Consider the following 57,671-nt stretch of genomic DNA (forward strand, 5'->3'; position numbering starts at 1 on the left):
TCAAGCAAGAAAGAAAATGGCAAAGAGAAAAATGGTATGGTATAGAGCTTAAGGATAAGGTTTTAGGAGTCATTGGCTTTGGAAATATAGGCTCAAGAGTAGCCATTCGCGCAAAAGCCTTTGGTATGAAAATTCTAGCTTATGATCCTTATGTGCCACATTCAAAAATCACAGATTTAGATATGAAAGTAGCCAAAAGTTTAGATGAAATTCTAAGCCAAAGCGATTTCATCACCATTCACACCCCAAAAACAGCTGAAACTAAGGGTATGATAGGGCTTAATGAGCTTGCTAAGATGAAAGATGGTATAAGACTTATAAATTGTGCAAGGGGCGGACTTTACACTGAAGAAGCACTTTGTGAGGGACTTAAAAGCGGTAAGATCGCTTGGCTTGGTATAGATGTTTTTGATAAAGAACCAGCTACAAACAACCCACTTTTAGACTTTGAAAACATCTCAGTTACAGCTCATCTTGGAGCTAATACCCTTGAAAGTCAAAGAAATATCGCCATTCAAGCTTGTGAACAAGCCCTAAATGCAGCACGCAATATAGCCTTTGCGAATGCTTTAAATTTACCTATTAAAACAGAGGATTTACCACCTTTCATCGCTCCTTATGTTGAGCTTGTTTCAAAAATGGCATTTTTATGCTCTCAAATGCAAAAAACTGCTATCACAAGTATCAAGCTTGAAGCAGAAGGAGCAGTGGCTGAGTATGCGAAGTCTTTGCTTACTTTTGCTAGCGTTGGGGCTTTAAAAAATATCTTAGGTGATAGTATAAATTATGTTAATGCTGAGTTTGTGTGTAAAGAAAAGGGCATAGAACTTGGCTTTGAAGTTGTGCCAAATTCAGGCTATAATAACAAAATAAGCGTAAAGATAAGCACGGCAAATTCAAGCTTTAGTGTGAGTGGAACTGTATTTGAGGAAAATAATCAAAGAATAGTTTCTTTAAATGGCTTTAAGACTGATTTTAAACCAAAAGGAAAAATGGTAGTCTTTAAAAACAAAGATATTCCAGGTGTTATTGCTGCAATTAGTGGAATTTTAGCCCAAAATCATATTAATATCGCTGATTTTAGACTAGGACGCGATGGTTCAGGTTATGCTTTGGCTGTGATTTTACTTGATGAAAAGATAGATAAAAAAGTCCTTGAGGAGCTTAACAATCTTGAAGCTTGTGTGTATGCATATTATGCAGAGTTATGAGAATACTTTTAATCGAAGATGATACAGACTTAAACGAGCTTTTAACTTTAAGACTTCAAAAAGAGGGCTTTGAGCTTGAAAGCTTGTTTGATTTTGAGGGCGTGCGTGAGCGTTTAGATGAAAGGGATTTTGATCTTTTGCTTGTGGATAGAAATTTACCAAGCGGAGATAGTATAGAAAAGCTTTCTAGCCTTCGCAAACAAGGCTATAACGAGCCTGTGATTTTTCTTACTGCAAAAAGCTTGCAAGAAGATATTATAGAGGGCTTTAAAAAAGGCTGTGATGATTATATCATTAAGCCTTTTGATTTTAATGAGCTTGTTTTTCGTATCAAAGCCTTGCTTAAACGCAGTAAAAAAGAAAGTGAAACTCTAGCGTATAAGGACTTTTTACTTGATCTTAATAACCACCAATGCTTTTTTAAAGGCAAGGAAGCGATCTTATCGAATTTAGAATTTGAGCTTTTAAAATGCTTTTTTGAAAACAAAAACACGCTCTTAAGCAGGCAGTTTTTAAGTGAAAATGTCTGGCAAGATGATAGCGTCAATGATAAAACCATAAACATAGCTCTTACAAGGCTTAGAGCAAAATTCCCAAGTCTTAAAGAACATATCATTAGTGTTAGGGGCATTGGCTATAAATTATGCTAAAAACAAAACACATTTTTATGCTCCTTTTTGTGGGTATTTTAAGTATATTTACTCTAAGTGTAGCCGTGCTGATTTATTCTAATATACAAACCTTGCTTTTTAAGCAGTATGAACAAAAGCTCAAAACCCTTGATGATACCTTGCGTTTTTCTGTATTTGACAGCCTAAATGAAAATAATATAAAAGAATTTAGCACTCAAACTCGCATTGATCTTATCATCAAAAAAGATGGGAGTATTTTTGCTTCATTTAAAGACTATGACTTTTTTGTAAAACATGCTAATGAAAGCATTCAAGAGCTTGAATTTAAAGGCAAAAAGCTTTTATATAAGCTTTATAAGATCAATCAAGATGATTTTTTTATACTTTTGGTGTATCCAAGAATTTTAGAGCTTAAGAATTATTGGCTGGGTATTTTTGGGATTTTTAGCTTTTGTGCCTTAGCTTGTTTTGTGCTTATCGGCTTTTTTGCTAAAAAATTACAACAAAGTTTTAAGAAAATTTTAATTTTTCTAAGCAAAATAGACAGCAAAGATGAAATTTTACTTGAAAATTCTATCTTTAAAGAGCTTAATTTACTCAATGCAAAGCTTTACAAAACCAAAGCCACCCTACTTAAAAAACAAAGACAAAACAAAAAACAAAGCGATAAGATCAATCTTAAAAATACCCAGCTTACAAGCATTATCTCAGCCATATCTCATGAACTTAAAAATCCACTCTCTGTTATAAAACTAAGCATACAAACCCTAAAAGACAAGGACTTTCAAGATGAAAATAGCCAAAATAAGCTTTTAGCTAAGATAGAAAGTCAAGGTGAAAAGCTCGATAAGCTCACTACTCAGCTCAATCTTGTTTTTAATTTGAATTTAAGCCAAGATAATAAAAATACCTTTGATTTATATGAGCTTGCAAAAAAAGTAGCCCTAAATGATGATAGGATAAAGCTAGAAGGTAAAAGCTCTATGGTTTTTGCCAATGAGTTTTTAATCGAACAGGTTTTAATCAATCTTAGCTCAAATGCTCTTAAATACAGCAAAGATGAAGTGATTTTAAAAGTAGAGGATAAAAAAGTAAGCGTAAAAGATAAGGGCATAGGCATAGCCAAAGATCAAATCAAGCTCATCACAAAGAAATTTTATAAAGTGGATATAAAAAGTGAAAATTCCTTTGGAATAGGGCTTTTTTTAGTGAAAAAAATACTCAGCCTACATAAAAGCTATCTTCAAATTTCAAGCGAGCTTAACAAAGGCAGTGAGTTTTCTTTTGAATTGGAGTAAAAATGGCTTTACTTGAGTGTATAGAAGCAAATAAAAAATTTGGTGAAAAAATCATTTTAAAAGATGTGAATTTTAGTGCCAATAAGGGCGAGAAAATCGCTATCATTGGCAAAAATGGCTGTGGTAAGTCAAGCCTTTTAAAAGCTCTTTATGGCAAGCTCAAACTTGATAGCGGACGCGTGATTAAGCAAAATGATATAAGCGTGGCTATGCTTGCTCAAGAGCTTGATTTTAACTCAAATTTAAGCGTTAAAGAGGCTTTGAAAGAACATTTGGCTGAAGAGTTTAAGGCTTTAAAAGCTTATGAAAGCTTAAATGAAAAGCTTGCTAGTGAGCCTGAAAATAAAGAACTTTTAAAGCAGATTAATAGCCTTTTTGATTTTATCACGAGTAAAGATGCTTGGAATTTAGAAAGTAAAATGAATAGAACCTTAAAAGAGCTTGATCTGCTACGTTTTGAGCATAGAAGCTTGCTTTCTTTGAGTGGGGGCGAGCTAAGACGAATTGCACTTTGTGCCATCTTGCTTAAAAGCCCTGACATCATGCTTTTAGATGAGCCAAGCAATCATTTAGATGTGTATATGTGTGCTTTTTTGGAAAATTATCTTAAAAACTCAAAATCTTGTGTAATTTTCATCTCTCATGATCGCTATTTTATCGATGAAGTAGCTACTCGTTGTGTGGAGCTTGAAGAAGGAGAGCTGAGAAAATTTGAGGGAAATTATACTTATTATCTGGCTAAAAAAGCTGAACTTTTAGCTAGCCTTAGTAAAAGCTATGAGACTTTAGTCAAACAGCTTAAAAGCGAGGAAGAATGGCTAAGACGCGGGGTAAAAGCAAGGCTTAAACGCAACGAAGGGCGTAAAGAGCGAATTTTAAAGATGAGAGAAGAGGCAAAGAAAAATCCAAGCCAGATTAACAAACTCAAGCTTGAATTACAAAGAGCACAAAATAACTTCACTCAAACTCAAAGCACTAATCGTCAAAAAATGCTTTTTGAGCTTGAAAATATCAGTAAAAGTATGGGCGAAAAGCTTTTGTTTAAGGACTTTTCAACGCGTATTTTACAACTTGAACGCATAGGCATAGTAGGTAAAAATGGCTGTGGAAAATCTAGTCTTTTAAAGATTTTACTAGGCAAACTTAGCCCAGATAGCGGTAAGATAAAAAGAGGGGAGCTTAAAATTGGTTATTTTGATCAAGCAAGAGCCTTGCTTGAAAGTGAAAAAACTTTACAAGAAATTTTTTGCCCAAATGGAGGCGATAGGGTGGAAGTTAGGGGTAAGAATATGCATATTTATGGCTATTTAAAGCAATTTTTATTTCCTAAGGAGTTTTTAACTCAAAATGTAGCTGTGCTAAGTGGGGGCGAAAAAAACAGAGTAGCCTTAGCCTTGCTTTTCACCAAAGAATACGATATGCTCGTGCTTGATGAACCAACAAATGATTTAGACATCGCCACTATTAACATACTTGAGGAGTATTTGCTAAGCTTTAATGGTGCGATTTTACTGGTAAGTCATGATAGATATTTTATGGATAAAATCGCTTCAAAACTCTTTGTCTTTAAGCCAAATGGCAGTATTGAGATAGAACATAAAAGCTATACTCAACTTTTAGAAGATGAAAAAGAGCTTAAAGAATTTGAAGAACTTAGCCAAAAATTAAGCTCTAAAGAGCCTGATGAAGCCGAGTATAAAAGCAAAAATGTAAAAACAAACAAAAGCACAAAACTCAGCTACAAAGAACAAGAAATTCTAAAAAGCTACCCAGATAAAATAACTCAGCTTGAAACAAAGATCAAAGAGCTAGAACATGCCCTTTCAAAACAAGAGCTTTATGAGGAGCAAGGTATAACGAATTTGTATGAGGAGCTTAGCACTGCTCAAAGCGAGCTTTCTAGCCTTGAAGAAGTGTATTTTGAGGTGCTAGAAAAGAGTGAAAACTAGGATTTTGCATTCAAACTCTTTATTTTCATACATTTAGCTTTTGCTTAATGATATTCTTTTCATTCTTTTTTCAAGTACCGAGAAAAAATTTCAAAAATTTCAAATAAATTCTTCTTGCTTGTATTGTTGCTATCTTGGTATTTTTTATCTTTAAATTCAAGCAAACCTAGGGCATTAATCAAAACAATCCTTTCATCTTCTATAACCGCATTTTCAGTATAAGAGCCAGCTAGCACATAAGGACGATTTGTAAGATGAAAAAGATTTTCACCTATAGAATAATCCAAGCTATTATTTTTTACTCTAAAAACCTCTTGCATTAAGGTTGTGCTGATATCATATACACTTGTTTTTGTATGTATTATGGCGCTTTTGTTTTGCTCGCCCCATTTTATAATGAGTGGAATTTTGACTTGATAATCCTTAAAATCGCTATTATGCCCCCAGCGATTGTCTTTATCTTCATTAAATTCCTCGCCATGATCTGCACTTATAATGATGATTGTATTTTCATAGAGCTGATTTTCTTTTAAAATTTCTATAATTCTTTTAAAATTTGAATCCGTATAAAGCACAGCGTTTTGATAAAGGTTAAAATACTCGCTCGCATCACTTTGAGCATTTAAAGAAAGATGATTGATACTTGAATAAGGTTTAAACCGAGCAAATTCATCTGGAAAAGTATAAGCGTGTATATTGTCTAAAAACACAAAGCTAAAAAATCTTTTGTTTTTATCATGATTTTGAATAAATTTATGAAAATCTTCTATCGTATTTTCCTCTCTTTCAAGAAAAGTTTCCCCTTTTGAGCCCATTCGAAGATTTTCAACGCCTGCAAAGATGGTTTGATGAAATTCAGGCTTGTATAAATTTGCTGTTGTAAAGACGCCTAGACTATAATTTTGATCTTTGACCGCTTGGATAAGAGCAGCACTCTTTCCGCTTGTTAAAGCCACCTGCCAATACGAAGGTGGCAAGCCATAAAACAAGCCAAATATGCCTCCGCGAGTAGAATTTGAACTTGAATAGTGGTTAGTATAAATGCTTGCATTTTTGGCAAATTCTGTAGTAAAAGGCATATTTGTAGCATTAAGCATATCTGCCCTTAAAGAATCACTAAGCAAAAGCAAGACATTGTATTTTGAGCTTACATCTTCATACTCAAGCGGCTTTTTAGGATAGTCAAAATATCCGCTTTCTAAAACTTTAAACTTCTCATTTTGTCCGTCTTGAGCCACAATACCAAATTTTCTTAAAAAAGAATTCATAGTTAAAGGCTTGTAAAGTGGTAGGCGATTGGTAAGATTGATGATTGCTAAGTCTTGCTTAGCCATACTTAAAGCATGTATAAAATTTACACTTAAATACAACACTATCATCAAAGGCAAAACAAGCACAAAAAATCTTTTATGGCTTTTATTTTGTGTAAGATAAAGGGCAAAAAAGCTAGCAAAAATAACATAAAATATAATCACAAGCACCTTTACAACGATAGCAAGTATAGTTTGCGTGCTTAAAGAAATCACTTCACCGCCTGCATTAAAAAACAAATCAAGCATAGCAAAGCTTAGGTGAAAGCGGTAAAGATAAAATACATGCGCGTCTGTTAAAAGTATGATATGAGCAAAGATATTGATCAAGCAAGCGATGAGAAACGCCAAAACCATCTTGTTTTTAAGCGCTAAAAACAAGGGATATACAAACGCCAGATTTACAAGGAAAAAATAAAGATAAAAATGAGCCACCCCAGCACATAAAAAATACACACTAGAGCCATTAAAGCTTAAATTTGGAGCATATAAAAAAAGAGGATAAAAAGCTAGGGGGATATTAAATAAAACTACGATCAAGATAAACTTAAATTTATGTTGCAGGGGCAAAAACATATCAAAAACCTTTTTAAAATACAAATATAAAAAGGTGTATTGTAGCCCCCCCCCCCCTTAATATAAACTTAAAAACTACAAAATAAAATTTTTGATAAAAATGATAAAAATACAGTGGATTTTGAATTTATAAAGATTAAAAGACATCACAAAGCGTGATTAAAAAAATTGAAAAATATAAAAGATTTTAGGCTAAAAATGAAAGACTAAAAAGAAGTAGAGTTTAAATTTATAAACCTTTATCGGCTTTAATGAGTCTTGTAAATTGCCTTGCGAGTAGGGCAGCCTTGTCCTTATCTTTAGCAATTTGCCTTATATTTTGTGTAAAATCATACAGCCTATCATCAAGCATATAATCGCTTATTTGCTCTTTTTTCATACTTGTTTTTGGCGGTATTTTTTTCTTGAAAAACATTGATTTTCCTTTTTTATTTCTTTAAAATCAAGCTGTATTATAATACCAAAAGCTTAAATTTGAGATTAAAAAATAGGATTTTTGCGGTAAGATTTGTAAATTTATTTTAAACGCAAGAAATTCAGCAAAATCACCTCCGCGCCTTGAGATAAAATCGCTTCTGGGTGAAACTGCACCCCATAAATATCATACTTTTTATGCTTTAAAGCCATAAGAACATTGTTTGTATCATAAGCTAAAGCCTCATAATCTTTGGGAAGTTTTTTCACATATAAAGAATGATATAAGCATACCTTAAAATTCTGCTTTAAACCTTGAAATAGGGCATTTTCTTTGAATTTTATCTGCGTTGTTTTACCGTGTTTTGGCTCTTTTAGTTTAGCGATCTTGCCCCCACTCACATAAGCAAGGCATTGATGTCCTAGACAAATGCCAAGTATTTTTTTGCTTTTTTGAAAATGCTTGATAACTTTTGTGCTTAAATTTGTATGTTTTGGGGCATTTGGACCTGGAGAAATGATGATATGAGAAAAATTTAAACCCTCAAGCTCTTTGGGGCTTTTATACTCATCATCTTTGATAACAAGCACTTCAAAGCCAAATTTTTCAAGCAAATAGATGATATTATAAGAAAATGAATCATAATTATCTATAAACAAAACCTTACTCATCAAAAGCCTTTAAATTTAGCTTTACAGCTCCTCTAAGTGAATTGATAGCCCAAAGCTCATCAGCCTTAAAAAGCTCGTGTTTAAAAAGCGTTTTTTCTTTGATATGCTGAGTTTGAAGCAAGACTTGTCTATATATGCCATTAAGCAAACCAAATTTTAAGCTTGGTGTATAAAGTTTGCCATTTAAACTAAGCACCAAATTTGTCCTTGAGCCTTCCAAAAGCCTTTCTTTCTCATCACAAAACGCCTCATCATAGCACAAATTCTCCTCACATTTACTCGCTGAATTTGAAAAACGATCCCTTAAAGAGCTTTTATGAAAACTTAGATCATCTTTTATAAACGTGTCTTTTGACAAGTATAAAAGCTTGCTTTGTGAAGGCTTAATCTTAAAAAACTCAAATTCAAAATCGCCATTCTTAAAAAGCTTGAGTCTCAAACCAGCCTCTTTTAATTCGCTTTTCACAAAACTTTCATCAAAAAAATCATTTTCCTTAGAAAATAAAAGCTCATTAAAGCTTTCAAAACTTAGCTTAGTAAAATCCTGATAAGCCCTTTGCTTTTCTAAAATGCCTTTAAATTCTCCTAAAAGCTTTTTGTGTTTGAAATTTAAGGCTAGGGCAGAGTAAAATAAACGTTTTAAATGCTCTTTAAAAAACAAAATTTTTCCATATTTAAAAAGCATAGTTTCAAAAAGATAAAAATCCTGCTTCAAAGGCTTTAAAAAGGAACTTTTTAGCTTTAATTCTTTAAATTCAGCCCCAGCTTTTGAATCAAACACCACACCACTTCCCACGCCAAAACTAAAATCAGACTTTAAACTCTTTCGCTCAAGTGTGCGAATAGCGACATTAAACACACTCTCATCTTTATGCACCAAGCCTATAGCCCCACAATACACACCCCGCTTTCTTTGCTCAAGTTTGTTTATCAGCTTCATCGTCTCAAGCTTTGGAGCTCCTGTTATAGATCCGCATGGAAAAAGGGCTTCAAGCACCTCAAGCAAAGTTGTTTCAGCTTTTAAAGTCGCACTGATCTGCGAGATCATTTGGTGCAAGCTTTTGTAAGTTTTGATCGCAAAAAGCTTATCAACTTTTACTTCATCAGCGATTTTTGATAAGTCATTGCGTAATAAATCCACAATCATCACATTTTCACTTAAATTTTTATGATCATTTTGCAAAAAGTGCTTGTTTTGTTTATCTAAAATCTCATTTTCACCCCTTTTTATCGTGCCTTTCATAGGCTCAGTAAGAATTTTTTGATCTTTTATCTTGAAAAAAAGCTCTGGAGAAAAGCATAAAATTTCGCCAAATTCACTTTGTAAAAAGGCTTTGTATTCGGCATTTTGTTCTTTTGCAAGAAGCTGAAAAAGCTCAAAGCTTGGAATTCTCGTGCGAAGTTTGAGCTTTTGGGTGAGATTGATTTGATAACTTTGTCCTTTTTTGATACTTTTCAAAACCTTGTTAAAAGCTTTAAAATAGCTTTTTTTATCAAGTTTTTGAGTAAGGGTAGGGTAGTAGCGCATAAATGGATTTAAATTTAGCTTAAAAATCGATCGTTTTTTAAAGCAAAGTGCGTATATATAAGGCTTTTTGCTTGTAAAATTTATATCAAAAAGATAAGTATAAAACTCGTATTTTACACAAATTATGATGAAATACTCTTGCTTATATTGTTTTATTTTTTCAAAAAAAGTCTTGGTTTCTTGATAATTTCTCGCAGAAAAAGAAAAGGCAAAATCTTGATAGATATGATCCCCAAACACAGCAAAATTTTGCTTTAAGTTAGCCTTACTCATCTTGACTTATTTCTTTTTCGCTAACTTCTTTAGCCACTTCAGCAGCAAGCTTGAGCTTGTCACTATCAAAATGTGTGTAAATTCTTGAAGTATCAAGACTAGCATGTCCTAAGGCTTCTTGGACTAAAACTAAGTCTTTTTGTTTTTTATAAAGCAAGGTAGCAAAGGTATGACGCAGCATATGAGCGCCGTTTTTTTGCTTGCGAATGCCAGCTTTAAAAAGGATTTGCTCGACTATACGGCTGACATAAGCTTGAGTTAAAGCTGTGCCTTTTTTGTTGCTAAAAAGTAGGGCGTCTTGGCTAAGATAATTGATCTCTAAGTCTTGCAAAAGCTTTTCAATTAATTCTTTTTTAATCATCACAACGCGGTATTTGTTGCCCTTAGCTCGAATTCGAATGATATACAAGTCATTTTCCTCGCTGATATCCTTGCGTTTGAGATTGATGGCTTCACTTACTCTTATGCCTGTAAAGATGATGATTTTAATGATGAGCTTGTTTCGCGTGGTGTTGGCTTTAAAGTCTGCATTTTCAACCGCATCAAGAAATTTTTTAATCTCTTCTTCGCTCATGTATTCGGGTAATTTGCCCTTAAAGCTGCTTATACCAGCCCAGTTTTTAAGGCTTATATCATAAATATGAGCCTTGCCTTCTTCTTCATTTTGCTTATCTAAAAAATCAAAAAAATTCATCATCGCAATGCGGTAGTTTTTCTTGCTCGCATCAGATAAAGCTCCTGTAATGCTTGCAAGCACTTCAATCACGAGCTCCTCATCAATTTGCTTCATCGAGTAAAGCTTATAAAAACAAAGTTGTTCATAAAGCTTTTTAAGAGGGTTAAAATAAGTATTTACGCCTGTTAATCCGGCATTTCTAGCTTTTTTTACCAAGGCGTCAAGTTCTTCTATATGATGCACGTTTTTTGTAAGTTCAAAATTTACCATAGCCAAGGCTTGAGCGTTTTTAAGTTCTTTATTTGAAAGCGAACTCAGCTTAAATTTAACATATCTTGCAAGCCAAAAGAGCAGGGAATGCTCAAAATCCTCTTCGCAGTCAAGTGGGTATTTCATCGTTTGGTTTTCCTTAAAATAAAAGGGTATTGTAAGATATTTTTAATGAAAAAGAGCTTTAAACAAAATTAAAAAATAAAAATAATATTTTAAAACTCTTTTTTTATCATTATTTATATTAGATGATAAATATAAATTATAAATTCTTATTGAGTTATATTCATACTTACAATTTTATTTTTTGCTATGCTAAAAAAGTAGGTATATATAAACACAAATCTATGCTTAAAATTCTATGGATAAAAAAATAAACTTCAAAAGGTAAAATGGTTTAATATCCTATATAATAGTAATTTAAAAGTAAAAATAGAGTATGGTATGCAAAAATATAAAAAAGTTTGAAAATTATAGTTTTCAATACAAAATTAAAATACAAAGCTGATTTTACATTATATCATATAATTATACATATTAATTAAGTTTAGTTTAAATTAATAATTTATAAATTTATTTATATATAATTATATATTATTTTTTAAATTTAAATAATATTATTTTTATATTTTATTAGCTTTGAAAACCATATCTTTATTGATATGTTTTGATATTGTATATTGTCAAGTATTTTATTAAAGATTTTTAATTTTATTAAATGCGTATTTATATTTTTTAGTTAGAATTACACTTTTAAAATCGTTAAATCTTAGAAAATTTAATGAAATACACTTTGAAGGAAACACAATGAAAAAGATTTTTACAAGTGTTGCAGTAGCTTCGGCTTTGCTTGCAAGTGCTGCTGTTGCAGAAGACTCTGGTGCATTTGTTGGTGCAAATGTTGCTTATGGTGCAGCTAAACCAAATTCAGGTGGCTCATATACTGGTTTTAGATATGGTATCATCGCTGGTTATAAAGAATTTTTTGATGCAAATTTTGGTGTAAGATACTATGGAACCTTTGATTTGGGAACCAAATACACCAAAGGTGGCAATAATCCACAAATTGAAACAATGAACCTTTATGTAAATGCTGATGCGCTTTACAATTTCGCTCAAGAAGGCGATCTTGAGTATGGTGTTTTTGGCGGTGTGGGCTTGGGTTATGTTAGCCACGAAGTAAAAAACAAAAGAAGAGGAAATGACGAACCAGATGGTTTTGATGTTGCTTTAAATCTTGGTTTAAGAACTACTTATAATTACGTACATGGCTTTGAGCTTTTCACTCGTTTTGGACTTTTAAATCAAGAAGCTACAGCTAATGGCGTAACCTCTAAGGTAAAACAACCTTATCAAGTAGGACTTCGCTATACTTTTTCGTTTTAATTAAACATTATTCACTAAAATACAAAGGCTAGTTATTTTTTCTAGCCTTTTGTTAATTTTTAAGACATAAAAACTAACTTTTAAAAACAAAATTTAATCACTCCCCTCCCCTATCATATTTCGTCTATCAAGTTCATTTTTGCAAAAACACAAATTTACAAATGTCTTTCTTTTAAATTCTTTGAGTTTTCAAAGAATACAAGCCTTGCTTGGTGTAGTTTTAGCTCCTTAAAGCTTGGCAATTCTAAACACAACACAGAGCAAGTCGCAAAGGAAGGCAAATGAATTTCGCTTAAAAGCTCAATGCTTTCTTTCAGGGCTGGGTTGTGTCCTACGAGCATTATTTCTTGGTAGTTTTCATCGATTGTTTTGATGAGATTAATTATATCTTTAGCTTCAGCCTCGTATAAACACTCCTCAAAAACAAGCTCACAGCCCAAAGTCTGCGCAAATTCCCTAGCTGTCTGGCTTGTCCTTGTAGCTGGGCTTGAGATAATGCAATTTAAGTTGAATTCAAAGCTCTTAAGTCTTTCAAGCATGAGTTGTATATCTTTCTTGCCCTTCTTGCTTAGCTTTCTGTAAAAATCGCCCTCTTTTGCACTCTCCTCAGCTTTGGCATGACGTAAAAAATAAATCCTTTTCATATAATCACTTCCTTAGCTATTTCTTTAAAATTCGCATTTTAGCGATGATAAATCCGCATAAAAAGCCAAATATATGCGCATACCAAGCGATATTTACACCCACAAGTAAAGGTGCGAAACTAATGAGCAAAATAGCTACTACAAGTCCTTTTGCGCTTGATTTATCAATACACGCATAATACCCTATCAAAACGCAAATCGCCCCACTCGCACCAACAATATTCACAAAATGCGTTTCAAATATATCAATATACAAAAAGCTCAAAAACGAGCAAGCAAGCCCTCCAAGTATGTATAAAAGAGCAAACCTAAGGCTTCCAAGATAACGTTCTAAAACAAAGCCAAATTGATAAAGTGTAATCATATTTAACGCTAAATGCGTAAGATTAGCATGCAAAAACATAGAGCTTAAAAGCTGCCAATAAAAACCATCTTTAAAGGCTAAATTTAAGCCAAAAATAACTTTTAGCTCATTATCTGGCAAAAGAAAATAAATAATGATATTTAAAGCGATAAGCAAAACACAAAACAATTTTAAGCCTTTTTAGTAAATTATAACATTTCTATGTTAAGATAATCCAAAATTCACGCTGGCTTCACTAAAATTGAGCTAAAATACAGAAAAAATAAGGATATTATAGTGTTTAAAAAGTTTGTTTTGGCTTTTTTCTTTCTTTGTTTGCTTGCAAAGGCTGATCTTATCATATCTCCAGACTCTTTGCCTGAAAACACTAAACAATTTTTAAGCACGAATTTTAAAGCACAAGTTGGTATGGCACAAAGAGATGGCAATTCTTTTGAAGTGTATCTTACTGATGGCACTGAGCTTGAGTTTGATATAATGGGAAATTGGAAAGAAATTGATAGCAAATTCACGCCGATTAATTTTTCTATACTGCCAGCAAATATCGCTGCAATTATACAAAATCAATTTCCAAACACATTTTTACTTGAGGCTGAAAGAAAGATAAATTATTACAAAATCAAACTTTCTAATAGACTTGAGCTTAAAATAGACGCAAATGGAACTATCTTAAGTCAAGAATTTGATGATTAAGCGCAGAGTAAATGAGCTCGTTTTGCTTTGATGAAAAAACTCTCATTTTAAAACTTAAGAGGTAAAAAAACTAGCTCAATTCCTTTATACTCGCCTTTAAAGCCTTAAAGAAATAACGCAAATCCTCTTCTTCATGCGTATAATGAAGGCTTACCCTAAGCCAGCCCGGTTTAGTGCTTAATTTCACATCATCTTCTAAGCCAAGCAAATCATGCCCATAAGGTCCAGCACAAGCACACCCTGCCCTTGTTTCTATCTTGTATTTTTTACTTAGATGATAAGCTAGATCAAAAGGAGAAATGCCTTTGATATTAAAAGAAAAGATTGCTAAGCGATTTTTAAGCTCTTTTGCGTAAATGATGGCTTCTTTGATACTTTCAAGTTCCTTAAAAAACATTTTTACAAGTTTTTGTTCTTTTGAAACGATCTTTTTAAGTCCTATATTTGCTTTTACTCTAAAAGCAAGACTTGCTTTAATAAGCCCCAAAATAGGCGGTGTGCCACCCTCTTCTAAGCTTTCAATATCGCAAAGATAAGAAGCTGAACTCCTTGAGACATAACCCACAGTTCCACCAGCTGCAAAGCTAGGCTTAGGGGCACATAGGCTTTTTTTAATCACCAAAAGCCCGCACCCTCCAACTCCACCTAAAAATTTATGCGAGCTGATAAATAAAGCATCATAAAAACTAGCAGCTATATGATGATAAGGTGCAAAAGCTGAAGCATCATAAGCAATAATAGCTTTATATTTGCGTCCAAGCTTGCTTATAGCCTTATAATTACTTAAAATTCCTGTTACATTAGAAGCCAAAGAAATGCTAATGATGATCTTTCTTTCTTTGTTTTTTTCTAAAACAGAACTAAAAAAGTCAAGATCAAACTCGCCCTTTTTATTCAAAGGCACACGCACGCATTCACACAAGCCTTCTCTAAAACTTAGCTCATTTGAATGATGCTCATAAGGTCCTATGATGACAAGGGGCAGAGTTTTTTTATCTAAATTTAAAAGATATTTTTCTTTTACAAGAGGTGGAACATAAATACCTAAAAGCTCTTGAAATTTCTTTATAGCAGCGCTTGAGCCATATCCGCAAGCAATTAAAGCAAAATCATCATTCAAACCAAGACAGGCTTTAATCTCTTTTCTTGCATTTTGATATAAATTTTGAGTTTTAAAAGAGTGTAAAGCACTATCAGAATGCGTGTTTGCGTAGGTTAAAAGCGTATTTTTAAGATGAGCTTCCACACTTTTTAAGGCCAAAGCTGAAGCTGCAAAATCAAAATAATGCACACCTTTTTTTAAAATAATATCTTTTCTTAAATTCTGTATTTCCAAAGCAAACCTCAACAACAATTTGCTACAATTATACCATTTATTCTGATTCCTTTAATTTAATATCGTCTTATTTTTTGAATTTTCAACACATTAAGACGGATATTACTATGAAATTTTAGCACAATTTATAGAATTATTTTTTAAGGTGGAATTCTTAATTTGATTTAATTCGTATTTTACTTATCCGAATATTTCTATTAGCGGAGATTAAACGATATGGAATGACACTAAACAATTAAGTTTCAATCAAACTTTTGTTTATACTCTGCACCCAAAGCTTGACATACTTATTTCAGGCAATGGAAGCGAAGTTAAAAATTATTCTTTTTGGTTTATACTTAAAATATCGCTTGCAAGGAGTGTTTTCAATGGTTGTATAGTAGAATTTTCTTTGATAAATTCGCTTTCTATTTTGAGTTTATATAAATCATTGAAATTACTAAGTTCTGATTTTATATTATTCCAAATGATATTTTTAAAAGTTAATTTTAGCGTATCAGATTTACTTTCATTTTCTTCTTTTGGAAGATTTTTGATATTTTCTTTGGCTTGATTTAAATTTAATTCTACATTCGAAACTCGATAAAGAAGATGTTCTTGATATAATAAGCTATTATTGTTTGGATTATCAAAAGAACCACAAAGAGAGATGCCAATATATCCTTTAAAATCGGCAAAATTCTTTTCAATATCAATTCCTTGATTTTGGATTTTTTCTAGCAAATCCTTTTTTTGACTAGTATTTAGTCTCTCTTGACTTACAAATAAAATCTTAGTATCGACCCTATCGCCCACTATAAGTTCATCATTTCCACAATACGCCTTATAATCCGTAAGTTCTTGTGGCATAAATTTTGCTCCAATACTTAAAGTTTTTCCGTCAATAGTGTGTAAATTAGCTTCTATATATAATGAAGATCCGCTTAAATCTACTTTTATATCACTTAAATTCGCCCTTGTGCCATAAGCTTTGGTGTTTTCTAATGGTTCTTTCAAAAATTCTATAATTTGTTGTTGGTGTTGAATATCTAAGCTACTAAAATCTATATCATTGCCATTTAAATCTTTAATTTTAGATAAATATTCATTTAATTTTGAGCTTATATAGGAGTTATTATTTTCTGCAAAAATTTGGCTTAAATCTTCTTTGGAAATTTCTTTGTTTTCTTCTTTTTTGAGCATAGTGTCAAATTGCTTATTCAAAGTTTGTTTCCATTCTTGTGAAGTGCTATAAACATCTTCTCTTTCATATGAAAGAGAAGATTTAAATGATTCTTTGTTGAGCGTAAAGGTGCTAAGCATTTGTTACCACCTAGCATTTGATTTAAAAGTAGATAGCTCACTTTTGGTGTAATAATTATAAGTTGCTGGATCTATTATGCCTATTGGTAATTGCCTTCTTGTATCGTAAAGAACAAAATTATAAGCACCTGTTTTGATATTTTTTGCACCTAAAACAACAATTCCATTACCACTATATCCCATTTTTTTTCTTACGGAATCAGTCTGATAGTTTGACATTAAAGCACCTGTATGTGAGTTAGTAGTGATATACATTCCATCACTTGCTAACCAATATTGAGATACTCCATCATCAAGCTTTGATATTCTATGGTAAAATGCTCCACCCACAACTTGCTTTTCTTCTTCAAGGCTTAAAACCTTAACACCAGCAGAAGTATCACTTACCATACCATTACTTACTTTTGCAAGTATGTCATTTGCATTTGCAAAACTAGCAAACCCTAGAACAATCATTACACTTAAAAATAGCTTTTTCATTTGATTTCCTTTGTTTGATATTTTTATTTGTTAATTATATCAAATTTTTTCTAAGAAAATAAATTTTTATCTTTAATTTCTTAAAATTTTATTTCTTCTAGCTATAATACAACAAAAGGAGATTATTATGCAAAAAGTCTTAAAGATTGTTATTTGTTTGTGTTTGCCCCTTTTGTCGCAAGCCGAATTTATTGTTAAATCTTATCAAGAACTTAAAAATACAAGAGTAGTAAGACAAACATATGAGGAAAGTTGCGGAGCTTCCTCACTTGCGACCATTGTTAATCTTATTGACAAACAAAAATTAAGTGAATTAGACTTGCTTAAAATAATGAATCAAAAAAAGCTTTATACTGATATGGTTAGTTTTGCAGATCTAAGAGAGGCTATTAAAAAACTAGGATTTGAAGGGAATTCTTATCTTATTGATAGAAAAGTTTTAGAAAAATTACCTCAAATTCCTTTACTTGTAAAGATTGAAGATGATCCAAGATTTCCTCATTTTGTTGTAATTATTAATCATAAGGGAAATTATATCCAAGTATTTGATCCAAGTTATGGTGAATATATAAGTTCTAAAAGCGAATTTTATAGCGTTTGGGATAAAAATAAAAAAGGTGGCTATGCTTTAGTTATAGTGCCTAAAAAAGACTTAGAAAATTTCAAACTCAATTTACCTAAAAAAGAATCTTTTGAGAGAAGAGCTTTTGGGGGATTTTAAAAAGTTCTTTGTGAGTGAATAATATTTATAAAAATATGTATTCATTAAACATGCTTAGCTAAAATTAGTTTATCCCTATCGCTAGGGACAACCCACACTAGGAGCACGCTATGAAGTTACATAGCAAAAAAATGTCCTATGCTGGTATTATAGCATAAATTTATCATTTTAAGGGTAGCAATATAGAATTTAGCCAATTTTCAAAGTCTTTTAAGGACTTAAATATGAAAGAACTTTTTGACTTATATAGCGTGTTTGAGGGCTTTAATAGCTTTGAAAACAAGGGTGATTTGTATGAAAATATCAATTTTAATTATCTGCAAAATTATACCTCTATCGCTTCAAATTTTAAATTGAGCGCAAAAAGTGAGCTTGCCCTAAAAATACTTGCTAAAAATAGCCGTAAAAAATACTCTATCAACAAAAAACTCGGGCATTTTAAAGCTACAGCTGCACTTAAAGAGCTTTTAGAACTTGGCTTTGTAAGCTTTGAAAAAAGCAGGGAAGAGCGTTTTTTTAGCCCAAAAGGACAAAAACTTAAAAAATACTTAAGAGGGTATGTTATCCAAGATAAGATTTTATTTTGTAGTCATTTTATGAGATTTTTTTATTATTTTTTAAAGCCCAATGAGGAACTTATCTTAAATGCTGAGTTTGATCTTGTGCTAGAACTTATAAAAAAGGATTTTGAACATTATCAAAGCCTGTGTTTTGAACTTTTAAGTAAAGAATTTTTACAAAAAAAGCTTGATTTAGCTGAAATTTCAAGCTTTTGGCATAGGGATTTGGAGCTTGATTTGTATTATGAGGATGTAAATTTATGCTTTGTGGGCGAGGTGAAATACAAAAATAAAAAAGTGTGTAAAAATGTACTTAATCTACTTAAATTTAAAGCTTCAAACCTTGATATAAAGCCAAATTTTTATGTGCTTTTTTCAAAATCTGGCTTTTCAAGCGAGCTGTTAAAACTCAAAGAAAGCGATTTGCTTTTATTTGATTTGAATGATTTTAAAGAACTTTTAAAGGAACAATGATGAATGAAAATATCCTAAAAAGCCTTGATTCTGCTGAAAAAGAAAATTTACAAGAAGGGCTTAAGTCTTTAATCGAGCAAACCTATGTTATAGAAAATGAATACAAAGCCTTGCAAGCTAGCTATGAGAGCCTAAGAAAGATGATGAGTGAGATCATAGAGGTGCTACCAACTGCGCTTTGGGTGCTTGAGGGCAAAACCATCATCTTGCAAAATGAGCAAGCTTTAAAAAATGAGGCTTTGCTAGCTCATATTGATACCTCAAAGGCTCATTATGAGCTTGAGTATGAGGGACGTTTTTTTATCATCAAAAATATCAGTCATGAAGGAAGGCTCATTATCCAAGCTACTGATATAAGCGATGAAAAGCGAAATGAAAGGCTAGCAAGTATGGGAAGTGTGGCAGCGCATTTAGCTCATGAGATTAGAAATCCTATAGGCTCGATCTCTTTACTTGCAAGCACGCTTTTTTCAAGAACAGAGCTTAAAAACAAACACATAGTGCTTGAAATTCAAAAAGCCACTTCAAGGGTAGAAAGGATAGTCAATTCTACCCTACTTTTTACTAAGGGCGTGCGTATAAACTCAGGGGATTTCAATCTTTTAGAGCTCAAAGATGAATGCGAGCAAATTATTCATTCTTATAATTTTAATGCTGAAATTGACTTTAGCTTTGAGTTTTTAGACTTAACAATCAACGCTGATAAAGCCCTAATCAACCTTGTGCTTCAAAATCTCATCTACAACGCCATAGATGCCATAGAAGAAAGCGAAAATCAAAATGGAAAAATAAGCATAAAAAGCCTACTTAAAGAAAATGAGCTCATCATCAAAGTCTTTGACAATGGAGCAAGCATAAAAGATGAAAAAGCTGTATTTGAAGCCTTTAAAACAACAAAACTTAAGGGAAATGGCTTAGGACTAAGCCTTTGTAAGCAAATCATCAACGCACATGGCGGACAAATAGGCTTTGAAAAAGAGCCAAAATGCTTTTATTTTAGCTTGCCTGTAAAATAAATTTAAGCTTTTCTAAGAAATTTAAAGCTCAAAAAAGAGCTCATAGAGCATAAAACAGCCTAAAAATGCTACACAAAGGGCTGAAAATTTACTGAGTTTATTTATATGCTTACCTAAAAACAAGCCAAAAGCCACTCCACCTAAGGCATAGGTGCAAAGTGCTAGAAACTCTATAAAAATAATGATAGAGCTTAACACAAGTAAATTTGATTTTTGCAAAAAAGGCGGTAAAAGAGCAAGCATAAAAATCCACGCTTTTGGGTTAGAAATAGTTGCTAAAAAGCCTTGAAACACAAGCGTGCTTTTATCTTTAAATTTAAACTCACCTTTTTTAAGCTCGAGTTTTTGATGAAAAAGCGTGTAGGCTGTGTAAAGCAAAAACAAACTTCCAAAAAGTTTAAACACCATAAAAGCAAGCTTAAATTGCAAAACAAAACTCGCCCCAAGCCCACAAAGCACCACTACAAGCAAAACCCCAAAAAGCTCTCCAGCCATCATCCACAAAGTCTTTTTAAAACCAATGCTAAGTCCCAAAGAAAGAGCCAAGCTCATACAAAGTCCGGGCAGAAAAGAAACCGAAGCAAAAGAAAGCACAAAAAGGGTATAATCCATCACACAAGCCTTGAAGCAATCATATAAAAAATAGTCCCTAAAATCATACTTAAAAGGGCATTTTTAAAGCAAATTTCAAGCCCTAAAACTAAAATACAAGAAAAAAATAGCACAAAGTCAAGCTTAAAAGAAAAAAGACAATAGAACACTAAAATAACCATAATCACAAGTGGCATATTTTTTTGGATAAAACTTAGCGTGCTTGAGTTTTGCTTGCGTTTAAAGAGCAAAAAGGGCAAAACTCGCCCAAGATAAGTCGCTAAAAATCCACAAAAAACAGCTTCTAAATAAAAACTATCAAACATATCTTTTTCCCAAAACAAGCAAAATCAAAGCAAGAGTAAGGCAGATAAAGAGCATATAAGCTTTTGCGATAAACAAAAAGCCACAAATTCCTATTACAGCGGCTAAAATAAGAACTTTTTTGTTTGGATTAAGCTTAAACGCATCATAACTTAGCACGATAAAAAGAGCGATTAAACAAAACTCAATGCCCTTATAATCAAATTTCATCATCTTTTGCACGAATACGCCTAAAATTCCGCCAAGCACCCAAGAGGCTTGATTGATAAAACAAAGCAAAGCATAATACAAGCTTTTTTTGTTTTTATCTTGCACGCTTTCAAAGCTCTTTTCATTGGTGCTTAAAAGGGCAAAACTCTCATCAGAAAGGGCAAATATCACATAATGCCTTAAGAAATTTAAGCCTTTGAGTCGCTCAAGCAAACTTAAGGTATAAAAAAAATGCCGAAACCCAAGCAAAAAAAGCGTAACAAAAATACCAAGCAAACCTTGCTTAGCCGTAATAAAAGCGATGAGTAAAAACTCAGCCGAACCAGAATACACAAAAAAAGAGATACAAATCACTTCAAGTAAGGAAAAATCATTGCTAGAGGCAAGTATCCCAAAACTCATTCCAAGCGGTATATAACTAAAGATTACTGGCAAGCACAGCTTTAAGCAAATTTTTACATTCAAGGCTATCCTTTAAAAAAGCAGATTATAACAAATTTTTATATATTTTAAGATACATTTTTACACTCATATATTAAAAAAAGACTTATTTTAAGTGATTAATATCTTAAATTAAGACTTTAATGCTATAATAAGGCTAGCTTAAAAATAAGCAAATATAAAATCCAAAAGGAGAAACAATGAATTCAGTAACTTTTAAAGGAAATCCGATGCACCTTAAAGGCAGTGGAGTAAGCGTTGGTGATAATGCACCTGTTGTTAAGCTTAAAAGCAAGGACTTAGGCGTGGTTGAAGTGGGAAAATCTGCTAAAATCCAAGTTGTTTTAAGCGTGCCAAGCCTTGATACACCAGTGTGTGCAACTGAGGCAAGAGAATTTAATAAAAGAGTTGCTCAAAACCCAAATGCCGAAGTGATCGTAGTGAGCCAAGATTTACCTTTTGCTATGGGAAGATTTTGTAGCACAGAAGGCATAGATAATATAATCGTCGCTAGTGATTTTGTATCTAAAGAATTTGGTGAAAAATACGGCGTTTTGCTTAGCGATGGAGCTTTAGAAGGCTTGCTTGCTCGTGCGATTTTCGTGATTAAAGACGGCAAAATTGTGTATAAACAAATCGTTCCTGAGGTTACAGAACTCCCAAATATAGAAGATCTTGAAAAATTCTTTAACGAAAATAGCGGTTGTGGCTGTTCTTGCTCACACTAAGCTTTTTCGCCTTGAAAGTCTCAAAAAGCTTTTAAGGCGAGATTATTTTACACTTTTGAATAATTCTTGTTATTTGTATTGCGGTAAGCTTTAGCTTCATTTACCATACAAAACACACTTTTTATCAGCTTAAACTAAGTATTTAGCTTTTGATTTTCTTTTATCAAGCCTTAGCTATATTTTGTCCGAATTTCACACTTTTTTGGCTTAAGTTTTGCTGGAATTCAAGTTTTGAAGCTAAGATAAGTATAGTTGAGCCAAGCTCAAAATGCCCTAGCTCCTCGCCTTTTTTTAGCTTTAAATTCTCATAAGTGTGCGTAAAATTATGAGCGTGTGGGGCATTTGTTTGTATGCTTTTGTCAAATTCAAAGCACATTTTACCTACATTTAAAGCCCCGACAAAAACAAGCCAAAACAAGTTTTTTTCAGCTGTAAGGCATTTTAATACCACTCTTTCATTTTTTGCATATAAATTCGCGTATTTTTTAACATTTGCTTCACTTACGCTTAAAAGTTTGCCACTGGTGTAAGTTGCGCTTAGAATTTGTAGATCGCAAGGGGCGTGATAGCGGTGATAATCACGAGGCGAAAGGTAGATATTTGCATAACTTACGCCTTTTTCAAGTTCCTTTTTTTCATAAGCGTTTTGCAAAAGCTCATCGATATCATAAGTAAAACCTTTCACGCTAAAGGCTAGATTTGTCCCCTCGCCCACAAAACTTTTGCCACATTCTAAAACCTTACCATCACAAGGAGAGATAAAGCCATCTTCTAAAACTCTTGGCTTTTGCAAAGCTCTTGTAAAAAGGGCGGTGAGGCTTTTATATTCTTTGGCGTCTTGAAATTCGCTTAAGTCTATCTTAAAATAATTCACATAAGCTTGATTAATGAAATTTTGCAAAAAGCTAAAAAACTCAAAACCAGCAATTGCCCCAAAAACTCGCGATACAAGCTTATCCAAAATCCCCTCCTCTAAGCCTCAGCCTTTATTTGCATTAAAACGATCTCACTTGGAGCTAAAAAACGAATCGCAGGTCCCCAAAATCCAGCCCCACTACTTACATAAAGCTTAGTCTTTTGACTTAATTCATAAAGCCCATACAAAAAGCCTTGTTGAGCAAGCACCAAAGCTCCAAAAGGAAAAACCTGCCCAGCGTGAGTATGTCCGCTTAAAACAAGATCAAAAGCACTCACATCAAGCACATTGACACTTTTTGGCTGATGAGAAAGTAAAATACTTGGCTTGTTTAAGCTTAAATTACTCGTTGCAGCTTTTATATCAGGAGTAAAATTTGTAAGTGAGTTTGGCCCTAAGCCACTTAAGCCAACGCCTTTTTCATCATTTGCAAAGCGAAGTCCAGCAAGATCAGCCAGCCCAGCTATATTAAACTCGCCTAAATCCACGCTTTCATTGATTAAAATCTTTAAATTTGTCCTTGTTCTTAGCACCCTTAAAACTTCATCAAGCCCTCTGTAATACTCATGATTGCCAAGCACATAAAAAGTGCCTAGCTTGCTTTGCAAGTCATTAAGCTTGTGTATGTAATGCTCTAGCTCCTTAGGCTTTGTATCGATTAAATCGCCAACTATGACTACAATATCAGGCTTTAAGCCATTGATCTTTGCTACAAGCTCGCCCAAAAAGACATCGTGCAGGTTCTTACCCAAATGCACATCGCTAATCATCACAAGTCTTAAGTCATTTTTCAAGCCTTTTAAGCTCAAATTCATTTGCTTTACAGCTGGCACATTCATAGCATTGCCCCAGCCTCTAAGCACAAGCCCTATACCAAAGATAAGCAAGGAAAAATTAAAAATAAGCTTGATAAAAGAACGTCTTTGTGGATTTAAGGGAAGCTTGCTCGTTTTTTTTACCCAAAAGCGTATAAAAAAGGCTAAAATTTCAGCAAAAAGCGTAACAAAAAAGAAAAAATAAGTAAAAGCAAAAGAATGAGCTAAAACATTATATATAGTGCTATTAAAGCGATCATCTGCCCTAAACATCAAAAAAGCAAATTCCATCACAAAAATCACAAGCACAAAGCCTAAAACCCAAAACCTATGAGCTTGTAAAAAAGGAATTTTCATAAACAAACGTTTATAAATAAAAACATTAGCCAAGCCAAAAATCAACATAAAAATACAAGAAACTATAAAAAACATAGGCGTAATTTTAGCTTTTTTTGTTAAATAAAAGTTTTATGCACTTGCAAAAAAAATGCTTTTAAATTTTGATAAAAAGTGTATAATTGTATAAAAATTTCACTCAAAAGGCACATTGATGGCAAAACAAACAAAAGCAAAGCCTCAAAAGTCGTTAGAAACCGCACTTTTCACCGCAGCTGATAAACTTCGCAAAAACATAGATGCGGCTGAATATAAGCACATAGTGCTGGGCTTGGTGTTTTTGAAATTTATCAGCGATAGTTTTCAAAAGCTTTATGATGAGCTAGTAAGTGAGGATGAGGATGTTGAGTATGAGGATTTTTATATCGCAAAAAATATCTTTTTTATCCCGCAAAATGCGCGCTGGCAAGACCTAATCAAAAAGGCAAAAACACCTAGCATTGGCAAGGACTTAGACTATGCCTTAGAGCTTATCGAAAAGCAAAATGAAAGCTTAAAAGGCGTTTTACCAAAAGTCTATGCAAAAGAAAATCTTGATAGTGCTACGCTTGGGGATTTGATGAATTTAATTGATTCTATAAGCTTAAAAGAAGCAAATACAAGCGATATTTTAGGGCATGTTTTTGAGTATTTTTTGGGTGAATTTGCTTTAGCTGAGGGCAAAAAAGGCGGGCAGTTTTACACTCCAAAAAGCGTTGTGGAACTGCTTGTAAGCATGCTTGAGCCTTATAAAGGCAGGGTGTTTGACCCGTGCTGTGGCAGTGGGGGTATGTTTGTGCAAAGTGAGGAGTTTATCAAAGAACATCAAGGAAAGATAAATGACATATCTATCTTTGGGCAAGAAAGCAACCAAACCACTTGGCGACTAGCAAAGATGAATCTAGCTATGCGTAAAATTGACTCCTCGCAAGTGAAATGGAACAGCGAGGGAAGCTTTTTAAACAACGCACACAAGGGGCTTAAGGTGGATTTTATCATCGCAAATCCGCCTTTTAATGATTCAGATTATTTTAATGAAAGCCTTGCAAATGACGCAAGATTTAGCTTTGGCACACCGCCTAGCTCAAATGCAAATTATGCGTGGATTCAGCACTTTATCCACCACCTCGCACCAAATGGCAGGGCTGGCTTTGTGCTTGCAAAAGGAAGCCTTACGAGCAACACAAATAGCGAGGGCGAAATCCGCAAGAAAATCATCGAAGCAAATTTAGTTGAATGCATAGTCAATCTACCCGCAAAGCTCTTTTTAAACACGCAGATTCCAGCCTGCCTGTGGTTTTTAAGAAGAGGCAAAACGCACACAAACACACTTTTCATAGACGCAAGGAATCTAGGCACACTCATCAACCGCAAAAACAAAATCCTCACAAACGAGGATATAAAGCTCATCTCAAATACCTATCATAAATGGCAAAAAGCCCAAGAAAATGGGAACTCGTCATTGCGAGGAGGTGCAACTGACGAAGCAATCCAAGAAACAAACAATTACGAGGACACAAAAGGCTTTTGCAAATCCGCTTCACTTGAGGAAATCCGCGCGCTTGAGTATATACTCACACCCGGACGCTTCGTAGGGCTTGCGGATAATGATGAGGAATTTGACTTTGAAAGCGAATTTACAAGGCTAAATACAGAACTAAGAGAGCAGTTAAAGCAAGAAGAAATCCTAAACAAACAAATACTTGCAAGCCTTGATATGATAGGCGGTGGGATTAAATGAAAGCACCACTGCGAGAATCTCTACTGCGTCATTGCGAGGAAGCGTAGCTGACGAAGCAATCCACAAATATAAATAAGAAAGGCAAAAATGCAAATCAACTTTTTTCAATCATTGCAAAAAGAAAGCTGGGAGGAAGTGAGACTTGGGGATATTGGCACTATTGTAACAGGCAAAACACCGTCAAAAAATAATCAGAAAATATGCTTTTTATTACCCCAACAGATTATAAAAACTATCATAAATTCGCAACAAATTCTGAAAGAAAAATTTCTAATGAGGGGATAAAAAGATTTAGTAAAATTATATTACCTAAAAATTCCATTTTGGTAACTTGTATTGGCTCTGATATGGGAAAAGTTGTTATGAATAATACAGAAGCCATTACTAATCAACAAATAAATTCAATAATACCAAATCCACTTAAAGCAAACAATGATTTTTTATATTATTCAATGGTTGGAATTTATCCTACGCTAAGACTTTTTGGAGGAGATGGCACCGCTGTTCCTATACTCAACAAAGGCGATTTTGAAAACTTGACAATTGCTTTACCACCCCTCAAAACCCAAGAAAAAATAGCACAAATTCTAAGTAGCTTTGATGATAAAATAGTTTTACTCCACAAACAAAATAAAACCCTAGAATCCATAGCCCAAACATTATTCCGCCATCATTTTATAGAAAATGCTAAGGAAGATTGGGAGGAAAAGGTAATAACAGATTTATTTGAAGTTAAAGATGGGACACATGATTCCCCAAAACAAAAAGAATTTGGTAAAAAATTAATAACTTCAAAACATATCTTGAAAAACAAATTAGATTTTGATAATGCATATTTTATCTCTAAAGAAGATTTTGAAAAAATCAATAAAAGAAGTAAGGTCGAGCAAGGCGATATTTTGTTTTCAATGATAGGAACGATAGGACTTACATACTTAGAGCAGTCAAATACTATAAACTATGCCATTAAAAACATTGGGCTTTTTAAAACCTCTCAAAATAAAAAATTTATGTATTTTGTGTATCTTTGGTTAAATTCAACTTTTGGGATAAAATTTATACACGAAAATAGAGGTGGAAGCACGCAAGAATATGTTACTTTAAATAATTTGCGTAGTATAGTTTTTAATATCCCAGACGATGAGAACTTTAATTTGTTTAACCAACAAGTTAAGCCAATGTTTGATAAAATTTATCACAACTCACAGCAAATTCAAAACTTAGAATCTCTGCGTGATATAATTTTAAAAAAGATTTTTGAGTAAGGAAAATTTTATGATTAAATACATTAAGCTAAAAAATATTGGTAGCTATAGCGAAGCAATACTTGAGCCTACAATAGCAATAGAAAAAAACAAAGCGATTGAAACCAAAATAGCTGAAAATGTGCTTATATATGGCTTAAATGGCTCTGGAAAAAGTATTATGTCAAATTTCTTGCGTAGCAAAAACACAGCATTTGCAAATCTAAATAGCCAAGATTTTAGCGCGTGTGAGCTTAGTGGATTTGATGAAAATAATGAGAAAATTTTAGTTTATAATCAAGGTTTTATTGATGATACTTTTAGAGAAGTTGATGAGAAGGGGTTAAGGGGTATTTTTACTTTAGTGCCTGATGGTGAGAATAAAAATATTTTAGATAATATTAAAAAACTAGAAGAAGAAAATCAATATTTGCAACAAAAGAATGAAACAAACACTGGAGATATAAAAAAGGAAAATAGTGAGTTTAATCAAATAAATGAAAAATTTGAGGATAAAATATGGAGTATTGTAGGAAATTATAAAGATTACGAACAGGGAATATTTAAATATTGCTTGGTAGGCTTTATGGGTAGCAAGGAAATATTAAAAGAAGAAATCTTAAAAATACAAACAAAAGCTGAATTTTTTACTTTAGACGTTTGCGAAAATAAGCTTAAAAGCTTTAAAAAATTAAATAGTGGCGAAGTAAATGACATTCAGCCCATATTATTGGATAATATTGAGATAATCGAACAAGATGAAATTTTTGCAAAAAATATCGTTGGTAACGAAAATAGTAGCGTATCTGCTTTGATTAAAGAACTAAATAATTCAGACTGGGTAAAAAAAGGGCAGGAATACCTTAAATTTAGCAACAATCTTTGCCCATTTTGTCAGCAAGAAACCATTACGCAAGATTTTAAAATACAATTGCAAGAATATTTTAATGAAAGCTATCAAAAGGATATTAATGCTTTAAAAGAAAGATTGAATCAATATGAACAATATTTGCAAGGCTTACCAGATATACAGAATTTTTTAAGTAACTATTTTGTAAAAGAAAAAGAGGAGAGAAAGGAAAAATTTGAAAGATTATACCAAGAACTAAAAAATACCATTCAAAACAATATTAACTTAATAAAAAACAAAATTCAAGAACCAAGCAGGATTATAAAGCTAGAAAATTCTAAGAATAGCTTGGTTAATTTAAATTCTTTGATAAGTGAAATACAAAATAATATAAAGACTTATAAAGAGGAAAAAGCTAATGAAAATAAAATGAAAGAGAAAATAAAAGAGTCTTTTTGGATAAATATGTATAATAAATATAAAGTTGAAATTGAAGAATATCAAAAAAATAAAAAGCAGCATGATGAAAAAATAAGCAATCTTGCTAATAATATAAGCGCAAATAAAGAAAAAATTAAAGAAAATAATACTTCTATTACCGAAGAAAAAGAAAAGTTATCAAGTGTAGAGCACACAATAAAAGCAATTAACGCAAGTCTTGAAAGTATAGGAATAAAAAGTTTTCGTATAGAAAAGTATGGCGATAATTTCTACCAAATCGTAAGGGAAAATAATAAGGCTGTATTTAATACTCTAAGCGAGGGAGAGAAAGGGATAATAAGCTTTCTTTATTTTATAGAATTATGTAAGGGTAAAGAAAATAAAGATGAAATAGACAAAAATAAAATTATAGTTATAGATGATCCTGTATCTAGCTTATCGCATAATCATCTTTTTAATGTAGCTCAACTAATTAAAAGGCATTTTTTAATCAAAAAAGAAAACAGCGTAAAAGTATCGCAAGTATTTATTTTAACCCATAATCTTTATTTTTTTCATGAATTAATTCATAATATAACACCTACTGGGAAACCAAAAAATACATTATTATATAAAATTTCAAAGGAAGAATATTCAAGAATAGAAAAAATTCAACGCCAAGATATAGCAAATGAGTATGAATCTTATTGGAATATAGTAAAAAAATTTAATGGAGATGATGAAATTAATCGTGATAAATATAGGCATATAATACCAAATGTTATGAGAAATATTTTAGAGCATTTTTTTGCTTTTGTAGGGAGAAAAAAATATGACAAATATATAGAAGAATTTGATAAACTCACAGCCAATGCTTTTATAAGATTTATTAAAAGAGAATCACACTCTGATAGTGCTAATATAATTGATTTTAAAGAGATAGGTAATCAGGAAATTATTGATAATTTTAGAAATATATTTAAGCATACAGGAAATGAAGACCATTATAAAAAATATATGGGAGAACAATGAATAAAAATAAATTTAAGCATGATGAAAGTGAAAGGACTTTAAATGCCAACTAACCAAATAAATGAAAACACCATTGAACTAGAAGCTATAGAGCTTTTAACAAATCTTGGCTATGAGTATAAAGAAGCCAAAACACTGCAAAGAAAAAGCGATGAGTGGATTTTAAAAGAGGAGTTTTTACGCTCGGTTTATGCTTTAAATTTCGCTCAAAATAAAAGATATGATTTTTTAAATGAGGAGCAAAAAGAAAATTTAGTCAAAGAAGCCTATAAAAAACTCACCCAGCTTGCAAATGATAATAACGAGCTTTTAGAGCAAAACAAGGCTTTTCATAATTATCTTATCAATGGTATGAGTTTAAGTGTATTTGCTGGTGGTGAGGAGCGGAGCATAAATTTAGAGCTGATAGACTTTAAAAATGTGGCTTTAAATGAATTTTTAGCAACTCGTCAATTTTCCTTTCGTCAAAAGGCTACAAATCGTTTTGATGTTTTGCTTTTTATCAATGGCTTGCCTTTGGTGGTTTTTGAGCTGAAAAATCCCCTTGATATAAATGCGACTTTGGAAAATGCCTTTAATCAAATTCAAACTTATAAGGCAGAATCTTGCGCGCTTTTTGTTACGAATGAATTATGCGTTATTAGCGATGGTTTTAGTGCTAAGGTGGGAAGTTTGAGTGCGGATTTTTCTCGCTTTTTATCGTGGAAGATTAAAGATAAACAAGCAGATTCTAAACTTGAGCTAACAAATCTTATAAATGGCTTGTTTAATCCTAGCGTTTTGCTTGATTTTATCCGCTTTTTCATCACTTATGAAAATGTGAAATTCCTTGATAAAAACGGCTACGCACAAAGTAAAATCATCAAAAAAATCGCTGCTTATCATCAATACTATGCTGTAAATAAAGCCATTTTAAGCGTGCAAAAGGCGATGAGTGAGGGCGTAGCTGGAGAAAGCAAAAAAGGCGGCGTAGTCTGGCACACTCAAGGTAGTGGAAAAAGCCTTTCTATGGTGTTTTTTGCAGCTAAGGCTTTAGACAAGCTAAGTAATCCAACCCTTGTGATTTTAACCGATAGAAACGACTTAGATAATCAGCTTTTTACCACCTTTAGTCACTCAAGCGAGCTTTTAAGAACCACTCCAAAACGCGTAGATTCTACACAAGAGCTTAAAAGTGTGTTAAAGGGCATAAAAGGCGGGATTATCTTTTCAACTATGCAAAAATTTAAAGATGAGAACGAACGCTTTGAAACTTTGAGTAAAAGAGAGGATATTATCGTTATCGCTGATGAAGCACACCGCACGCAGTATGGTTTTGAAGCGAGATTAAGAGGCGAGAAAATCAGCTATGGTTACGCGCAAAATGTGCGTGATGCCCTGCCAAATGCCACTTATATAGGCTTTAGCGGAACGCCTATAGAAAAAGATGATGCCAATACGCGTAGTGTTTTTGGGGATTATATCGATATTTATGATATGAAGCAAGCTGTGGAGGACGGGGCTACTGTGCCGCTGTATTATGAAAGTAGGCTTGCTAAGATTCATTTGAGTGATGAGGGTAAAAAGCTCATAGAAAATTTAGATAAGGACTTAAAAGACAAAAATAATACTAACGCCCTAAAACTTAGTCAAATCATAGGTGCAAAGCAAAGACTGCAAGCTGTGGCTAAGGATATATTAGAGCATTTTAACGCTAAAAAGCAAAAGCTTAAGGGTAAGGCGATGATAGCGTGTATGAGTAGGCAAATCGCTGTTAATTTATATAAAGAACTAGTCGCCCTTGAGCCTAGCTTGCACGATGATGATTGCAATAAAGGACGCGCTAAAGTTATTATTACTTCAAGTAGTGATGATGGGGCGGAGCTAGCAAGCTTTCACATAAGCAAAGAAGAGCAAAAAATCATCGCAAATCGAACCAAAGATATAAATGATGAGCTTGATTTTATCATCGTTTGTGATATGTGGCTGACAGGCTTTGACGCGCCGCCTTTGCATACTTTGTATGTAGATAAGCCTATGAGCGGGCATAATCTCATGCAAGCAATTGCTCGCGTAAATAGAGTATGCAAGGATAAAAGCGGAGGGCTTATCGTTGATTATATCGGTATAATGGCATCTTTGCAAGAGGCTTTGAAATTTTATACCAAAGATTCTCAAAGTGAGTTTATCGCTGATAAAAGCGAGCTAGAACAAAAAATGCTAGAAAAATATGAAGTGATAAAAGATATGCTTTTTGAGTTTGATTATATGCAGTATTTTAAAGAATCTGATATAAATAAACTAGAAATTATCCAGCAAATCATAAATAAAATCTTAAGTGATGAGAAAGAAAAAAGACGCTTTTTAGATGAATGCACACAGCTTATAAAAGCTTATACCCTACTTTTGCCAAATGAAAAAGCAAATGAACTTGCAAAAGAAATCGCCCTTTTTGATATGCTAAAAAATAGAATCAAAAAAAGTCAGCAAGAAAGTAAAGCCACTATAGATAGAGAACAACAAAGCCTTATAAAGCAAATCATTGATAATGAATTAAAAAGTGAGGGTATAGTTGATATTTTGGATAAAAGCAAACTCAACGCAAAAGATATATCCATACTTTCAAATGAATTTTTAGAGGATATGAGGGCATATAAACATAAGCATATCGCACTTGAGACTTTAAGAAAGCTTTTAAATGATGAGCTAAAAGCCAGAATGCAAAGCGAGCTAAGGACTAAGAGTTTATTTGAAAAAATGACTGAAATTTTGCTTAACTATCAAAACAAGCTTATCAATGCGACAAAAGTTATAGAAGAGCTAATAGAGCTTAGCAAGGAGCTAATAAAGCAGGATAAGGATAAAAAGGAGCTTGGGCTAAGTGAATATGAATTTGCTTTTTATAGTGTTTTGGTGGAAAATAAAAGTGTAGAAGAAGTGATGAAAAAGGAGAAATTGCTAGAGCTTTCAAAGGCGGTATTTTACGAAATCAAGTCAAAAGCGAGTTTAGACTGGGAAATAAGAGAAAGTGTAAGAGCAGAGCTTAGAATCGCCGTGCGAAAAGTGCTTAAAGAATTTGACTATCCACCAAATATGATTAAAATTACCGCAGAAAATGCGATAAAGCAAGCTGAGCTTATCGCAGCGGATTTAATATCATAATTATCTTTTTAAGCTAAAATTACACCAATTTTTGAAAGGACAAACACAATGAAAAGCTTAAGACTTGTATATCCAGATTATCTTAGTGGCGGTTTAAAAGAATATTATCTAGGAGCTAAACTCCTTACTCAAATTTTGCCACAAAATAGCAATCAACCGAGTTTTGAAGTGCCTATTACTCCGCCAAGCGAGGCTGAATTTAAGATAGAAAATGGCATATTTGCAAGAAATGAAGTGATACAAAACACCAAAAAAGCTCAAGCTATATTAGCGCGCTATGAGCCTGAAAAAGTCATTACCATAGGCGGGACTTGCTATGTATCTTTAGCAAGTTTTGATTATTTGCATGCCTTATATCCTAAGCTTGGCATTATTTGGATTGATGCACACCCTGATGTTAGCTCACCAAAGGATAATTATCCAAATGCTCATGCTTTCGTGCTTGGCACACTTTTAGGAGAAGGTGATGAGGAGCTTTTAACTTTACTTAAAAACAAGCCTTTTAAGGCTAATGAACTTTTATATATAGGCTTGCAAGAGATTCATAGTTATCAAAAAGAATTTTTAGATAAAAAAGGCGTGTCTTATAAAGTGCAAGATAAAGAGTTTGTAAATGATGAGGAGTTAAAAAATTTTATAGATAAATTTGATGCTTTGCTGGTGCATTTTGATATAGATGTGTTAAATGTAGAGTATTTTAGCGATACTTATTTTGCAAATCCCACTTTAGTGGGCGATGGTAGCGGTGGGGGCAAAATGAACCTTGAAAAACTTGCCCAAATTTTAAATTTGCTTGATAAAAGCTCAAAAATAGTAGGCTTTAGCATAGCTGAATATCTACCATTTAGCGCTTATAAGCTCCAAGAGCTTTTTAAAGATTTTATTTTTTTGAAAAACTAAGGGTTTTAATGATAATTTTAGTTAAGCTAGAATTTGAAAAAAGATAAAAATAAAGCTTAGAATCGCCGTTAGAAAAGTGCTAAGAGAATTTGGCTACCCACCAGATATAATCAAAATCACCGCAGAAAACGCGATAAAGCAAGCTGAGCTTATCGCACAGGCTTTGACTTAGTTTTGCTTAGCTTTTATTAATCTTTTCAAGCTATAATTGAGGCTTTAAATTTATAAAGAAAATGAGAAAAATTTAATGTATAGATTTGCACCCTCGCCTACCGGGGATATGCACATAGGCAATTTAAGAGCAGCTTTGATTAATTATCTTTGTTCTTTGCAGGATAAAAGTGGCTTTATTTTGCGTATAGAAGATACTGATACAGCTAGAAATATCGCTGGTAAAGATGAGGAGATCAAAGAGCTTTTGAAGCTTTTTGGTGTGAATTGGCAGCATTTTTATGTGCAAAGTAAGAATTTAAAATACCACCGCCAAATGGCTTTAAAGCTAGTGAGTGAAAAAAAAGCCTTTGCTTGTTTTTGCACGACTGAGGAGCTTGAGGCAAAAAAAGAAAAGGCTAAGGCTGAGGGTAAGCCCTACCGCTATGATGGCACTTGTGAAAAACTTAGTGATAGCGAGGTTTTAGACAATGAAAAGCCCTTTGTCATACGCCTTAAAAAACCTAGTAAAGCTATGGAATTTACGGATTTGATTAAAGGAAAGCTTCATTTTGAGCCTGAAAATATAGACAGCTTTGTGATTATGAGGGCTGATAAAACCCCAACTTATAATTTTGCTTGTGCGGTTGATGATATGATGGAGGGCGTTACTTGCATTATAAGAGGGGAAGATCACACTTCAAACACGCCTAAACAAGAGCATATTAGAGCGAGTTTAGGCTATGATAAGCCTATGCTTTATGCACATTTGCCTATCATTTTAAACGAAGATGGGCAAAAGATGAGTAAAAGAGAGGCGCATTCTAGCGTAAAATGGCTTTTAGAGCTTGGAATTTTGCCTGTTAGCATTGCAAATTATTTGCTTTTACTTGGCAATAAAACCCCGCAAGAACTTTTTACTCTCAAAGAAGCAGTAGAATTTTTTGATCTTAAAAAGATCAGCAAAGCCCCTGCTCGTTTTGATCTTAAAAAACTTTTACAAATCAACAGAGAACACATCAAAAGACTTGATGATGAGAGCTTAGCAGGACTTTTAGGCTTTGATGAGTTAGATTTGAGCTTAAATTTAAAGGCTGATTTTGCAAAACTAGCTAAGTTTTATACTCAAGAAGCAAGCACTATAAATGAGCTTAAAGAAAAGCTGCAAGGCATTTTTAAGCCAAATACGCATTTAGTTGAGTATAAAGAATATGAAGAACAGATCAAGCTTTTAAAAGAAATTCTAACGCAGCTTGAGCTTTCAAATTTAGATTATGAGGGCTTTAAAAACGAGCTTTTAACTAAAAGCAAGCTTAAGGGCAAGGCTTTTTTTGCACCTTTGAGGCTACTGCTTACTAGCTCTTTGCATGGTCCTGATTTAAGTGAGCTTTATCCTCTTTTAAAGCCTTTGATGAAAGAAATTTTAGGAGAAAAACATGGTTGATGTGTTGGGAAGTTCTTTTTTGCTTTCAGTAATTGGCGTGATTCAAATACTTATTAATGCTTATATGTGGGTGATTATCATCACAGCCCTTATCTCTTGGGTAAATCCTGATCCTTATAATCCAATCGTGCAAATTCTTTACAAGCTCTCAGCCCCAGCTTACCGCCTTGTGCGTTTTATTCCTACAAGAATAGGTGCTATTGATCTTGCTCCTTTAATCATCATTATCGTTCTTCAATTTATCAGTATCTTGATAGGCAATATCGCAAGGTTGGCTTTATGAGGATAGTTTTAGCTTTGGTTTTTACTTGTGCTGTGGCATTTGCAGCCATTTATGATCTGCAAACCTTAAAAACAAAGGATAATTCTTTAGCTAAAGATTATTACCTGCACCGCTTGCTTGAGGAAAATCAAATTTCAAAAAAAGAAGCAAATAGCTTGCGTAAGCAAATTTTTCGCTATGCTGGAAAGATTAAAAAAGACTTAGAAAAACTTGTGCCACCACCCAAAGCCTATGTTGATCCAAAATACGCAAAATGCTATAATTACACCACAAAAACCATCACAGAAGCAAATACAACTTGTCAAAAATTTAGGCTTAGCTCACTTGCTTTTATCTCAAATCTTGATACAAATACGCGTCAAAACCTTGCATATAATTACAAAGGTAGTGATTTAAGCACCCTACTTTTAGCCTTTAATGATACAAATATCTTAACTTTTCTTGCAAATAATCAAAACAGCAAGGATTTTATCCGCACCTTTACTTTTTTAAAAGCAAGTGATTTAGACAATGTTAATACCAGCTTTTTAAATGAGCTTGCCAAGCAAAATGGCTTTGCAAAGTTTGCTCAAGATTTAATCATCAAAAAACAAGCCCCAAAACTTCGCTCTTCTTTTGTAAAAATCGATCCAAGTATGGTAAGTGAAGGTGTGGCTTTTTATCTGGGCGTAAATGCCTTGCTCTTTAATGATGAAAAAAAAGCTCTTGCTTTCTTTCAAAAAGCCTATGAAAGCTTTGATAAAGCCGCTGATAAAGACAATGCTTTATTTTGGATATGGCAGATTAACAAGAAAAAAGAACATTTACAAAGCCTAGCCAAAAGCCAAAGTTTAAATATCTATAGCCTTTATGCCAAAGAGCTTATGCGTGAGCCTTTGCCTCCTATTACTTTTCTTGAGGCAAAAGACACAAAATCAAATTTTAATATGAAAGATCCTTTTTTGTGGCAAAGCACAGCAAAAAAAATTCAAAAAGCAAGCCCAAAAGAGCTTGAAACCCTTGCAAAAGAGTTTAACTCAAAGCATACCCTGCCTATTTATGCATATATACTTGAAAGGCAGTTTAAATTTAAAAACAATTACTTCATCATGCCTTATTATGAGTTTATCAAGGACTATGATACTAAGCGTCAAGCACTTATCTTAGCCATTGCTAGGCAAGAAAGCCGTTTTATCCCAACTGCAGTTTCAACCTCTTATGCACTTGGAATGATGCAATTTATGCCTTTTGTGGCAAATCATATCGCACAAAAAGAATTAAAGCTTAAAGATTTTGATCAAGATGATATGTTTGATCCAAAAACGGCGTATTTTTTTGCCAATCATCATTTAAATTATCTTGAAGAAAGGTTAAAATCCCCTGTTTTTATCGCTTATGCGTATAATGGCGGTATAGGCTTTACAAACAGAATGCTTGCACGAGATGATATGTTTAAAAAGGGCAAATTTGAGCCTTTTTTATCAATGGAACTTGTGCCGTATCAAGAAAGCAGGATTTATGCAAAAAAGGTGCTCGCTAATTATATTGCGTATCTACATCTACTGAACGATAATACAAAGATTTCGAGTATTTTTGAAAGTTTAGTTCAAAACACTGAGCCTTCACGCAAAGATTAAGCTTAAGCACAGAAGCACTTTTTTCTTTAAAGCTAAGTTTGTAATAACTTGAATATTCGTTTGTAAAGACATATTTTAAAAGCTCGTCATCTTTTTTAAGAAGATTAAGTTCGCCTTGTTCTTGATCAAGGCTGATTGTAATGTCTGAAATTTCATCTATTTTAGGTGTAATACCAAGCAAAAAAAGCTCATCTTGACTTGGCTCATCTAAGATAGGATTAAGATAAGTTAGCAAAAAGATCAAATTATGCTCGTTTTGGACAACTCTTTGTTTTTGGGTGTAAATCAAGCCTTGAGCCCTTAACTCATCAGTGATACTTAAAGGCTTAGAACAGCTTAAGAAAAAAAACACGGCACAAAAAAGCAATATTTTCATCATAAAAATTCCCAAATTTTTAATGATATTTTAACTTTTTTAACTCTATTTTTTGCTTTAAAAAGTTATAATTTTTTAAATTTTTAAGGAAAATTGTGAAAAAACAAGTTATGGCTTTTAGCGGACCTTCAAATTCAGGCAAAACGACTTTGATTAACAAGCTTATAAAGCATTTTAGCGCCCAAAATTTAAAGGTTTTTGTGCTAAAACACGATCCAAGCGATAAGGCTTGCTTTGATACAAAGGGCAAAGATAGCTTTAGTTTTTTTGAAAACAAAGCCGAAGTTTTCGTGCTAAGCCCTACAAGAACGACTTTTTTTTCACATGAGCCAAGAAGTGTTGAAGAGTGCTTGAGGCTGGCTGGGGACTTTGATCTATTTTTGATCGAGGGGCTAAAAACCCTGCCCTACCCTAGAATCGGTGTTTTTAAAGATAAACTTGATGAGAGTTATTTTAGCGTTTGCAAGGCTATAGCAAGCTATGAAAAGCCCAAAAATAACACACTAACTTGGCTTGATCTTGATGATATAAAAGGCATTGCAAGCTTTATCTTGCAAAATGCTTTTCAATTTAAAGGATAGAAAATGCAAGAGATTATTTCTCATATACAAAAAGCTGTTTTAAACATAGCAAATGAGCTTAAATTCCCAGATACAGGCTATCAAAGCACGCACAATGCAACAGGAGATACCCAACTTAAACTTGATGTTAAAAGTGATATGATTATCACTGAAATTTTAAGTGGGTGTAAAAATATCAAAGCCCTTGTAAGTGAAGAAAAACCAGAAGCCCTTGAGCTAAATACAGAAGCTAAATATATAGTAGCTTATGATCCACTTGATGGCTCATCTTTGCTTGATGTAAATTTTGCAGTTGGCTCTATCTTTGGAATTTATGAGGAAAAAATGAGTGCAAAAAATCTCAAAATGGCTATTTATAGTATATATTCAGCTAGACTTGAGCTTATCATTTGCACTGATATACCTAAACTTTACCGCCTCAATCATAAAAATGAGTTTGAGTATATCAAAGACTTAAAGCTGAGCCAAAAGGGCAAGATCAACGCTACAGGTGGCACACAAAAAAACTGGAGCAAAACTCATGCAAGCTTTATTAAAAGTCTTTTTGATGATGGTTACCGCTTAAGATATAGTGGGGCTATGGTAAGTGATATACACCAAATTTTATGCAAGGGTGGAGGGCTTTTTAGTTATCCAGCCACCACTGATGCACCAAATGGAAAACTTAGAGCCTTTTTTGAGGTTTTTCCTTTTGCTTATATATGTGAAAAAGCAGGAGGCAAAACGAGCAATGGTATAAATAAAAGCTTGCTTGAACTTGAATTTAATGAGCCTCATTCTACTACGCCTTGTTTTTTTGGCTCAAGTTATGAAATTGATAAACTTTTAAGCTTTAAGGCAGAACAATGAGTGAGGTGAGTGAAAAAGATTCTTTTGAACTTGAGCTTGAGGAAAAAAAGCAAATTTTACAAAAATGTCAGCAAGAAAAAAATATGCAAACTTGTTTTGATTGTAAGGAACTTTTTGAATGCCAAATACGAAAAAACTATGTTTTATCTGTATATAATTCTATGTCAAAAGGCAAAAATGAAGGTGGCTTTGACTTTTAAAGCCTTGTTTTATGCTTTATCAAAGCTTAAATTTGCTATACTCTCAAATTTAAAATAAGTAAAAGTAAGCTTATTTTTAAAACTTGCAAAATTATAAGGAAAAAAATGAGATATTTAACTACTCCTATTTATTATGTCAATGATGCACCTCATTTAGGGCATGCTTATACGACTATCATCGCTGATACCTTGGCAAGATTTTACCGCTTGCAAGGCGAGCAAACGCTTTTTTTAACAGGCACAGATGAACACGGACAAAAGATAGAGCAAGCTGCTAAACAAAAAAATTCAAACCCAAAGGCTTATGCTGATAAAATCAGTGCTGAATTTAAAGAGCTTTGGGACGAGTTTAATATCACTTATGATATATATGCACGCACCACAGATGAAAGGCATATAAAATGCGTGCAAGCTATGTTTATAAAGATGTTTGAAAAGGGTGATATTTATAAGGGCACTTATGAGGGGCATTATTGTGTTTCTTGTGAGAGTTTTTTTACTCAAAGCCAACTTCTTGCTAATAATACCTGCCCAGATTGTGGTAAAAACACTCAGCTTGTCAAAGAAGAAAGCTATTTTTTCCGCCTTTCAAAATATGAAAAAGCGATTTTAAAATGGTATGAAGAAACTGATCCTATCTTACCTAAAAACAAAAAAAATGAACTTATCAACTTTGTGCAAGGTGGCTTAAAAGACCTTTCTATCACAAGAACAAGCTTTGATTGGGGTATAGCTTTACCAAAAGAGATGAATGATGAAAAACATGTGATTTATGTATGGCTTGATGCACTTTTTATCTATCTTTCTAGTCTTGATTATCTTGAAAATGGCAAAAACGCAAAATTTTTTCCAGCTCATATTCATCTTGTAGGTAAGGATATACTGCGTTTTCATGCTGTGTATTGGATCGCTTTTTTGATGAGTGTTGATCTGCCCTTACCTCTTTATATAGGCGCTCATGGTTGGTGGACAAGGGATGGGGAAAAGATGAGTAAGAGCAAAGGTAATGTCATCAAGCCAAAAGAACTAAAAGATGCTTATGGTATAGATCCTATGCGGTATTTTTTGCTAAGAGAAATGCCTTTTGGAAATGATGGGGATTTTAACGAAGCAGCCTTTATAAACCGCATTAATGCAGAACTTTGCAATGAGCTTGGCAATCTTTTAAGTCGTATAGTAGGTATGAGTGCAAAATACTCAAATTCAAGCATTCAAAGCAAGCATATAAAAGAATTTTTCACAAGCGAGCTTACACAAACCAAAGAATATCTCTTTAATGCCATAAATTTTTTAGAAAGCGTGCAAACAAGCAGGTATTTAGAAGAGCTTTTTAAGGCTTTAAGCCTTGCAAACTCAAGCATAAGCAAATACGAACCTTGGAATTTGATCAAAAATGGCGACACAAAAAAAGCAAATGCCCTAGTTGCTTTATGTGCGAACATACTTGCAAAGGTAAGCGTGCTTTTAAGCCCTGCCCTACCACAAAGTTGTGAAAAAATAGCCCTTAGCTTAGGCTTTGCAATAACAAGTGAAAATTATCAAAAACTTATCTTAGACGATGAATTGCTTTCTTTTCAAAGCAAGGCTTGTGAGCCTTTATTTACCAAGGTAGAAGAAGCTCGCTTAAAGCCTGCTACACAAGAGCCAATTCAAGAGCAAAAAACACAAAAAATAAAAATTGATGATTTTGCAAAGATTGAGATCAAAATAGCCCTTGTTAAAGATTGTCAAAGCATAGAAGGCAGTGAAAAGCTTTTGAAATTTATACTTGAGCTTGAAAATGGCGAGTTAAGACAAGTTCTATCAGGCATAGCTAAATTTTATGAGCCTCAAAGCCTCATTGGCAAGCAAGTATGCCTCTTAAGCAATCTTAAAAAAGCTAAAATTTTTGGGCATGAAAGCGATGGCATGATACTTTCAGCAAAAAGTAAAGATAAGCTTGTGCTTATAAGCCCAGAGCAACTTGTAGAAAACGGCTCTATAGTAGGCTGATGAATATCTCAAATTTAAACGAGCTTTTACAAACTCAAATGCTTAATGAAGGCTCTACTTCAAGCGTAAGTGGCTTTGCTATAAGTTTAAATGAGCTCAAACACGGCTTTGCTTTTTTTTCAAATGATGAAGAAGCTATCAATGAAGCTGTGCAAAAAGGTGCTTTTGTCATCATTAGTGAAAAAAAGCTTTTACTTAAAGATAAGGAAGTTTTTTATCTTTATTGCGAGGATTTAAGCTTAGCTATCTTAAAGCTCATACGTTTTATGTGTGAGGAAAAAGAGCTTGAGTTTGTGCTTTGCGAGCCTTTAGCGCTGGATTTTTGCGAGGTATTTTATCTTGAGCGTTTAAGTGGCGAGGTGTTTTTAGACTTTTCAAAACTTATAAATGCAAAGAAAAAAACACTCTTTTTTTGTGATAAAGAGCTGTATTTGCTTCGAATTTGTGCGAGTTTTGATACGCTTAGGGCATGTGAATTTACACTTTTAGAGCATTCAAGCTTGTTTTCTACAAGCTTTATTTGTAAGCAAATGTATTTTAAAAACCTTGCCTTACCTTTTGTATATACTTCTTTTTTTGCAAGCTTTGTAAATTTTATCCTAGAGCATAACTTAAGGCTTCGCATAAAGGAAAAAAAGCTTGATTTTTTGCAAGTTTATTTTATCAATAAAAACAATGAAATTTGTGAATTTGGCTCAAGCTCAAGAGCTTTTTTACTTGCTAAAAATGAGCTTCATTTTGACTTTTTGGCTACACATTTAAGTAAGGTTAAAGGCTTTAAAACAGCGGCTAAAAATACTCTTTTTTGTGATTTTTCTTATTCAAGTTTAGAGGATTTAAAAGCATATAAAGACTTTAGATATTGCTTGATTTTTGAAAACCAAGAAGAGTTCATAAGCTTTTTTAGCCAAAGCTTGGACATTCAACCAAGCTTATTTTAAATAAAGAAAGTTTAAATTTAGGCAATTTGTCTTAAAAATATGCTAAAATTTTTTATTATCATAAAAGGAAAACGATGCAATACCTTCAAATTCAAGCTTGTGATTATCTAAGTGGAAGTGTAGAAATTAGCGGTGCAAAAAATGCCGCCCTACCCCTTATCGTCTCAAGCATTTTAGCCAAAAATGAAGTGCTTATCCATAATATCCCAGAAGTTGCTGATATCAAAACGCTTTTTGTTTTGCTTGAGAATTTAGGGGCTGAGTATGAGCTTAAAAACCACAATGCAAGGATAAACACAAGCAAGCTTAATAACACTAAAGCTGTATATGATATAGTGCGAAAAATGCGCGCTTCTATACTTACGCTTGGACCCTTGCTTGCTCGCTTTCATCAGTGTGAAGTAAGCTTGCCCGGAGGTTGTGCTATAGGACAACGCCCCATTGATCTGCATTTGCAAGCCCTTGAAAAAATGGGTGCAAATATCAGCATAAAGCAAGGTTATGTTATGGCAAGTGGCGAGCTTAAAGGAGCTGAGATCATCTTTGATAAGATCACAGTTACTGGCAGTGAAAATATCATTATGGCAGCAAGCCTTGCAAAAGGCAAAACAAGACTCATCAATGTCGCTAAAGAGCCTGAAGTGGTGCAACTTTGTGAGGTTTTAGTAAATGCTGGACTTGATATAAAAGGCATAGGAAGTGATGAACTTGAGATAATAGGAAGTGATGGCGAGCTTTTAGAGTTTCAAGAATTTAGCGTTATACCAGATAGGATAGAAGCAGGAACTTACCTATGTGCTGCAGCGATTACAAATTCAAAAATTACGATTTGTAAAGCAAATGCAAGTCATTTAAGTGCGGTTTTAGATAAACTCAAACAAATGGGCTTTGGTATAGAGGTGCAAGATGATGCAATCACCATACTTCCAGCTAAAGAAATAAAACCTGTTGAGATCATTACAAGTGAATATCCGGGCTTTCCAACTGACATGCAAGCGCAATTTATGGCTTTAGCGCTCAAAGCAAATGGCACAAGTATCATTGATGAAAGGCTATTTGAAAACCGCTTTATGCACGCAAGTGAGCTTTTAAGAATGGGAGCTGATATAAGATTAAACGGACATATCGCTACGATCAATGGAGGCAAGGAGCTTAATGGAGCTGATTTGATGGCGACTGATTTAAGGGCAAGTTCAGCTCTCATCTTAGCAGCCCTTGCGGCAAAAGGTGTGAGCCGCGTGCATAGAATTTATCATTTAGATCGTGGTTATGAGAGACTTGAGGAAAAATTTAAAGCCCTTGGAGCAAATATCAAAAGGCTTGAAGAATGAATGATCTTTTTGCCACTTTAAAGCTTTTAGAAAATTATATAAAAGAGCTTTTTAGCTTTGAATATGTAGAGCTTTTTAAGGCAAAAGAAAGAGTGCTTTTTGAAGATATAAAAGCTAGGATTGATACGCCACGTTTTACAAACTCAGCCCTTGATGGCTATGCTTTTAATTATGATGATAAAGACAAGCCCTTACACATAAAAGGAGTGATTTTTGCTGGAGATAAGGCTGAATATGAGCTTAAACCTTGCGAATGCTATAAGATTATGACAGGAGCAAAGCTACCCAAAAATGCTGATACGATTTTAATGATAGAAGATGAGTGCATACAAGAAGGCAAGCTTATCATCAAAAATCCACCAAAACGTCTTAATGCTGTGCGTTTTAAAGGTGAGGAATATCAACAAAATGAACCCTTGTTTCAAAAAGGCACACTCTTAACAAACACTCACTTAGCTGTGCTTGCAAGTCAAGGCATAAGCAAGCTTAAAGTATATAAAAAGCTTCGTGTAGCTGTGTTTTCAAGTGGAAATGAACTAAAAGAGCCTTGGCAAGAAGCTGATGAAAACAGCGTTTATAATACAAACGCTACAAGCATTATAGCCCAGCTTACGCAGCCAAGTATAGAGCTTTCTTATCTTGGTATTATAAAAGATGAGCTTAGTGAGGTAAAAAAGGCTTTGATAAATTGCAACTATGATTTGCTTATAACGAGCGGTGCAGCTAGTGTTGGTGAGGCTGATTTTATGCAAAAAGCCTTAAAAGAGCTTGGCTTTACGCCTATTTTTGAGGGTATAAAGGCTAAATTTATCAAACCAAGTAAGCTTTTTCAAAAAGATAACAAACTTGTCCTTGTTTTACCGGGCAATCCTCTTTCATGCTTTTTAGCTACGCGTTTGATCGTGCCAAAGCTTTTTTCTTTATTTTTTGGCACAATCTTACAAGATAAAAGCTATGAAGCCCTTTTAAGTAAGGACATAGAGCTAAAAAGCGGACGTAATAACTTCATCTTTGGCAAATTTGAAAATGGTGTTTTTACACCTTATGCTAAAAATTTTGGCTCAAATATGCTTAAGGTTTTACTTGAAAATGAGTATTTGCTTATCAGTGAGCTTAAAAGCTCAAGCCTAGCACAAAATCAAAAGGTAAAAATTGTTAGAATTCTTGACTTTTAAACTTGATTTTTGTATAATCTTACTTTTTAAAAATGCGGGAATAGCTCAGGGGTAGAGCACAACCTTGCCAAGGTTGGGGTCGCGAGTTCGAATCTCGTTTCCCGCTCCATCTTTTTTATTTTTTGCTTCATTTCACGCATACTTCACAAAGCTTTCACTTTGAATTCACAAAATAAGGCTAGAATTACAGCATAACTTTTTAAAGGAGAAAAAATGAAACTCAAACTAATCTTAGCGAGTTTAACTTGTGGTGCTAGTTTTTTGCTAGCTGATATGGTGGTTGCTCCAAATACGCTTCCAGCAAATGCTCAAGGCTTTATCAAGCAGAATTTCCCAGCTGCTCAAATCATGCTCGTAAAAAGAGATCTTGACTCTTTTGATGTAACCTTAAATGATGGCACTGAGATTGACTTCAATATCAACGGACAATGGACAAGCGTTGATGGCAAATACAAAGCCATTCCAACAGGCTTTTTAGGACAAGCTATAGTTTCTAAAGTAAGAGCAGCTCAGCCCAATGCGGTGATTATCGATGTAGATCGTAAAATCGGAGGGTTTAAATTTAAACTTAATAATATGATGGAAGTTTATACTGATATGAATGGCAATGTGCTTGGACAGCAGTTTGATGACTAAAAAACTCACACCAAAGGTTAAAGCCTTTGGTGCTTAAAAACTTTTAAAAGGCTTATTTTTTAGGACGAAAAGCCTTGATAATGGCTTCATTTGTATGTATAAAACGAGCTCCTATTAAGTCTAAGCAGTAAGGCACAGCTGGAAAAATAGGCTCTAAACACTCAGCAATAGCCTTTGGATTGCCCGGTAGGTTAATGATGAGTGAGTTTTGGATTATCCCTGCACTTTGACGCGATAAAATCGCTGTTGGGACAAATTTTAAACTTGCTTGACGCATAAGTTCGCCAAAACCCGGTAGCATTTTTTCACAAACCGCCTCAGTAGCTTCAGGCGTCACATCTCTTAAAGCAGGTCCAGTTCCCCCGCAAGTAATGATAAGATCACATTGTGCTTCTTTGCTTAAAAAAAGCAATCTTTCTTTGATAAGCTCAAACTCATCAGCGATAAGCTCGCATATAAACTCACATTCATTTTTGATATAGCTTTGAAGCACTTCTTTTACCTTTGGGGTAGCTTTATCTTCATAAATTCCAGCACTTGCCCTATCACTTAAGCTTAAAATTCCTACCTTTATACTATCCATTACCAAGCTCCTTAATGCACTCTCATCACTCTTGCAACATCTTCACTTTCAAGCTTTTCAAATTCCAAAAGCACATTTGCAAGCTCTAAAATCTTATTTTTCATAGGCTCAAGGTAATTTTGCACTTCTTGTTTTTGATCGCTTAAAGTTTTTTCATCAGCCATATCAAAGCTAAGCATAAAGCCAACAAGCTCTTTTACCTTAAGAAAATCATGCTGTGAGTTAGTGTAGCTTTCATTATAAATAAGCTTCATCGCACACGATCCTGCTAAATGCACTTTGATCTTGTTTAAAAGCTCTGATTTTGATCTGATTTGCTTTTCATATTCTTTAAAACGATCTTCGATGAGGGTAATTTTTTCAAAGCCTACATCAAAATAATACGCACTTAAAGCCTTTGCGGCTTGATAAGTTGCTTGTATCTTTTTCTCATTTTCATCAAAGCTTAAGATTTTCTTTTTACCAACTAAAACCTTGTTTAAAACAGCGAAAAAATCACTCTCCTCAACCAAGCTCGAGCCTCTTCTTAAGGCATTAATCGCTGCTTCATTCACCAAAGTTTCAAGCCCTGCTCCGCTAAAACCTACGCTTGCTTTGGCGATATTTTTTAGCTCGACATTATTTTTTTTGTCTTTCATATAAATTTCAAGGATTTTAAGCCTATCTTTAAAGTCTGGCAAAGAAAGAAAAATGCGTCTATCAAAACGACCTGATCGAAGTAAAGCTGGATCCATAAGCTCGATTTTGTTTGTTGCTGCGATAACGATAACGCCGCTATTATCCTCAAAGCCGTCCATTTGGGTTAAGAGCTGATTTAAGGTGCTATCTCGCTCGACATTGCTTACCTCGCCTCTTGCTTTGCCAACAGCGTCTATTTCATCGATGAAAATAATACTTGGAGCCATCATTTTAGCTTTATTAAAAAGCTCTCTCACCCTTTTTGCTCCCATTCCTACATAAATTTCAACAAAGCTTGAACCACTTTGATAAAAAAAAGGCACTCCAGCTTCACCCGCTACAGCTTTTGCGATCAAGGTTTTACCAACTCCGGGAGGTCCTACCATCAACACACCCTTTGGCATTTTTATGCCAAATTCTTTGTATTTTTGCGGATTTTTAAGAAAATCCACGATCTCACTAAGCTCACTTTTTTCCTCATCAACCCCAGCCACATCATCAAATTTGATATGAGAGATCACCGGCTTTATGCCAGAGTTTGCACTTTCTAAGATAGGGTTGCTTTGGCTTTCATTTGCTGGTGATATAGGAAATCTTTGCATTTGCTTTTTGCGCGTGAAATAAAAAGCTGATATAAACATCGCTATAAGAGCAATTATTATAAAACTTAAAAAAAATGCTGTATTTTCTTGTCTTACTTCAACAGGCACCTTTTGCAAAAGCTCATCAAGATCGATACCATCTTTAATAATGGCGTAATTATCATTATTTGCCTTGATAATAATCTCTTTATCACTAATAACAGCTTTTGTGATGAGATTTTCTTGCAAAAAGCTTTCATAAAGCCTTTTATCAATATATCTTGGCTCATTTTTAAAATAAATAATACCAATAAGCACACACAATAACGCAAAAGAAAAAATAATGATTTTTTTATTTTTATTCAAATCTAGCCTCCTAAACTGGCTTCATTATACTCAGTTTTGCACTCATACTCATCAAGTATGAGCCAAGTTTTACTCAAGTCTTTTGGGCTGTGAATTTTGATTTTGTTATAAAATTGATCATAGCCTTCAAAAACACCTTCTTTTTGACTCTCCACAAGCACTTCAAGCCTTTTTTTATTGTTTTTTCTAAACTCAAGATTATTATGCTTTACTATATCTTTAAGTGTGTTAAGCCTATCTTTGGCTATGCTACCATTTACTGGCTTTTCATTAAGATTTGCTGAATGTGTATTTGCCCTTGGACTAAAGATAAAAGCGTGGATATGCGTAAGTTTAAAAGCCTTAAAATTCTCTAAAGCTTCAGCCCACACAAACTCATCTTCGCCCGGATGTGCTACGATAAAATCCGTGCCTAGGGCGAAGCCTTTATTTGCAAGCATTTCAAAAAGCTCTAAATCGTTTTGAGTGTGCGAACGCCTACGCATAAGACGCAACATTTTTTCACTTGTGTGCTGTAAGGCTATATGCAAATGCCTTTCTAGCCAAGCTTCATCTAAAATTTCTTTAAAACTTTCATCAATTTGAGCTGGTTCTAAGCTACCTAAACGCACCCTTTTTATACCAGAAACCTGCCCTATTTTTTGTAAAAGCTTGCCTAAACTTGAGCCTTGTTTTAAGCCGTAAGAGCCTATATTTGTGCCAGTTAGCACGACTTCATTATAGCCATTGCTTGCTAAAATTTTAATTTGTTTGAGAATTTCTTCCTCGCTAATGCTTCTTGATTTACCACGCACACTAGGGATAATGCAATACGAGCAGGCAAAATCACAACCTTCTTGAATTTTTACAAAAGCCTTAGTATGATTTTCATACTGCGTAACAATGTCTTTATCGATGAAATTTAAATCCCCAAGTTCAAAAAAGCTTTGTTTAAAGCCTAAAAACTCATTAATCCTTGCTTTATTTGAAGCTCCAAGCACACCAAAGACTTTTTTGCTCTCCAAAAGCTCTTTGCCCTTGCTTACTGCTCCACAACCTGTTAGCACCACCTTTATGCCTCTTTGTTTAAGGCTATTTATATAAGCTCTTGTGCCACTATCTGCTCCATTGGTAACCGTGCAAGAATTTATCACGATGATTTGAGCTTCTTTTTCATCTTGAGTGATTTCATAGTCTTTGACATAGCTTTTTAAAAGCTCGGTATCATAGATATTTGTTCTACAACCAAAGGTTTTGAAAAATACCTTTTCTCTCAAGCCTTATCCTTTGTGAATTCAGCCAAAACTTCCAAAATCAGCTCTTTTTTGATATCATTTTTAATCACAGCCCTACCCAAGCCTTGAGGCAGGATAAAATGAAGTTTTGCGTTTAAGCTTTTTTTATCAAGGAAAAAAGCCTCATAAAACTCATTGATATCTTTTATCTTATAATGTGTTGGAAGTTTGAATTTATGCAAGAGTTTTTCTACTTTTTTGCATTCTTCTTCGCTTAAAAAGCCAAGCTTTAAAGCAAGGTGGTTTGCCATATTTATGCCTATAGCTACAGCTTCGCCGTGTAAAAAAGTCTTGTATTGTGTTTGATTTTCTATAACATGAGCAAAGGTGTGTCCGTAATTTAAAAGCATTCTTAAATCATTTTCTTTTTCATCTTTTGAGACTATATCAGCTTTTAATTTTACGCTTTCAAAGATGATTTGAGCATAAATTGCATCATCTAAGCTTTTATCAAAAAAAGCATTTTCATCAAGCTTTTCTATAAATTCAAGTTTTTTCTCATCAAAAGTAATCGCCATTTTGATAAACTCAGCCATTCCAGCACTTAATTCTCTTTGAGGCAGGGTTTTTAAAAACTCACTCTCACAATACACAGCACGAGGCTGATAAAATGAGCCGATGAGATTTTTCCCAAAGGCATTATTTACTCCTGTTTTTCCGCCCACAGCTGCATCAACCATAGCCAAAAGCGTGGTAGGAACATTGATAAAATCAATTCCTCTTTGATAAATGCTTGCCCCAAAGCCCACTATATCGCTAATCACACCTCCACCAAATGCGATGAGCGTGCTTTTCCGATCAAGTTTAGAAATAAAAAGCTGATTTAAAAGCTCTTCTATGCTTTGTAAATTCTTATACTGCTCCCCATCCTTAAGTGTAATGATAAAGACTTCATCAGCTTTAAGCCTTGAAAGCAAGCTTTGCAAGTGAAGTCCGGCTATTTTTGCATTACTCACCACAGCAACTTTGCCTTTAAATTCAAGCTTTTTAAGCTCATTTACACTGACTTCATAAGAGTTTTTTTCTAAATTTACTTTTATATTCATCATTTTGCCTTTTTGAATAAATTTTAACCAAATTTAACTAATTGGTATAAAAAGTTGATAATTTTTATTCATCTTTGCGTATAAGACATTAAAATCTGTGCTTAAAAAGGTGCTTAAACGAGAGCTTGTTAGCTCTTTTTTAAAGCTCACAAACTGCAAAATATCATTGTTTAAACTGAGCTCTAAAAGAGGATTTTTGCTGGTATCATTGATGATTTTAATCTCTTTGTTATAAAGCTTTGAAAGACTTTGAAAGTGTTCTATAACTTGTTTTGAATCATCATTTGGTTTGTAGTGATACAGCTTTACTGAAAGCCCAAGCTGCTTACTTAGATCAATCATCACATTTGCCTGAGTTTCAAGCTCGGCTTCATTTGAGTTTAAAATCACAGCCTCGCTTAACTCTTCAAAGCTTCTTTCTCCTGTTTTAAGTATAGGAATTTTAAGCTCAAAAAACTGCTTTTTCTTCCTTTCAAAATGAAGCAAATCAGTAACAATCACACCTATATCATTACCTTCTAAAAGTGCTGGAATAGACTTAAAATCAGTATTTTTGTAATCAAGTTCTATGCTAATACTATTTTTGTCATTTTGCTTGAGTTTTTCATAATTTTCATTTAAACGAGGGTTGATTACGCGGATGATAAGCTTTTTTGAATTTGTTTTTGAATGAAAAAATAAGGCTGTTTTTAAGAAATTTTCAAGCTCAGCTTCGCTTTTATCTTTCATATCCATTAAGGCAAGGATATTGCTCCCAAAAGGGCTTGGAAACTGCCCTCTTCCTCGCTTGATATTGTGATACACACCTTGCAAGACGCTAGGATCGCCAACAAGAAGTATAGAATCATTTGGCATAAGCATGGTTGAAGCATTAACAAAAATAAATTTTGAATTCCTATACAGCAAAGCAATACGCCATCTTTTTTGTCCTATAGAACCCACATGTCTATACGCAAAGATACTATCAGCTGGAATTTTTACCTCCATAATCTCACCTGTGTTAAGCCCTATATTTTGGGCAACTAGGGCAACATCTGGCAAAAATCCTAACAAATGATTACTTAAAATCGCCCTTAAATCAATCAAATCACAATGCTCATCACTTACGCTAAGTCCCCAAAAGTCCATCAAAACAATATCTTGTTCTTTGCTAAAAGCTCTGATATTTTCATAAGTGTTTTTTGTATCAAACTCATCTTGTAAAAAAATAAAAATTTGGGAAAAATTACTCAACAAAAGCTTATTAAGCTTGCTTGAGCTCGTAGGATCAAATTTTACAAAGTCTATATTTTCACCCTTTGTGATAACGCTGATTGTTTCGTCATTGTAGTATAAAATCGTATAAAAAAAATTCAAAGCTTTTTGCAAACAAAGCCTTTCTAAGAAATATTTTGCTAAACTTCCATCAACGATAAATAAAATTTTATCCATATATACTCCAAAATAAAAAGGATATTATAGCAAATGGAATTTAAAATAAAGCATAAATCTCAAAACGCAAGAGTATGCGAGCTTAAAACTGCTCATTCAAGCTTTTTAACGCCTATTTTTATGCCTGTAGGCACGCAAGCAGCGGTTAAAAGCCTTGACGCACTTGATCTTAAAGACTTGCTTAATGCTCAAATCATACTTGCAAATACTTATCATCTTTATTTACGTCCGGGTTCAAAACTGGTGAAAGAATTTGGCGGCTTGCATGGTTTTACTGGCTTTGATCGCTCTTTTTTAACCGATAGTGGAGGTTTTCAAGCCTTTTCTTTGAGTAAAAACTCAAAGCCTGATGAAAATGGGATTAGATTTAAAAGCCATATTGATGGAAGTTTGCATTTTTTTACCCCTCAAAGTGTGCTTGATACGCAGTATGATTTAAATTCTGATATTATGATGATTTTAGATGATTTAGTGGCTTTACCTGCAAGTAAAAAACGCATAGATTTATCCGTGCAAAGGACTATAAAATGGGCTAAAGAAGCTATTAAATATCATCTAGCTCAAAAAGCAAAAGGCAAGGCACAGACAAATAATATCTTTGGCATTATCCAAGGAGGCACTGATTTTGAGGCAAGAAAAACTTGTGCTGAGGCACTTTGTGAGCTTGAGTTTGATGGACTTGCTATAGGAGGACTCAGTGTTGGCGAGGAAAATGCTTTGATGTATGATACGGTTGAAGCGATGATGCCTTTTGTTGATGAAAAGCGTCCAAGGTATTTAATGGGAGTTGGCACGCCTGAAGATTTGGTGGAAAATATAGAACGAGGCGTGGATATGTTTGATTGCGTAATGCCAACACGAAATGCAAGAAATGGTACGCTTTTTACAAGCTTTGGCAAGCTTAATATCAAAAAGGCTGAGTTTATAAACGATCATGAGCCCATAGATAAAAAATGTGCTTGCTATACTTGCACGCATTTTAGCAGAGCCTATTTAAATCATCTTTTTAGAGCAAAAGAATTAACTTTTTTTAGGTTGGCAAGCTTGCATAATCTGCATTTTTACTTAGAACTTGTAAAAAATGCAAGAGAGGCTATACTTAAGGATAAATTTAGTGAATTTAAGAAAGAATTTTACGCTCAAAGAGCTTAGTAATAGGTGGAAAAATCAATGCTTATAGATGAAAATTTAAAAACTTTTTTACAAAGCAATTTCAACAACTCAGTTTTTGGAGAATTTTTTGGCAAAAAGCTCCTTATCATCGCTCTTTTGCGAAACAAAGAATTTGATAAGAATGAGAATTTAATCTTTTGCTTTGAAGAAGATCAAATCTTTAAATTTAAAGATCAAGACTTTGTGCAAATTTCACTTAGTGATTTTAATCTTGAACTTAAAAACACCCTTGACTTACTTAAAACAAGGCTTAATCATTATCAAGATTTACTTGAACATAAAGAAAATAGCGTCTTAAAGGGTAAAAATATAGAAAATATCTTAAGAAAAATTTTCATACTCAGGCAAAAGATTGCAAAAGCTCTTAAGCTTGCTAGCCAGCTTCACGAAAGCCTTAGTGCCTTAGCCAACGAGCAAAATGAGCTCAAAAAAAGCCTTAAATTCATCATCTTTACTGCTTTAAGTTTAGAAAAAAACGCCAAAGAACTCAGCCTGCGAGTAGATAGCCTTTATACGCTTATCATTGGGATAAAAAATGAAAAAATGAATAAAAATATCTATATACTCAGCATCATCTCAACCATAGTCTTACCGCTCAATCTCATCGTTGGCTTTTTTGGTATGAATACAGGCGGACTTTTTCTAGCACAAAATGAATATGGAAGTCTCATCATCTTGCTTACAATGTGTGCAATCGCTTTGCTTGGCGTGGGTTATTATTACACAAAAGCTAAAGAAAGACTGAATTTGGACGAGGATTTCAAAAAGCTTACAAAAGATAAAAATGAAAAATATCTTGAGTGAGAAAGCACAAAATCAAGCTTTTGCCTCAAATTGACAAAGCCACCTTAAAATAGCTCAAATTTTTGCATATTTGTTTATAAGCGAGTTTGAGCTAAACACTTTTTTGCATTTTCATTAAAACTCCGCATTTTAGTTGATTTTTGCTTGGCTAAATTGTTATGCTTATGCCGCTGCCATCTCCATAAATATTAAGAAGCTCGATGATCTGCCCCATAATAATAGCAATTTGCGCAAGTAATTGCAACTTCAGCTCGGCATCTTCTGTCTTGTCAAGCTGTTGTTGAAGCATTTTAAGCTGCTCGTAAAGCATATCAAGAGCTGTTTTTTCTTCTACACTCATTTCTTCACTTATTTGTTCTAGCTTTTCACTTGCCTTGGCACTTATATTTTTTATCACCTCGCTTGTCAAAGAAAAGTTTTCTTGATCTTTATTTGATAAATCACTATCCTTGCTTTGCTCGGCATTAGCTTGAAAGCTTATGTATGTGCTTGTAGTGCTTTTTTCTTGAATTTGAGTATTTTGCTCCTTATGTTGTGTAAGAGAGCTTGAAAATGCAAGGTTTAAGCCTGCATTATACAGCTTATTAATCATTGTCTTGCCTTTGTTTTAGATTTCCTTTTTTTAAATCGGCTTTAACGAATTATTTTTAAGCTTTCTAAAAATACAATTTTACACAAGATATAAGGCTTGTTTTCATAAAAATTAGGCTAAATTTAAGCTTTTTGTGCTATAATCTTAATTTTTTAATTCTGCGCCCATAGCTCAGCTGGATAGAGCATTTGATTGCGGTTCAAAAGGTCAGAGGTTCGAATCCTCTTGGGCGCACCACTTTTAAGGCTATCTTAAAAAACAAAGAATACTCATGAATTTAGAACAAATCCTTGAAAAAACACAAAACACACGCATAGTCGTAGCAAGCAAATATGGCTCAAGCGAGCTTATAAACGAGCTTTTTAAGCTTGGTTTTTGTGAATTTGGGGAAAATCAAGTGCAAGCCCTAGCGCAGAAAAAAGAAGCTTTAAAAGAAAACTTGGAGCTTAAATGGCATTTCATCGGCACCTTACAAAGCAATAAAATCAATCTTTTGCTTAAACAAAACCCTATTTTATGGCAGTCTTGCAATAGCTTAAAGCTTGCTAAAGCGGTAAATCAAAGGCTAGATTATGAGCTTGAGGCTTTGCTTGAAATCAATAGCGCTGATGAAAACAGCAAAAGCGGACTTGAAATTCAAAAAGCCCTTGATACATACCTACAAATTCAAGACGAATGCCCTAAAATAAAGCTTTGTGGAGTGATGAGTATAGGCGCAAACACGGACAATCAAAAAGAAATCATCAAAAGCTTTGAAGCTACCTATAAAATTTATGAAGCCCTACAAAAACACGGAGCAAAAATCTGCTCTATGGGTATGAGTAATGACTTTGAATTAGCTTTAAAGTGTGGTTCAAATATGTTGCGTTTGGGGAGTGTATTATTTAAAACTTTACAAGCTGTATAAGAATTTAAAAATAAAAAAGATTTTCTTACTTGCAAAGAGTAAGAAAATCTAAAATGTTTATTGCAAAAGACTAGCTACTTTGCTTTGAAGTATATCGTTTTGATGAGCCATCATAAATGAAGCTGAATTAGTTTTCAAAAACTCTGCGTTAAGATCAGTAACATTTTTCGCCAAATCATCATTAAGCAAATTTCCCTCAGCAGCTTTTGTATTGATACTATTTTCTACGCTTGCGCTGATATTTGAAGTGATCGCATTAATGCCTGCGCCAATATCTGCACGCAAAGAAGCGACTTGCTGACTGAACGAATCTATACTACTTTGATCTGTAAGGCTAAGATTTCCTGTGCTAAGAGGATTTAAATTTGTTGTTTCAACTCCACTTCCCACCACAAAATCCATAGTTTGAAATACATTTTTTCCATTAAACTGGGCATTATTAAACGCATCATTAATCGAAGAGATAAGCTCGGTGGCCCTAACATCAAGCATATTTTTTTGCTGATCATTAAGCACAGCACTATTTCTTTGCACGGCAAGCTGACTAAGCTCATCAGTTGTTTTTGTGATCTGGCTTAAACTCGCATCAGCAATCTGCAAAACACCCACAGCATCATAAGCATTTGCAACGCCTTGATCTATAGTGCTAGCTTGCGATCTTAAAGAATCAGCTATAGCCAAATCAGCCGTATCCACACCGCTAATCGCGCGAATAGCCGCTATATTACCCAACGCTTTTTCAGAGGCTTTTTGAGCATTATTGAGGTAGTTATTTTGCTGTAAGCTCGCTGGATTGTTATTGATAGTCATATTGTCCTCCTTCAACCTTGTTTTTAGGTAAATTTATCGATTATACCCTACTTTTGCTGACTTATAACTTAAAAAGAATAAAGCTACTTGCAAAATTAAGATAATTTTTACAAGCCATTCACTTTGTGTGTGTTTGGTGCTAAATTCCTCGCCTGCTAAAGCTTCTAAACCTGCTTTTCCTTCTATAATCAAGCTTTGAGTTTCAAGCATTGGCAAAGTATAATAAAACACAAAAAGCAAAGATAGTGCCAAAATCACAACAGCAAGTAAAATTTTTATAATTTTTAAACTCGCTTCTGCAAAAAATAGCTCATAGATAGTGTTTATAAGGGCTATGCTAATGAGTACATAACCAAATTTTAAAAAAATCTGTCCCATAATCAACCCACTACCAAACGCATCTGTAATCGCTTCGCCTCCCAAGCCTGTAGGTGGATAAAATACACTCACAGCCACAGCTATGCCAAGAAAAAGCCCTATGCCGATGATAGAACCAAGTAGCAAAAGATTAATCGCTTTCATTTTTTTGTCCTTTAAAAAAATAATTTTTGTTTTTTAAAGGATTATAGCAAAAAGAGTATTAATTTAATAATAATTTTTGTTTTTTGTTTATTAAATTTTAAGATTTTAAGGGAGGGTATGAGTTCATCTATATAGTCTCAACCGCATGCGCTAAAAACGCACGATCAAAACCGGCAAAATCTTTGAAAAATTCAGCCTTAAAGTCATTTTTATGTAAAATTTTATGTAAAATTTCTTTTTGATCGTATCCAAACTCGCAAGCTAGAGCTTTTACTTTATTTTTTCTAGCAAAAACAATGAGCTCTTCAAGAAATTCATAGCCTTTAACTCCACCAAATAAGGCTTGCTTAGGCTCATTTTGCACCCAAATATCAAGCTTATAATCATTTTGTATATAAGGTGGATTTGAGATGATAAAATCAACCTCACCCTCAAAATTTTTAAAATCACAAAGCCTAAAATCTATCAAATGCTCTACTTCGTGCCTTAAGGCATTTTCTTTAGCAAGTTTTAAAGCAAGCTCGCTAATATCACAAGCCTTGATTTTAAGTGCTAATTTTAAGGCTAAAATTATACTTAAAATTCCACTTCCAAAGCCTATTTCTAAGATATTTGTATAGTTTTTTTGGCTAAGTTCTTTTAGGGCAAGTTCAAGCAAAATTTCAGTATCAAAGCGAGGGATTAATACACCTTTTTGCACCTTAAACTCAAGCCCATAAAACTGCGCTTTTTCAAAAATATACTCAAAAGGCTCCCCACTAGCAAAACGTTCTATAAGCTTAAAATAAGGCTTTTCATCAAAGTCAAAATCCCCATTTAAAGCTATAAACGCCCTATCCTTTTGTAAATACTCACAAAGTATAAAAAGGGCTTCATCTTTATGCTTTGTTAAGCTATCTCTAGCAAAATTTAAAGCAGTTTTAAGCTTCAAGATAGAGCTTTTATACGTTTATCTATGCTTGGGTGAGAAAGATGAAAAAACTCATAAATTTTACTTGTCTTTACAAAGGCTTTGTTTTCTTTAGCAAGCACAAATAAAGCATTTTTCATATCTTCCTTAGAAGTCATTAAAGCTCCGTGTTTATCAGCGTTAAATTCATTTTTTCGGCTTAATAAATTCACTAAAGGTGAAAAGATAAGTGAAAAAACCTCACTAAAGATGATAAATAAAGCAAAAACCCCAGCATTTACGCCTTGCAAACCACTTTGAGTATAAAAAAACTCAGGCAGGTGAGCAAAAACAAAGAATAAAACAAAAATCATTAAAGCCGAGCTAAATAAGCCTTTGATCAAGTCTTTATGCACAAAATGTCCAAGCTCATGTCCTAAAACAGCTAGAAGCTGATTTTCATTTAAAGCCTTTAAAAGTGTATCAAAAAGCACCACTCTTTTGCTCTTAAAAAGCCCTCCAAAATAAGCATTAAGCCTCTTATCTCTCTTACTTGCGTCCATCACAAACACGCCTTTTGCGCTAAAACCGCATTTTTGCATGAGTGTATCTATTTTAGCAAGCAATGAACTATCCTCAAGCGGAGACATTTTGTTAAACAAAGGAGCGATAAGGGTTGGATAAAGCAAGTTGATAAATAAAATTACCACAAAAGAAAGCACAAAAGCCCACACCCACCAAAACTGCCCCAAAAACTCATAACAAAATACCAAAGCATATAAAAGCAAAAAGCCAAAAACAGCAAGTAAAACAAGACTTTTAAGTGTATCTTTGATAAAAAGCGTGGCGTTCATATTTGAAAAACCTTGCTTTTTATTTTTGACAAAGTCTTCATATATGCTTAAAGGAAGGTTTGCAAGTGTATTAA

At 33.6% G+C, this 57,671-nt stretch carries 56 protein-coding genes, 2 tRNA genes and 1 pseudogene (2 of these 59 running past the window's edge); 33 read left to right on the forward strand and 26 right to left on the reverse strand.

Going from position 1 to position 57,671, the window contains the following annotated elements:
• The 4 genes in view from serA to abc-f are tightly spaced (at most 2 nt apart) and all read left to right on the forward strand, a layout consistent with a single transcriptional unit that may run on beyond the window.
• Positions 1 to 1,211, forward strand: the 3' portion of a protein-coding gene (gene serA / locus CQA38_RS05590; protein WP_137633014.1) for a phosphoglycerate dehydrogenase. The gene continues 373 nt to the left of window position 1, outside the view; the window shows 1,211 of its 1,584 coding nt (coding positions 374-1,584); the start codon falls outside the window, past its left edge; its stop codon occupies positions 1,209 to 1,211.
• Positions 1,208 to 1,861: a response regulator transcription factor gene (locus CQA38_RS05595; protein ID WP_137633015.1), complete on the forward strand. Its 654-nt coding sequence runs from the start codon at positions 1,208 to 1,210 to the stop codon at positions 1,859 to 1,861. The genes serA and CQA38_RS05595 overlap by 4 nt, the downstream gene beginning before the upstream one ends.
• On the forward strand, positions 1,855 to 3,141 hold the full coding sequence (locus CQA38_RS05600; protein ID WP_137633016.1) for a HAMP domain-containing sensor histidine kinase: 1,287 nt from the start codon (positions 1,855 to 1,857) through the stop codon (positions 3,139 to 3,141). The genes CQA38_RS05595 and CQA38_RS05600 overlap by 7 nt, the downstream gene beginning before the upstream one ends.
• Positions 3,142 to 3,143: 2 nt before the next feature.
• Positions 3,144 to 5,090, forward strand: coding sequence for a ribosomal protection-like ABC-F family protein (gene abc-f / locus CQA38_RS05605; RefSeq protein ID WP_137633017.1), 1,947 nt, complete (start codon positions 3,144 to 3,146; stop codon positions 5,088 to 5,090).
• A gap of 59 nt (positions 5,091 to 5,149) precedes the next feature.
• Here abc-f and CQA38_RS05610 read toward each other — a convergent pair whose 3' ends face one another.
• From CQA38_RS05610 to CQA38_RS05630, 5 genes are all read right to left on the reverse strand, one after another.
• Positions 5,150 to 6,976, reverse strand: coding sequence for a sulfatase-like hydrolase/transferase (locus CQA38_RS05610; RefSeq protein WP_137633018.1), 1,827 nt, complete (start codon positions 6,974 to 6,976; stop codon positions 5,150 to 5,152).
• A 229-nt stretch (positions 6,977 to 7,205) separates the two neighbouring features.
• Positions 7,206 to 7,391 carry a molybdenum cofactor biosynthesis protein gene (locus CQA38_RS05615; RefSeq protein WP_137633019.1) on the reverse strand — a complete coding sequence of 62 codons (186 nt, stop codon included), beginning with the start codon at positions 7,389 to 7,391 and terminating at the stop codon, positions 7,206 to 7,208.
• A gap of 101 nt (positions 7,392 to 7,492) precedes the next feature.
• Positions 7,493 to 8,062 (reverse strand): aminodeoxychorismate/anthranilate synthase component II, encoded by a 570-nt coding sequence (locus CQA38_RS05620; protein WP_137633020.1) that lies wholly within the window; start codon positions 8,060 to 8,062, stop codon positions 7,493 to 7,495.
• Positions 8,055 to 9,863, reverse strand: a complete 1,809-nt coding sequence (locus tag CQA38_RS05625) for a bifunctional anthranilate synthase component I family protein/class IV aminotransferase (RefSeq protein ID WP_137633021.1) — start codon at positions 9,861 to 9,863, stop codon at positions 8,055 to 8,057. Before CQA38_RS05625 ends, CQA38_RS05620 begins: the two co-directional genes overlap by 8 nt.
• Positions 9,856 to 10,935 carry a tyrosine-type recombinase/integrase gene (locus CQA38_RS05630; RefSeq protein ID WP_137633022.1) on the reverse strand — a complete coding sequence of 360 codons (1,080 nt, stop codon included), beginning with the start codon at positions 10,933 to 10,935 and terminating at the stop codon, positions 9,856 to 9,858. Before CQA38_RS05630 ends, CQA38_RS05625 begins: the two co-directional genes overlap by 8 nt.
• Before the next feature lie 681 nt (positions 10,936 to 11,616).
• On the opposite strand from CQA38_RS05630, the gene CQA38_RS05635 reads away from it, so the two are divergent.
• Complete coding sequence (locus tag CQA38_RS05635; RefSeq protein ID WP_137633023.1) at positions 11,617 to 12,195, forward strand: outer membrane beta-barrel protein; 579 nt, start codon at positions 11,617 to 11,619, stop codon at positions 12,193 to 12,195.
• 155 nt (positions 12,196 to 12,350) lie between these two features.
• Here CQA38_RS05635 and CQA38_RS05640 read toward each other — a convergent pair whose 3' ends face one another.
• Both CQA38_RS05640 and CQA38_RS05645 read right to left on the reverse strand, forming a co-directional pair.
• On the reverse strand, positions 12,351 to 12,839 hold the full coding sequence (locus CQA38_RS05640) for a histidine phosphatase family protein (protein WP_137633024.1): 489 nt from the start codon (positions 12,837 to 12,839) through the stop codon (positions 12,351 to 12,353).
• Between the two features lie 16 nt (positions 12,840 to 12,855).
• A complete protein-coding gene (locus CQA38_RS05645; RefSeq protein ID WP_137633025.1) occupies positions 12,856 to 13,371 on the reverse strand; it encodes a rhomboid family intramembrane serine protease in 516 nt (171 codons plus the stop codon).
• A gap of 108 nt (positions 13,372 to 13,479) precedes the next feature.
• On the opposite strand from CQA38_RS05645, the gene CQA38_RS05650 reads away from it, so the two are divergent.
• Positions 13,480 to 13,896 (forward strand): PepSY-like domain-containing protein, encoded by a 417-nt coding sequence (locus CQA38_RS05650; protein ID WP_249355206.1) that lies wholly within the window; start codon positions 13,480 to 13,482, stop codon positions 13,894 to 13,896.
• Positions 13,897 to 13,966: 70 nt separating this feature from the next.
• On the opposite strand, the gene CQA38_RS05655 is transcribed toward CQA38_RS05650, so the two are convergent.
• Positions 13,967 to 15,232 (reverse strand): aminotransferase class V-fold PLP-dependent enzyme, encoded by a 1,266-nt coding sequence (locus CQA38_RS05655; protein ID WP_137633026.1) that lies wholly within the window; start codon positions 15,230 to 15,232, stop codon positions 13,967 to 13,969.
• 166 nt (positions 15,233 to 15,398) lie between these two features.
• Here CQA38_RS05655 and CQA38_RS09455 point away from each other — a divergent pair.
• Positions 15,399 to 15,566 (forward strand): annotated as a pseudogene (locus CQA38_RS09455) (nucleoid-structuring protein H-NS); the annotation flags it as partial.
• Here CQA38_RS09455 and CQA38_RS05660 read toward each other — a convergent pair.
• Positions 15,551 to 16,534 carry a hypothetical protein gene (locus tag CQA38_RS05660; protein WP_137633027.1) on the reverse strand — a complete coding sequence of 328 codons (984 nt, stop codon included), beginning with the start codon at positions 16,532 to 16,534 and terminating at the stop codon, positions 15,551 to 15,553. The pseudogene CQA38_RS09455 and the gene CQA38_RS05660 sit on opposite strands and share 16 nt — an antisense overlap.
• A gap of 3 nt (positions 16,535 to 16,537) precedes the next feature.
• Positions 16,538 to 16,990 carry a hypothetical protein gene (locus CQA38_RS09330; RefSeq protein ID WP_212741819.1) on the reverse strand — a complete coding sequence of 151 codons (453 nt, stop codon included), beginning with the start codon at positions 16,988 to 16,990 and terminating at the stop codon, positions 16,538 to 16,540.
• 151 nt (positions 16,991 to 17,141) lie between these two features.
• On the opposite strand from CQA38_RS09330, the gene CQA38_RS05670 reads away from it, so the two are divergent.
• The 3 genes from CQA38_RS05670 (at position 17,142) to CQA38_RS05680 (ending at position 19,785) form a co-directional block, all read left to right on the forward strand.
• Positions 17,142 to 17,735 carry a cysteine peptidase family C39 domain-containing protein gene (locus tag CQA38_RS05670; protein ID WP_137633028.1) on the forward strand — a complete coding sequence of 198 codons (594 nt, stop codon included), beginning with the start codon at positions 17,142 to 17,144 and terminating at the stop codon, positions 17,733 to 17,735.
• A gap of 290 nt (positions 17,736 to 18,025) precedes the next feature.
• Entirely contained in the window at positions 18,026 to 18,769 is a 744-nt protein-coding gene (locus CQA38_RS05675; RefSeq protein ID WP_249355211.1) for a DUF234 domain-containing protein, read from the forward strand.
• The gene (locus tag CQA38_RS05680; protein ID WP_137633030.1) at positions 18,769 to 19,785 is read left to right on the forward strand and encodes a HAMP domain-containing sensor histidine kinase; all 1,017 of its coding nucleotides are present in this window, start codon (positions 18,769 to 18,771) and stop codon (positions 19,783 to 19,785) included. The genes CQA38_RS05675 and CQA38_RS05680 overlap by 1 nt, the downstream gene beginning before the upstream one ends.
• Positions 19,786 to 19,806: 21 nt before the next feature.
• Here CQA38_RS05680 and CQA38_RS05685 read toward each other — a convergent pair whose 3' ends face one another.
• The 3 genes from CQA38_RS05685 to CQA38_RS05695 are packed head-to-tail and all read right to left on the reverse strand — an operon-like array spanning position 19,807 to position 21,375.
• Positions 19,807 to 20,397 carry a LysE family transporter gene (locus tag CQA38_RS05685; RefSeq protein ID WP_137633031.1) on the reverse strand — a complete coding sequence of 197 codons (591 nt, stop codon included), beginning with the start codon at positions 20,395 to 20,397 and terminating at the stop codon, positions 19,807 to 19,809.
• The gene (locus CQA38_RS05690; RefSeq protein WP_137633032.1) at positions 20,397 to 20,702 is read right to left on the reverse strand and encodes an AzlD domain-containing protein; all 306 of its coding nucleotides are present in this window, start codon (positions 20,700 to 20,702) and stop codon (positions 20,397 to 20,399) included. The genes CQA38_RS05685 and CQA38_RS05690 overlap by 1 nt, the downstream gene beginning before the upstream one ends.
• Positions 20,695 to 21,375 carry an AzlC family ABC transporter permease gene (locus tag CQA38_RS05695; protein ID WP_137633033.1) on the reverse strand — a complete coding sequence of 227 codons (681 nt, stop codon included), beginning with the start codon at positions 21,373 to 21,375 and terminating at the stop codon, positions 20,695 to 20,697. Before CQA38_RS05695 ends, CQA38_RS05690 begins: the two co-directional genes overlap by 8 nt.
• 176 nt (positions 21,376 to 21,551) lie before the next feature.
• Here CQA38_RS05695 and tpx point away from each other — a divergent pair, with 176 nt between their 5' ends.
• Positions 21,552 to 22,079, forward strand: a complete 528-nt coding sequence (gene tpx, locus CQA38_RS05700; protein WP_137633034.1) for a thiol peroxidase — start codon at positions 21,552 to 21,554, stop codon at positions 22,077 to 22,079.
• 163 nt (positions 22,080 to 22,242) lie between these two features.
• Here tpx and CQA38_RS05705 read toward each other — a convergent pair whose 3' ends face one another.
• Positions 22,243 to 23,040, reverse strand: a complete 798-nt coding sequence (locus CQA38_RS05705; RefSeq protein ID WP_137633035.1) for a phosphatidylserine decarboxylase — start codon at positions 23,038 to 23,040, stop codon at positions 22,243 to 22,245.
• 11 nt (positions 23,041 to 23,051) lie between these two features.
• A complete protein-coding gene (locus CQA38_RS05710) occupies positions 23,052 to 24,242 on the reverse strand; it encodes a metallophosphoesterase (RefSeq protein ID WP_137633036.1) in 1,191 nt (396 codons plus the stop codon).
• A gap of 118 nt (positions 24,243 to 24,360) precedes the next feature.
• Between CQA38_RS05710 and CQA38_RS05715 the strand changes: the two genes are divergently transcribed.
• From CQA38_RS05715 to CQA38_RS05755, 9 genes are all read left to right on the forward strand, one after another.
• Positions 24,361 to 25,926, forward strand: a complete 1,566-nt coding sequence (locus CQA38_RS05715; protein ID WP_137633037.1) for a class I SAM-dependent DNA methyltransferase — start codon at positions 24,361 to 24,363, stop codon at positions 25,924 to 25,926.
• Between the two features lie 200 nt (positions 25,927 to 26,126).
• On the forward strand, positions 26,127 to 27,191 hold the full coding sequence (locus tag CQA38_RS05720) for a restriction endonuclease subunit S (protein ID WP_137633038.1): 1,065 nt from the start codon (positions 26,127 to 26,129) through the stop codon (positions 27,189 to 27,191).
• 10 nt (positions 27,192 to 27,201) lie between these two features.
• The gene (locus tag CQA38_RS05725) at positions 27,202 to 29,472 is read left to right on the forward strand and encodes an AAA family ATPase (RefSeq protein WP_137633039.1); all 2,271 of its coding nucleotides are present in this window, start codon (positions 27,202 to 27,204) and stop codon (positions 29,470 to 29,472) included.
• A gap of 42 nt (positions 29,473 to 29,514) precedes the next feature.
• Positions 29,515 to 32,613, forward strand: a complete 3,099-nt coding sequence (locus CQA38_RS05730) for a type I restriction endonuclease subunit R (protein ID WP_137633040.1) — start codon at positions 29,515 to 29,517, stop codon at positions 32,611 to 32,613.
• 48 nt (positions 32,614 to 32,661) lie between these two features.
• Complete coding sequence (locus tag CQA38_RS05735) at positions 32,662 to 33,513, forward strand: arginase family protein (RefSeq protein WP_137633041.1); 852 nt, start codon at positions 32,662 to 32,664, stop codon at positions 33,511 to 33,513.
• Between the two features lie 49 nt (positions 33,514 to 33,562).
• Entirely contained in the window at positions 33,563 to 33,685 is a 123-nt protein-coding gene (locus CQA38_RS05740; RefSeq protein WP_283202094.1) for a type I restriction enzyme endonuclease domain-containing protein, read from the forward strand.
• Positions 33,686 to 33,760: 75 nt separating this feature from the next.
• Positions 33,761 to 35,107: a glutamate--tRNA ligase gene (gene gltX / locus CQA38_RS05745; RefSeq protein ID WP_137633043.1), complete on the forward strand. Its 1,347-nt coding sequence runs from the start codon at positions 33,761 to 33,763 to the stop codon at positions 35,105 to 35,107.
• Position 35,108: 1 nt separating this feature from the next.
• Positions 35,109 to 35,390 (forward strand): YggT family protein, encoded by a 282-nt coding sequence (locus CQA38_RS05750; RefSeq protein ID WP_137633096.1) that lies wholly within the window; start codon positions 35,109 to 35,111, stop codon positions 35,388 to 35,390.
• Positions 35,387 to 37,006 carry a lytic transglycosylase domain-containing protein gene (locus CQA38_RS05755; protein ID WP_137633044.1) on the forward strand — a complete coding sequence of 540 codons (1,620 nt, stop codon included), beginning with the start codon at positions 35,387 to 35,389 and terminating at the stop codon, positions 37,004 to 37,006. The genes CQA38_RS05750 and CQA38_RS05755 overlap by 4 nt, the downstream gene beginning before the upstream one ends.
• Here the strand turns inward: CQA38_RS05755 and CQA38_RS05760 are convergent.
• Positions 36,906 to 37,382, reverse strand: coding sequence for a hypothetical protein (locus tag CQA38_RS05760; protein WP_137633045.1), 477 nt, complete (start codon positions 37,380 to 37,382; stop codon positions 36,906 to 36,908). The genes CQA38_RS05755 and CQA38_RS05760 overlap by 101 nt on opposite strands.
• A 95-nt stretch (positions 37,383 to 37,477) precedes the next feature.
• Here CQA38_RS05760 and mobB point away from each other — a divergent pair, with 95 nt between their 5' ends.
• The 9 genes from mobB (at position 37,478) to CQA38_RS05805 (ending at position 45,087) form a co-directional block, all read left to right on the forward strand.
• Positions 37,478 to 37,963, forward strand: a complete 486-nt coding sequence (mobB, locus tag CQA38_RS05765; protein WP_137633046.1) for a molybdopterin-guanine dinucleotide biosynthesis protein B — start codon at positions 37,478 to 37,480, stop codon at positions 37,961 to 37,963.
• A 3-nt stretch (positions 37,964 to 37,966) separates the two neighbouring features.
• A complete protein-coding gene (locus CQA38_RS05770; RefSeq protein ID WP_137633047.1) occupies positions 37,967 to 38,812 on the forward strand; it encodes a class 1 fructose-bisphosphatase in 846 nt (281 codons plus the stop codon).
• Positions 38,809 to 39,012, forward strand: a complete 204-nt coding sequence (locus CQA38_RS05775) for a hypothetical protein (protein ID WP_137633048.1) — start codon at positions 38,809 to 38,811, stop codon at positions 39,010 to 39,012. Before CQA38_RS05770 ends, CQA38_RS05775 begins: the two co-directional genes overlap by 4 nt.
• 105 nt (positions 39,013 to 39,117) lie before the next feature.
• Positions 39,118 to 41,004 (forward strand): methionine--tRNA ligase, encoded by a 1,887-nt coding sequence (gene metG, locus CQA38_RS05780; RefSeq protein WP_137633049.1) that lies wholly within the window; start codon positions 39,118 to 39,120, stop codon positions 41,002 to 41,004.
• Positions 41,004 to 41,945, forward strand: a complete 942-nt coding sequence (locus tag CQA38_RS05785; protein WP_137633050.1) for a hypothetical protein — start codon at positions 41,004 to 41,006, stop codon at positions 41,943 to 41,945. The genes metG and CQA38_RS05785 overlap by 1 nt, the downstream gene beginning before the upstream one ends.
• 74 nt (positions 41,946 to 42,019) lie before the next feature.
• Positions 42,020 to 43,276 (forward strand): UDP-N-acetylglucosamine 1-carboxyvinyltransferase, encoded by a 1,257-nt coding sequence (gene murA / locus CQA38_RS05790; RefSeq protein ID WP_137633051.1) that lies wholly within the window; start codon positions 42,020 to 42,022, stop codon positions 43,274 to 43,276.
• A complete protein-coding gene (locus CQA38_RS05795; protein WP_137633052.1) occupies positions 43,273 to 44,451 on the forward strand; it encodes a molybdopterin molybdotransferase MoeA in 1,179 nt (392 codons plus the stop codon). The genes murA and CQA38_RS05795 overlap by 4 nt, the downstream gene beginning before the upstream one ends.
• Positions 44,452 to 44,485: 34 nt before the next feature.
• Positions 44,486 to 44,560: transfer RNA gene (locus CQA38_RS05800), tRNA-Gly, on the forward strand.
• A gap of 104 nt (positions 44,561 to 44,664) precedes the next feature.
• A complete protein-coding gene (locus CQA38_RS05805; RefSeq protein ID WP_137633053.1) occupies positions 44,665 to 45,087 on the forward strand; it encodes a PepSY-like domain-containing protein in 423 nt (140 codons plus the stop codon).
• A gap of 52 nt (positions 45,088 to 45,139) precedes the next feature.
• On the opposite strand, the gene mog is transcribed toward CQA38_RS05805, so the two are convergent.
• From mog to CQA38_RS05830, 5 genes are read right to left on the reverse strand one after another with little or no spacing between them, the layout of a single operon-like run.
• A complete protein-coding gene (gene mog, locus CQA38_RS05810) occupies positions 45,140 to 45,670 on the reverse strand; it encodes a molybdopterin adenylyltransferase (protein ID WP_137633054.1) in 531 nt (176 codons plus the stop codon).
• A gap of 11 nt (positions 45,671 to 45,681) precedes the next feature.
• On the reverse strand, positions 45,682 to 47,295 hold the full coding sequence (locus CQA38_RS05815; RefSeq protein ID WP_137633055.1) for an ATP-dependent metallopeptidase FtsH/Yme1/Tma family protein: 1,614 nt from the start codon (positions 47,293 to 47,295) through the stop codon (positions 45,682 to 45,684).
• A gap of 2 nt (positions 47,296 to 47,297) precedes the next feature.
• Positions 47,298 to 48,551: a tRNA (N(6)-L-threonylcarbamoyladenosine(37)-C(2))-methylthiotransferase MtaB gene (mtaB, locus tag CQA38_RS05820; protein ID WP_137633056.1), complete on the reverse strand. Its 1,254-nt coding sequence runs from the start codon at positions 48,549 to 48,551 to the stop codon at positions 47,298 to 47,300.
• Positions 48,548 to 49,615, reverse strand: a complete 1,068-nt coding sequence (gene aroB, locus CQA38_RS05825; RefSeq protein WP_137633057.1) for a 3-dehydroquinate synthase — start codon at positions 49,613 to 49,615, stop codon at positions 48,548 to 48,550. Before aroB ends, mtaB begins: the two co-directional genes overlap by 4 nt.
• A gap of 33 nt (positions 49,616 to 49,648) precedes the next feature.
• Positions 49,649 to 51,046 (reverse strand): TrkA C-terminal domain-containing protein, encoded by a 1,398-nt coding sequence (locus tag CQA38_RS05830; protein WP_137633058.1) that lies wholly within the window; start codon positions 51,044 to 51,046, stop codon positions 49,649 to 49,651.
• A 33-nt stretch (positions 51,047 to 51,079) separates the two neighbouring features.
• On the opposite strand from CQA38_RS05830, the gene tgt reads away from it, so the two are divergent.
• On the forward strand, positions 51,080 to 52,198 hold the full coding sequence (tgt, locus tag CQA38_RS05835; protein ID WP_137633059.1) for a tRNA guanosine(34) transglycosylase Tgt: 1,119 nt from the start codon (positions 51,080 to 51,082) through the stop codon (positions 52,196 to 52,198).
• Between the two features lie 18 nt (positions 52,199 to 52,216).
• Positions 52,217 to 53,023 (forward strand): CorA family divalent cation transporter, encoded by an 807-nt coding sequence (locus CQA38_RS05840; protein ID WP_137633060.1) that lies wholly within the window; start codon positions 52,217 to 52,219, stop codon positions 53,021 to 53,023.
• Positions 53,024 to 53,171: 148 nt separating this feature from the next.
• Here the strand turns inward: CQA38_RS05840 and CQA38_RS05845 are convergent, their stop codons facing one another.
• A complete protein-coding gene (locus tag CQA38_RS05845) occupies positions 53,172 to 53,615 on the reverse strand; it encodes a hypothetical protein (RefSeq protein ID WP_137633061.1) in 444 nt (147 codons plus the stop codon).
• Positions 53,616 to 53,775: 160 nt separating this feature from the next.
• On the opposite strand from CQA38_RS05845, the gene CQA38_RS05850 reads away from it, so the two are divergent.
• Together CQA38_RS05850 and CQA38_RS05855 are read left to right on the forward strand one after the other, a co-directional pair.
• Positions 53,776 to 53,852, forward strand: a tRNA-Arg gene (locus tag CQA38_RS05850).
• A gap of 34 nt (positions 53,853 to 53,886) precedes the next feature.
• The gene (locus CQA38_RS05855; RefSeq protein WP_137633062.1) at positions 53,887 to 54,522 is read left to right on the forward strand and encodes a YggS family pyridoxal phosphate-dependent enzyme; all 636 of its coding nucleotides are present in this window, start codon (positions 53,887 to 53,889) and stop codon (positions 54,520 to 54,522) included.
• A gap of 57 nt (positions 54,523 to 54,579) precedes the next feature.
• Here CQA38_RS05855 and CQA38_RS05860 read toward each other — a convergent pair whose 3' ends face one another.
• The 4 genes from CQA38_RS05860 to CQA38_RS05875 form a co-directional block, all read right to left on the reverse strand.
• Positions 54,580 to 55,332, reverse strand: a complete 753-nt coding sequence (locus tag CQA38_RS05860; RefSeq protein WP_137633063.1) for a flagellin — start codon at positions 55,330 to 55,332, stop codon at positions 54,580 to 54,582.
• 33 nt (positions 55,333 to 55,365) lie between these two features.
• The gene (locus tag CQA38_RS05865) at positions 55,366 to 55,854 is read right to left on the reverse strand and encodes a DUF4149 domain-containing protein (RefSeq protein WP_137633064.1); all 489 of its coding nucleotides are present in this window, start codon (positions 55,852 to 55,854) and stop codon (positions 55,366 to 55,368) included.
• Positions 55,855 to 55,981: 127 nt separating this feature from the next.
• Entirely contained in the window at positions 55,982 to 56,785 is an 804-nt protein-coding gene (locus CQA38_RS05870; protein ID WP_137633065.1) for a HemK/PrmC family methyltransferase, read from the reverse strand.
• A protein-coding gene (locus CQA38_RS05875; protein WP_137633066.1) for a M48 family metallopeptidase crosses the window boundary here: on the reverse strand, positions 56,782 to 57,671 show its 3' portion. 298 nt of this gene lie beyond the right edge of the window; the window shows 890 of its 1,188 coding nt (coding positions 299-1,188); the start codon falls outside the window, past its right edge; the stop codon is at positions 56,782 to 56,784. The genes CQA38_RS05870 and CQA38_RS05875 overlap by 4 nt, the downstream gene beginning before the upstream one ends.

The organism is Campylobacter sp. MIT 12-5580 (assembly GCF_005406235.1).
Lineage (GTDB): Bacteria > Campylobacterota > Campylobacteria > Campylobacterales > Campylobacteraceae > Campylobacter_D.

Coding starts and splice junctions, on each gene's coding strand:
- CQA38_RS05595 (WP_137633015.1), top strand. CDS start 1,208: ATGAGAATACTTTTAATCGAAGATGATACAGACTTAAACGAGCTTTTA.
- CQA38_RS05600 (WP_137633016.1), top strand. CDS start 1,855: ATGCTAAAAACAAAACACATTTTTATGCTCCTTTTTGTGGGTATTTTA.
- abc-f (WP_137633017.1), top strand. CDS start 3,144: ATGGCTTTACTTGAGTGTATAGAAGCAAATAAAAAATTTGGTGAAAAA.
- CQA38_RS05610 (WP_137633018.1), bottom strand. CDS start 6,976: ATGTTTTTGCCCCTGCAACATAAATTTAAGTTTATCTTGATCGTAGTT.
- CQA38_RS05615 (WP_137633019.1), bottom strand. CDS start 7,391: ATGTTTTTCAAGAAAAAAATACCGCCAAAAACAAGTATGAAAAAAGAG.
- CQA38_RS05620 (WP_137633020.1), bottom strand. CDS start 8,062: ATGAGTAAGGTTTTGTTTATAGATAATTATGATTCATTTTCTTATAAT.
- CQA38_RS05625 (WP_137633021.1), bottom strand. CDS start 9,863: ATGAGTAAGGCTAACTTAAAGCAAAATTTTGCTGTGTTTGGGGATCAT.
- CQA38_RS05630 (WP_137633022.1), bottom strand. CDS start 10,935: ATGAAATACCCACTTGACTGCGAAGAGGATTTTGAGCATTCCCTGCTC.
- CQA38_RS05635 (WP_137633023.1), top strand. CDS start 11,617: ATGAAAAAGATTTTTACAAGTGTTGCAGTAGCTTCGGCTTTGCTTGCA.
- CQA38_RS05640 (WP_137633024.1), bottom strand. CDS start 12,839: ATGAAAAGGATTTATTTTTTACGTCATGCCAAAGCTGAGGAGAGTGCA.
- CQA38_RS05660 (WP_137633027.1), bottom strand. CDS start 16,534: ATGCTTAGCACCTTTACGCTCAACAAAGAATCATTTAAATCTTCTCTT.
- CQA38_RS09330 (WP_212741819.1), bottom strand. CDS start 16,990: ATGATTGTTCTAGGGTTTGCTAGTTTTGCAAATGCAAATGACATACTT.
- CQA38_RS05670 (WP_137633028.1), top strand. CDS start 17,142: ATGCAAAAAGTCTTAAAGATTGTTATTTGTTTGTGTTTGCCCCTTTTG.
- CQA38_RS05680 (WP_137633030.1), top strand. CDS start 18,769: ATGAATGAAAATATCCTAAAAAGCCTTGATTCTGCTGAAAAAGAAAAT.
- CQA38_RS05685 (WP_137633031.1), bottom strand. CDS start 20,397: ATGGATTATACCCTTTTTGTGCTTTCTTTTGCTTCGGTTTCTTTTCTG.
- CQA38_RS05690 (WP_137633032.1), bottom strand. CDS start 20,702: ATGTTTGATAGTTTTTATTTAGAAGCTGTTTTTTGTGGATTTTTAGCG.
- tpx (WP_137633034.1), top strand. CDS start 21,552: ATGAATTCAGTAACTTTTAAAGGAAATCCGATGCACCTTAAAGGCAGT.
- CQA38_RS05710 (WP_137633036.1), bottom strand. CDS start 24,242: ATGTTTTTTATAGTTTCTTGTATTTTTATGTTGATTTTTGGCTTGGCT.
- CQA38_RS05715 (WP_137633037.1), top strand. CDS start 24,361: ATGGCAAAACAAACAAAAGCAAAGCCTCAAAAGTCGTTAGAAACCGCA.
- CQA38_RS05720 (WP_137633038.1), top strand. CDS start 26,127: ATGCTTTTTATTACCCCAACAGATTATAAAAACTATCATAAATTCGCA.
- CQA38_RS05725 (WP_137633039.1), top strand. CDS start 27,202: ATGATTAAATACATTAAGCTAAAAAATATTGGTAGCTATAGCGAAGCA.
- CQA38_RS05730 (WP_137633040.1), top strand. CDS start 29,515: ATGCCAACTAACCAAATAAATGAAAACACCATTGAACTAGAAGCTATA.
- CQA38_RS05735 (WP_137633041.1), top strand. CDS start 32,662: ATGAAAAGCTTAAGACTTGTATATCCAGATTATCTTAGTGGCGGTTTA.
- gltX (WP_137633043.1), top strand. CDS start 33,761: ATGTATAGATTTGCACCCTCGCCTACCGGGGATATGCACATAGGCAAT.
- CQA38_RS05755 (WP_137633044.1), top strand. CDS start 35,387: ATGAGGATAGTTTTAGCTTTGGTTTTTACTTGTGCTGTGGCATTTGCA.
- CQA38_RS05760 (WP_137633045.1), bottom strand. CDS start 37,382: ATGAAAATATTGCTTTTTTGTGCCGTGTTTTTTTTCTTAAGCTGTTCT.
- CQA38_RS05770 (WP_137633047.1), top strand. CDS start 37,967: ATGCAAGAGATTATTTCTCATATACAAAAAGCTGTTTTAAACATAGCA.
- CQA38_RS05775 (WP_137633048.1), top strand. CDS start 38,809: ATGAGTGAGGTGAGTGAAAAAGATTCTTTTGAACTTGAGCTTGAGGAA.
- metG (WP_137633049.1), top strand. CDS start 39,118: ATGAGATATTTAACTACTCCTATTTATTATGTCAATGATGCACCTCAT.
- CQA38_RS05785 (WP_137633050.1), top strand. CDS start 41,004: ATGAATATCTCAAATTTAAACGAGCTTTTACAAACTCAAATGCTTAAT.
- murA (WP_137633051.1), top strand. CDS start 42,020: ATGCAATACCTTCAAATTCAAGCTTGTGATTATCTAAGTGGAAGTGTA.
- CQA38_RS05795 (WP_137633052.1), top strand. CDS start 43,273: ATGAATGATCTTTTTGCCACTTTAAAGCTTTTAGAAAATTATATAAAA.
- CQA38_RS05805 (WP_137633053.1), top strand. CDS start 44,665: ATGAAACTCAAACTAATCTTAGCGAGTTTAACTTGTGGTGCTAGTTTT.
- mog (WP_137633054.1), bottom strand. CDS start 45,670: ATGGATAGTATAAAGGTAGGAATTTTAAGCTTAAGTGATAGGGCAAGT.
- aroB (WP_137633057.1), bottom strand. CDS start 49,615: ATGAATATAAAAGTAAATTTAGAAAAAAACTCTTATGAAGTCAGTGTA.
- CQA38_RS05830 (WP_137633058.1), bottom strand. CDS start 51,046: ATGGATAAAATTTTATTTATCGTTGATGGAAGTTTAGCAAAATATTTC.
- tgt (WP_137633059.1), top strand. CDS start 51,080: ATGGAATTTAAAATAAAGCATAAATCTCAAAACGCAAGAGTATGCGAG.
- CQA38_RS05840 (WP_137633060.1), top strand. CDS start 52,217: ATGCTTATAGATGAAAATTTAAAAACTTTTTTACAAAGCAATTTCAAC.
- CQA38_RS05845 (WP_137633061.1), bottom strand. CDS start 53,615: ATGATTAATAAGCTGTATAATGCAGGCTTAAACCTTGCATTTTCAAGC.
- CQA38_RS05855 (WP_137633062.1), top strand. CDS start 53,887: ATGAATTTAGAACAAATCCTTGAAAAAACACAAAACACACGCATAGTC.
- CQA38_RS05860 (WP_137633063.1), bottom strand. CDS start 55,332: ATGACTATCAATAACAATCCAGCGAGCTTACAGCAAAATAACTACCTC.
- CQA38_RS05865 (WP_137633064.1), bottom strand. CDS start 55,854: ATGAAAGCGATTAATCTTTTGCTACTTGGTTCTATCATCGGCATAGGG.